Source organism: Sphingomonas sp. Leaf198, assembly GCF_001424005.1.
Lineage (GTDB): Bacteria > Pseudomonadota > Alphaproteobacteria > Sphingomonadales > Sphingomonadaceae > Sphingomonas.
On the sequence record NZ_LMPX01000005.1, the window covers coordinates 1 to 57,671 of the forward strand.

General features: G+C 64.4%; 47 protein-coding genes and 1 pseudogene (1 of these 48 running past the window's edge). 12 read left to right on the top strand and 36 right to left on the bottom strand.

Going from position 1 to position 57,671, the window contains the following annotated elements; all coding sequences use genetic code 11:
• From ASG20_RS17915 to ASG20_RS17955, 9 genes and pseudogenes are all read right to left on the bottom strand, one after another.
• Positions 1 to 407 (bottom strand): annotated as a pseudogene (locus tag ASG20_RS17915) (opacity protein); the annotation flags it as partial.
• A gap of 339 nt (positions 408 to 746) precedes the next feature.
• Entirely contained in the window at positions 747 to 1,013 is a 267-nt protein-coding gene (locus ASG20_RS17920) for a ribbon-helix-helix domain-containing protein (protein WP_056056096.1), read from the bottom strand.
• Complete coding sequence (parA, locus tag ASG20_RS17925) at positions 1,010 to 1,678, bottom strand: ParA family partition ATPase (protein ID WP_056056097.1); 669 nt, start codon at positions 1,676 to 1,678, stop codon at positions 1,010 to 1,012. Before parA ends, ASG20_RS17920 begins: the two co-directional genes overlap by 4 nt.
• A gap of 130 nt (positions 1,679 to 1,808) precedes the next feature.
• The gene (locus tag ASG20_RS17930) at positions 1,809 to 2,204 is read right to left on the bottom strand and encodes an alpha/beta hydrolase (RefSeq protein WP_056056099.1); all 396 of its coding nucleotides are present in this window, start codon (positions 2,202 to 2,204) and stop codon (positions 1,809 to 1,811) included.
• A 22-nt stretch (positions 2,205 to 2,226) separates the two neighbouring features.
• Positions 2,227 to 3,267 carry an alpha/beta hydrolase family protein gene (locus ASG20_RS17935; RefSeq protein ID WP_056056101.1) on the bottom strand — a complete coding sequence of 347 codons (1,041 nt, stop codon included), beginning with the start codon at positions 3,265 to 3,267 and terminating at the stop codon, positions 2,227 to 2,229.
• A gap of 276 nt (positions 3,268 to 3,543) precedes the next feature.
• Positions 3,544 to 4,359 carry a helix-turn-helix domain-containing protein gene (locus ASG20_RS17940; RefSeq protein WP_082471067.1) on the bottom strand — a complete coding sequence of 272 codons (816 nt, stop codon included), beginning with the start codon at positions 4,357 to 4,359 and terminating at the stop codon, positions 3,544 to 3,546.
• Between the two features lie 420 nt (positions 4,360 to 4,779).
• Positions 4,780 to 5,859, bottom strand: a complete 1,080-nt coding sequence (locus ASG20_RS17945; protein WP_082471068.1) for a replication initiator protein A — start codon at positions 5,857 to 5,859, stop codon at positions 4,780 to 4,782.
• A gap of 443 nt (positions 5,860 to 6,302) precedes the next feature.
• Positions 6,303 to 7,481, bottom strand: coding sequence for a mannose-1-phosphate guanylyltransferase (locus ASG20_RS17950; protein WP_082471069.1), 1,179 nt, complete (start codon positions 7,479 to 7,481; stop codon positions 6,303 to 6,305).
• A 162-nt stretch (positions 7,482 to 7,643) separates the two neighbouring features.
• The gene (locus ASG20_RS17955) at positions 7,644 to 8,990 is read right to left on the bottom strand and encodes a capsule biosynthesis protein (RefSeq protein ID WP_082471088.1); all 1,347 of its coding nucleotides are present in this window, start codon (positions 8,988 to 8,990) and stop codon (positions 7,644 to 7,646) included.
• A 244-nt stretch (positions 8,991 to 9,234) separates the two neighbouring features.
• Here ASG20_RS17955 and ASG20_RS17960 point away from each other — a divergent pair, with 244 nt between their 5' ends.
• Positions 9,235 to 10,752, top strand: a complete 1,518-nt coding sequence (locus ASG20_RS17960) for an LTA synthase family protein (protein WP_330218692.1) — start codon at positions 9,235 to 9,237, stop codon at positions 10,750 to 10,752.
• On the opposite strand, the gene ASG20_RS17965 is transcribed toward ASG20_RS17960, so the two are convergent.
• Positions 10,739 to 11,497, bottom strand: a complete 759-nt coding sequence (locus ASG20_RS17965; protein ID WP_082471070.1) for an SDR family NAD(P)-dependent oxidoreductase — start codon at positions 11,495 to 11,497, stop codon at positions 10,739 to 10,741. The genes ASG20_RS17960 and ASG20_RS17965 overlap by 14 nt on opposite strands.
• 175 nt (positions 11,498 to 11,672) lie before the next feature.
• Between ASG20_RS17965 and ASG20_RS17970 the strand changes: the two genes are divergently transcribed.
• Positions 11,673 to 12,347: a sterol desaturase family protein gene (locus ASG20_RS17970; protein ID WP_231420912.1), complete on the top strand. Its 675-nt coding sequence runs from the start codon at positions 11,673 to 11,675 to the stop codon at positions 12,345 to 12,347.
• Between the two features lie 90 nt (positions 12,348 to 12,437).
• Here the strand turns inward: ASG20_RS17970 and ASG20_RS17975 are convergent, their stop codons facing one another.
• The 5 genes from ASG20_RS17975 to ASG20_RS17995 all read right to left on the bottom strand — a co-directional run bounded on the left by ASG20_RS17975 (position 12,438) and on the right by ASG20_RS17995 (position 17,684).
• Positions 12,438 to 14,129 (bottom strand): capsular polysaccharide export protein, LipB/KpsS family, encoded by a 1,692-nt coding sequence (locus tag ASG20_RS17975; protein WP_056056111.1) that lies wholly within the window; start codon positions 14,127 to 14,129, stop codon positions 12,438 to 12,440.
• A complete protein-coding gene (locus ASG20_RS17980) occupies positions 14,126 to 15,169 on the bottom strand; it encodes a phytanoyl-CoA dioxygenase family protein (RefSeq protein ID WP_056056113.1) in 1,044 nt (347 codons plus the stop codon). Before ASG20_RS17980 ends, ASG20_RS17975 begins: the two co-directional genes overlap by 4 nt.
• A 69-nt stretch (positions 15,170 to 15,238) precedes the next feature.
• On the bottom strand, positions 15,239 to 15,865 hold the full coding sequence (locus tag ASG20_RS17985) for a histidine phosphatase family protein (RefSeq protein WP_056056115.1): 627 nt from the start codon (positions 15,863 to 15,865) through the stop codon (positions 15,239 to 15,241).
• The gene (locus ASG20_RS17990; protein ID WP_056056278.1) at positions 15,862 to 16,659 is read right to left on the bottom strand and encodes a 3-deoxy-manno-octulosonate cytidylyltransferase; all 798 of its coding nucleotides are present in this window, start codon (positions 16,657 to 16,659) and stop codon (positions 15,862 to 15,864) included. Before ASG20_RS17990 ends, ASG20_RS17985 begins: the two co-directional genes overlap by 4 nt.
• 38 nt (positions 16,660 to 16,697) lie before the next feature.
• Positions 16,698 to 17,684 carry a KpsF/GutQ family sugar-phosphate isomerase gene (locus tag ASG20_RS17995; protein WP_056056117.1) on the bottom strand — a complete coding sequence of 329 codons (987 nt, stop codon included), beginning with the start codon at positions 17,682 to 17,684 and terminating at the stop codon, positions 16,698 to 16,700.
• A 214-nt stretch (positions 17,685 to 17,898) separates the two neighbouring features.
• Here ASG20_RS17995 and kdsA point away from each other — a divergent pair, with 214 nt between their 5' ends.
• Complete coding sequence (gene kdsA / locus ASG20_RS18000; protein WP_056056119.1) at positions 17,899 to 18,738, top strand: 3-deoxy-8-phosphooctulonate synthase; 840 nt, start codon at positions 17,899 to 17,901, stop codon at positions 18,736 to 18,738.
• Between the two features lie 25 nt (positions 18,739 to 18,763).
• Here kdsA and ASG20_RS18005 read toward each other — a convergent pair whose 3' ends face one another.
• Complete coding sequence (locus ASG20_RS18005) at positions 18,764 to 19,972, bottom strand: glycosyltransferase family 4 protein (protein ID WP_231420914.1); 1,209 nt, start codon at positions 19,970 to 19,972, stop codon at positions 18,764 to 18,766.
• 212 nt (positions 19,973 to 20,184) lie between these two features.
• The gene (locus ASG20_RS18010) at positions 20,185 to 20,832 is read right to left on the bottom strand and encodes an outer membrane protein (RefSeq protein WP_056056120.1); all 648 of its coding nucleotides are present in this window, start codon (positions 20,830 to 20,832) and stop codon (positions 20,185 to 20,187) included.
• A 440-nt stretch (positions 20,833 to 21,272) separates the two neighbouring features.
• On the opposite strand from ASG20_RS18010, the gene ASG20_RS18015 reads away from it, so the two are divergent.
• The gene (locus tag ASG20_RS18015) at positions 21,273 to 23,270 is read left to right on the top strand and encodes a glycosyltransferase family 4 protein (RefSeq protein ID WP_168371642.1); all 1,998 of its coding nucleotides are present in this window, start codon (positions 21,273 to 21,275) and stop codon (positions 23,268 to 23,270) included.
• A gap of 83 nt (positions 23,271 to 23,353) precedes the next feature.
• Here ASG20_RS18015 and ASG20_RS18020 read toward each other — a convergent pair whose 3' ends face one another.
• The 8 genes from ASG20_RS18020 to ASG20_RS18055 all read right to left on the bottom strand — a co-directional run bounded on the left by ASG20_RS18020 (position 23,354) and on the right by ASG20_RS18055 (position 34,606).
• Positions 23,354 to 24,139 carry a sulfotransferase domain-containing protein gene (locus ASG20_RS18020; protein WP_082471072.1) on the bottom strand — a complete coding sequence of 262 codons (786 nt, stop codon included), beginning with the start codon at positions 24,137 to 24,139 and terminating at the stop codon, positions 23,354 to 23,356.
• 95 nt (positions 24,140 to 24,234) lie between these two features.
• Entirely contained in the window at positions 24,235 to 27,891 is a 3,657-nt protein-coding gene (locus tag ASG20_RS18025; protein ID WP_056056126.1) for a glycosyltransferase, read from the bottom strand.
• On the bottom strand, positions 27,888 to 28,484 hold the full coding sequence (locus ASG20_RS18030) for an NUDIX hydrolase (protein WP_056056127.1): 597 nt from the start codon (positions 28,482 to 28,484) through the stop codon (positions 27,888 to 27,890). The genes ASG20_RS18025 and ASG20_RS18030 overlap by 4 nt, the downstream gene beginning before the upstream one ends.
• Positions 28,466 to 29,632: a glycosyltransferase family 4 protein gene (locus tag ASG20_RS18035; protein ID WP_056056129.1), complete on the bottom strand. Its 1,167-nt coding sequence runs from the start codon at positions 29,630 to 29,632 to the stop codon at positions 28,466 to 28,468. Before ASG20_RS18035 ends, ASG20_RS18030 begins: the two co-directional genes overlap by 19 nt.
• Positions 29,629 to 31,410, bottom strand: coding sequence for a glycosyltransferase (locus ASG20_RS18040; RefSeq protein ID WP_168371643.1), 1,782 nt, complete (start codon positions 31,408 to 31,410; stop codon positions 29,629 to 29,631). The genes ASG20_RS18035 and ASG20_RS18040 overlap by 4 nt, the downstream gene beginning before the upstream one ends.
• Before the next feature lie 81 nt (positions 31,411 to 31,491).
• A complete protein-coding gene (locus ASG20_RS18045) occupies positions 31,492 to 32,418 on the bottom strand; it encodes a GDP-L-fucose synthase family protein (RefSeq protein WP_056056134.1) in 927 nt (308 codons plus the stop codon).
• A gap of 234 nt (positions 32,419 to 32,652) precedes the next feature.
• A complete protein-coding gene (locus ASG20_RS19815) occupies positions 32,653 to 33,453 on the bottom strand; it encodes a hypothetical protein (RefSeq protein ID WP_201780750.1) in 801 nt (266 codons plus the stop codon).
• Positions 33,454 to 33,694: 241 nt separating this feature from the next.
• Complete coding sequence (locus ASG20_RS18055) at positions 33,695 to 34,606, bottom strand: FkbM family methyltransferase (protein ID WP_082471073.1); 912 nt, start codon at positions 34,604 to 34,606, stop codon at positions 33,695 to 33,697.
• Between the two features lie 584 nt (positions 34,607 to 35,190).
• Between ASG20_RS18055 and ASG20_RS18060 the strand changes: the two genes are divergently transcribed.
• A complete protein-coding gene (locus ASG20_RS18060) occupies positions 35,191 to 36,009 on the top strand; it encodes an ABC transporter permease (protein WP_231420915.1) in 819 nt (272 codons plus the stop codon).
• A gap of 29 nt (positions 36,010 to 36,038) precedes the next feature.
• Entirely contained in the window at positions 36,039 to 37,163 is a 1,125-nt protein-coding gene (locus ASG20_RS18065) for a lipopolysaccharide biosynthesis protein (protein WP_056056138.1), read from the top strand.
• A gap of 456 nt (positions 37,164 to 37,619) precedes the next feature.
• On the opposite strand, the gene ASG20_RS18070 is transcribed toward ASG20_RS18065, so the two are convergent.
• The 4 genes from ASG20_RS18070 to ASG20_RS18085 form a co-directional block, all read right to left on the bottom strand.
• Positions 37,620 to 38,843 (bottom strand): polysaccharide biosynthesis/export family protein, encoded by a 1,224-nt coding sequence (locus ASG20_RS18070; protein ID WP_231420916.1) that lies wholly within the window; start codon positions 38,841 to 38,843, stop codon positions 37,620 to 37,622.
• A gap of 88 nt (positions 38,844 to 38,931) precedes the next feature.
• Entirely contained in the window at positions 38,932 to 40,242 is a 1,311-nt protein-coding gene (locus ASG20_RS18075) for a glycosyltransferase family 4 protein (protein WP_056056147.1), read from the bottom strand.
• Positions 40,239 to 41,330, bottom strand: coding sequence for a glycosyltransferase family 4 protein (locus tag ASG20_RS18080; protein ID WP_056056149.1), 1,092 nt, complete (start codon positions 41,328 to 41,330; stop codon positions 40,239 to 40,241). Before ASG20_RS18080 ends, ASG20_RS18075 begins: the two co-directional genes overlap by 4 nt.
• Before the next feature lie 74 nt (positions 41,331 to 41,404).
• Positions 41,405 to 43,570, bottom strand: a complete 2,166-nt coding sequence (locus ASG20_RS18085) for a glycosyltransferase family 4 protein (RefSeq protein WP_082471074.1) — start codon at positions 43,568 to 43,570, stop codon at positions 41,405 to 41,407.
• 348 nt (positions 43,571 to 43,918) lie between these two features.
• On the opposite strand from ASG20_RS18085, the gene ASG20_RS19155 reads away from it, so the two are divergent.
• Positions 43,919 to 44,884: a right-handed parallel beta-helix repeat-containing protein gene (locus tag ASG20_RS19155; RefSeq protein ID WP_168371644.1), complete on the top strand. Its 966-nt coding sequence runs from the start codon at positions 43,919 to 43,921 to the stop codon at positions 44,882 to 44,884.
• Between the two features lies 1 nt (position 44,885).
• On the opposite strand, the gene ASG20_RS18095 is transcribed toward ASG20_RS19155, so the two are convergent.
• The gene (locus ASG20_RS18095; RefSeq protein WP_133032090.1) at positions 44,886 to 45,809 is read right to left on the bottom strand and encodes a glycosyltransferase family 1 protein; all 924 of its coding nucleotides are present in this window, start codon (positions 45,807 to 45,809) and stop codon (positions 44,886 to 44,888) included.
• A 41-nt stretch (positions 45,810 to 45,850) separates the two neighbouring features.
• Positions 45,851 to 46,510: an ABC transporter ATP-binding protein gene (locus tag ASG20_RS18100; RefSeq protein WP_056056158.1), complete on the bottom strand. Its 660-nt coding sequence runs from the start codon at positions 46,508 to 46,510 to the stop codon at positions 45,851 to 45,853.
• 278 nt (positions 46,511 to 46,788) lie between these two features.
• Between ASG20_RS18100 and ASG20_RS18105 the strand changes: the two genes are divergently transcribed.
• A complete protein-coding gene (locus ASG20_RS18105; RefSeq protein ID WP_056056160.1) occupies positions 46,789 to 47,667 on the top strand; it encodes a hypothetical protein in 879 nt (292 codons plus the stop codon).
• A 72-nt stretch (positions 47,668 to 47,739) separates the two neighbouring features.
• On the opposite strand, the gene ASG20_RS18110 is transcribed toward ASG20_RS18105, so the two are convergent.
• The 3 genes from ASG20_RS18110 to ASG20_RS18120 form a co-directional block, all read right to left on the bottom strand.
• A complete protein-coding gene (locus tag ASG20_RS18110; RefSeq protein WP_056056162.1) occupies positions 47,740 to 48,591 on the bottom strand; it encodes a GDP-mannose 4,6-dehydratase in 852 nt (283 codons plus the stop codon).
• Positions 48,591 to 49,628, bottom strand: a complete 1,038-nt coding sequence (gene gmd, locus ASG20_RS18115) for a GDP-mannose 4,6-dehydratase (protein ID WP_056056164.1) — start codon at positions 49,626 to 49,628, stop codon at positions 48,591 to 48,593. The genes ASG20_RS18110 and gmd overlap by 1 nt, the downstream gene beginning before the upstream one ends.
• Before the next feature lie 238 nt (positions 49,629 to 49,866).
• Complete coding sequence (locus ASG20_RS18120; protein WP_133032091.1) at positions 49,867 to 51,342, bottom strand: glycosyltransferase family 39 protein; 1,476 nt, start codon at positions 51,340 to 51,342, stop codon at positions 49,867 to 49,869.
• Positions 51,343 to 51,846: 504 nt separating this feature from the next.
• Between ASG20_RS18120 and ASG20_RS19570 the strand changes: the two genes are divergently transcribed.
• From ASG20_RS19570 to ASG20_RS18135, 3 genes are all read left to right on the top strand, one after another.
• A complete protein-coding gene (locus tag ASG20_RS19570; protein WP_133032092.1) occupies positions 51,847 to 53,082 on the top strand; it encodes an alpha/beta hydrolase in 1,236 nt (411 codons plus the stop codon).
• A gap of 267 nt (positions 53,083 to 53,349) precedes the next feature.
• Positions 53,350 to 53,850: a hypothetical protein gene (locus ASG20_RS18130; RefSeq protein ID WP_236698798.1), complete on the top strand. Its 501-nt coding sequence runs from the start codon at positions 53,350 to 53,352 to the stop codon at positions 53,848 to 53,850.
• A 106-nt stretch (positions 53,851 to 53,956) separates the two neighbouring features.
• Positions 53,957 to 55,729 (top strand): ABC transporter ATP-binding protein, encoded by a 1,773-nt coding sequence (locus tag ASG20_RS18135; RefSeq protein ID WP_056056170.1) that lies wholly within the window; start codon positions 53,957 to 53,959, stop codon positions 55,727 to 55,729.
• Positions 55,730 to 55,756: 27 nt separating this feature from the next.
• Here the strand turns inward: ASG20_RS18135 and ASG20_RS18140 are convergent, their stop codons facing one another.
• Positions 55,757 to 56,224 carry a lasso peptide biosynthesis B2 protein gene (locus ASG20_RS18140; RefSeq protein WP_082471076.1) on the bottom strand — a complete coding sequence of 156 codons (468 nt, stop codon included), beginning with the start codon at positions 56,222 to 56,224 and terminating at the stop codon, positions 55,757 to 55,759.
• A complete protein-coding gene (locus ASG20_RS18145) occupies positions 56,221 to 56,856 on the bottom strand; it encodes an aspartyl/asparaginyl beta-hydroxylase domain-containing protein (RefSeq protein ID WP_201780751.1) in 636 nt (211 codons plus the stop codon). The genes ASG20_RS18140 and ASG20_RS18145 overlap by 4 nt, the downstream gene beginning before the upstream one ends.
• A 136-nt stretch (positions 56,857 to 56,992) precedes the next feature.
• Here ASG20_RS18145 and ASG20_RS18150 point away from each other — a divergent pair, with 136 nt between their 5' ends.
• Positions 56,993 to 57,671: the 5' portion of a sulfotransferase family protein gene (locus ASG20_RS18150; protein ID WP_056056175.1), read on the top strand. Its footprint extends 557 nt past the window's final position; only the first 679 of its 1,236 coding nucleotides appear in the window; its start codon is at positions 56,993 to 56,995; the stop codon falls past the right edge of the window.

A 57,671-nucleotide genomic window follows, 5' to 3' on the forward strand; every position in this document is an offset into this window, starting at 1 on the left:
CGGAAGCCGAAGCGGCCTGCTGCGCCGTATTCCCAATCGATGTTGCCATCGACGCCCTTGATGACGTTGCCTTCGACGCCGACGAAGACCGGGCCGAGCGGCACGTTGACGCCGACGACGCCCTGCACCAGCGCGCCGTCCGCGCGGTAGTTGTTACGGACCGAGCCGTCCGAGTTCAGCGCGCGCGGGATGCCGTGGTTGCCGACGTTGTCGAACTGCTCCCAACCGCCCATGATGCCGACATACGGCTCGATGCCGAACGCCTTGGAGCCGTCGGGAGCGGCTGCTTCGCCGGGAGCTGCGCTGTTGTCGGTCGGCGCAGGCGCGGGTGCTGCCATGTCCTGTGCGAAAGCAGGGGCTGCGAATGCGGTGGCCGCAAGGACGAGGGCCAGGGAAAGCGTACGCATGGAAATAGACCTTCTATCGTTGATTACGTGGCCCCCGACCGCACGGTGCGTCGGCTTGATCCAGGGCCTCGAAACAGGCGGCTAGCCGCTTTGTTGCAATAAAAATACAGTGGTCGAGGAACTTTCCTGCGGTGTTGCACTGCAGCAACGGTTCCTGACGGGACGATGAACGGTTTGCCTCGTCCGAACGCGCTGGTGATCGCCGCGGCCGGCAAAACGTCTTCGTCCGCAAGAGACCTTCGTCTTACGTCTGCGATGACTTTTCGGAACAGACGCGCGTACGATCGCCGATGCCTGTCGGGCGCGCCTCGATTGGATCGTCGTCTACCGGGGCGTAGTCTAGTCGCCGATCGGACTTTCGCCGTGCTTGCGCAGGACGTCGTTGAACGCCTCGGCCATCAGCGCCTGGAGACTCCTGCCCTGTCGACGCGCGAGCGTATGCATCGCGAACGACATTTCGGGCGAGAAGAACCCCGCGATCTGCTTGCGCCCCTGCCGGCTGGCGGGTCCGGTCGATGCCCCCTGCCCTGCCGCCAACGGTGCCGGCGCGACCGGTTCGGATGGCGTGCGATCGCGCAGATTGGCGAACGAGGGTTTGCGGCTCATGCTGCGGTCTTTCTCTTGCGGGCTGGTTTTGCAGACGATGTCGACACGCCTGTCTGTCGACATGTCCACTCGTAGATATGTCGAATGTCCTCGGCCGCCTTGCCGTTGGGCTCGAACTCCATGACGGTGCGGCCTTCGGCGCTCGCATGACGGAAGGCGGCGCGATCGGGGATCTGGATCGGGCAGGCCGGCGTCCCGAAGCTTTCGACAAGCTCACCGGCCTCCTGGTAAACCCGCGGTGCGTTCGGCGAGCCCGCGGTGAACACGACGAAGGCGGGTTTGCGGAGCAGCTGGACCAGCTTGGCGGTGGTCTGGATCGCCGACAGGTCGAACGCGCTGGGTCGGCACGGGATCAGCACCAGGTCCGCGATCTCGACCGCGGCCCGCGCGGCGCTGTCGGCATGCGGTGGCGTGTCGATGACGATGAACTCGGCCCCCTGCTCGGTCGCCTGCGCGACCTTGGCGGCGAGCCGCGGTGGTGGGCTGTCGATCACCTCGGGTGGCGCTTCGCTTCGCCAAGCCGCCCATTGGCTCGCAGTGGCCTGCGGATCGGTATCGATGACCAGCGCGATGCGGCCTGCATCATGCGCGGCCGCGGCGAGGTGGAGCGCCAGCGTCGTCTTGCCGGCGCCACCCTTCTGGCTGATGATCGCGATTGTCGTCATGTCAAAACCCCTACATGTCTACATGACGACAAATCATTTGTTTTGGCAAGTCCATAATCAGGTCGGCGGATGGAACTGAGACGCATATCGGCAGGCGCTGGCAGCGCTGGATGCCCCTGCGAGCGATGTGCTACCCCAGTTTCGGTCGACCTCGGGCGCGCTTCGTCTGGTCGACGATCCAGTCGCCCACCGTCTTAAGGGCGATAGGGGACACCGTCTCCTCGATCGCGGCATATTCGGAAACGTTTCCCGTCGGCGCGGTCTGCAGCAAATGGTTCAAGCCCGGTATCTCGATCGTCGTGACATCCGGATTATCGTGAAGCGCGGCCCTGATATCGGCGAGATTGCGCGACGCCGGCACCTGCACGTCCTTCGAACCGCCCAGTGCGAGAACGGGGCATAGGACCTTTTCGAGCGCTGGCCGCGGATCGTAGGAAAGGAACCAGCGCATCCACGGTTGTGCGATGGTACGGAGCCCGATCGGAACGGCAGCATCGTCGCGCTTTCCGCCGTGTTGGGCGATCATATGCCACGCCGCGGCGAGACGGCTATCCGCGCTGCTGATCGGGGGCGCCTTTTACCGCATCGTAAAGGCTCTGCATGGTCGTCGCGGACTGGTCGACGGTCGCCTTCGGCACACCGGCAGCCGTTTCCAGCCAACGCTTCTGGGAAAGAAGGACCTGTTCGAGCGGTTCGCCCGGGCTCGACAGCAACACGATGAATGCCAGGGCAGGGTCCCGGTCGGCGACGATCGGTGCGATGATCCCGCCTTCGCTATGGCCGATCAGACCGATGCGGCTCGCGTCGACATCCCGGCGCGAACGCAGAAAGGCAAGGCCGGCCTCGACGTCGCCGGCAAAGTCGGCTGTCGTGGCAGTCCGGACATCGCCGGTCGACCCACCGGTCTGACGATCGTCGACGCGGAGCACGGCAACCCCGCGACGGGTCAAGGCACCGGCCCAGACAAGGAACGGCTTGTGCCCGAACAGCGTCTCGTCGCGATCCTGAAGCCCGGACCCCGTGATCAGCAAAACCGCCGGGAAGGGGCCCTTGTTTGCAGGCAGGGTGAGTGTCCCGGCGAGGTGCGATCCGCCGATCGCGTTGTCATATGCGACCTCCTCGACGCGGTACGGGAACGGTGGCCGGGGCGTTCGGGGTCGCGTAGTGCCCAACGTTGCGGCACGAGCCGCCCGGGTCGTCGCACGGGTCATCGTGAGCGAAATCGAACCGCTACCCTGCGACCATGTCCCCTCCAGCGTTCTGCCGTCATCCGAAAGGATGGCCGTATAGCTGGCCGATGGGGTGGTCAGCATGAGGTGGAGCGTTCTGCCCTCCTGCTTGACCGATGCGACAGGCAGGCCGACCGCGCCTTGGGCAGGACTGTCGAGCGTTGCCGTCAAACTGCCGGGCGTGCCGCTGATATGCAGTATGAGGGGGATCGACCGGCCTGGCGCGGGTACGATAGCGCCCTGCCAGTCGCCGACGATCGCGTTCGATGCCGCTACAGTCGTTGTTTGGGGTGCGGATCGGGCCGGGATTTGTCCCGCCATACCCAGCGTGGATGTCGCAAACAGGATCGCCGTCATCATCGTCGCCGGACCTCACTATGGTCCGAGCTGAGTCTAGCTATCGGACCAGAACTGGGAACGTGATGCTGCCAAGCAGCCGGCAGCGGCGCAAGTGGAGATGATCATCGACCTGCGACATGTCGAATCGACAGCTGATCCTATCACCACCATGACTCTGAAAGACGGCGCTCACCGCTTGCTCCAGCTAGGGAGCATGTGACGGCAACGCCGGCACTCCTGGACTTAGTTTTTACCGCTTCCTGTGACCCGATCCGGCATCAATCCTCTTTCTATCAATTAACTTTGTAGGGGTTGAGACTCGATTTGAGACTCGCGTTCGATCCGGTCGACACCGGCTCCGAGCTTGGCCAGCATCTTGCCCAATTGCCCCCCGACCGTCACCGCCGCCAGATCACGGCACGACAATCCGGACAGCATGGCCGCGGTATCATCGATCCGATCCGCCTGCTGCTGGACGACATCATCTGGCGTTGGTGCCGGCTGCATCCAGCGCGGCAGATAGGCGAGGACGCGCTGGGGCAGGGTGGGACGGTACACGTTGGAGGTCTGCCGATAGCGCGGCCCGGGGCCCTCGGCCTCGACACGCTTGAACCGCCGCTGCCGAACGAGAAAGCCGATGTCCTCGAGGATATGCAGCGCGCGCGCGATCGTCGCACGCCCCAGGCTCGTCGCCTTGGACAGATGGTCGTAGCTCGGAAAGACGCGCCCCTTGTTGAGCCGCGCCAGGGTTAGGATCTCTTCGTAGACGCGGACCGCGGCCGCGGTGAGCAGGATGATCCGGCGCTCGGCCGCGCTCAGAATACGGTCGCCGGCGCGCGCCTCGCGGCGCAACTGACGCCCCGCATCGAGTGTTCGCCTGGCGATCCGCAACAATTTGTCGGTCTCGCCCTTGGCCGGAACGGTGAAGAACAGCGTCTCGAACGTCCCCGCCTCGATACTGTCGCGCAGCACCGGCGCACCGGTGCGATGTGGACCACCCGACCGCGCGCCCAAGCCTGGAGACAGGCCAGGTGACGGCCGGCGCGGCGACTGACGTCCTGCAACCGCACCCAGCGCCTGCGCGGTCGCTTGGCCCAAGGTAAAAACAGCCATCTTCCATCCCCTTAAGGGGCTGGGACCGAGACAAAGAGAGAGCGTGGCGCGAAACGCGCATCCTTGAACCGAAGTCCGTGTCAGGCTATGTGGAGAGGGTCGGTCAGTTTCGACCCCGGAATCGACGTTTGGCGACGTCGCTCCATCACTACCTTGGGATGCCCGGCCTTCGTGCCGGGCTTTCCTTTATGGGGTCACAGCCGCTCCAATTTGCGTTCCACCGACGTCATCGCCGACATGTCCCGATTTTTGCAGTTAATCTGTAATAACGAAAGCGTCCACGGTTCGTGCTTTCGAGTATCAATTACGAAAATCGATCGATTATCCCGTCGAAAGTTCGTGCTTTCGAGTATCAATTCGTCCGCGTATTCGTGCTTTCGAGTATCAATTCGCGGGAAAGTTCGTGCTTTCGAGTATCAATTAAAACAGGTCTTCCGACTCGGTGATGCCTGATTCGCGCGGTGATTCGCGGCTTGGTTCGCGGCCAGTTTCACGACTTGCTTCACGGGGCGCTTTCGACACCGGTTCCGCGGTCGACAGGAGCTGCCGCGACAGGCGAGGTTTGGGGTGTTCGTCGAGCGCAGTCAGCCGCCTGGTGATCACGACCCTGACGGGGTTGGTCTTGCGGCCCCGCTTGACGACCTCGGTGCCGTCGGGATCGCCGATCGTCTCGACCAGGTCGAGCCGGTAGTCGGGGATCGTGTCGGCGACGACGATCTGTCGCAACGCGGCGCGAAAGTTCGCCAGCGGGTTCTGGTAACCGATCTGCAACCGGAAGGTCGCAAGGTCGATCTCGAACCCGTCGCCATCGCCGGTCGATCGCGCGACTTCGTAGATCCGCCGCTCGATCGGACCGAGTTGAAAATACGCCGCCGCATAGTCGAGCACGTGCCGGTCGAGCAGGATCGCCCGGAACAGCCAGTCGCACAGCCGCACCTTGACTGCCTTCAGGCGGCGTTCGCCGGCGCGGGTCTTGTTATAATGAAGCTTGGCTTCGGATAGCCATGAGAAGAACCCTTCCTCGCCTTCGCCCCCCGCCTCGATATTGGTCTTGATCTGGGTGCCCTGCAGCCGCTCGAGCGCTTCGGACAGCCGTCCATAGGAGCGCGCGCTGTGGTTGCTGCCGGTGACGCTGAACAGATCGTGCGCGGTAAAGACGAAATCCTGTGCGACGTCCTCGCCGGCCTCGAGCTTGGCGGCCATCAGGCTGGCGATATAGAGCACGATCTCCTTGTCGTAGATCGTCGCGACGCCACTCGCACTGGGCCGGACTTCGATCGTGACGGTGTCGGTCTTGTAGCTGAGCGGCTTCATCCACGCATTCTTGCTAAGCGCGAAGAACGGGAACGCCATCAGCGATCGCTCGCCGCGGATCTCGCCGTATAACGGGCTGTCGAGCAGGAACAGATCGCCCTGCGGAATTTCCGTCTGGCCGGCGCTCGACTTGCGGGGTTTCGCGCGCGGGGCAGGGGGGCGCTTGGCAGGGCTGGGTCGGGTCATCGGCTATTTCTACTCGAAAGCACGAACTTATGGGAGCCTGCCAAGGGGGACGGAGAGGAAAATCGCGGTTTTCGGTGAAAAGCTCGTGCTTTCGAGTATGAATTCAACGGGTGGATGGCGCAGGCCTGCAACCGGTCGCACGGCTACGCCCCCACCAAACATCGTCGATCGATCGACATGTCTGCGTGTCGACAAACGGCGGATAACGATCCTCGCCGTCATGGCCCGCGGGACCTCGTCGCCGAGACGCGATCACGGCTGGCACGTAGGCAGCGATCCGGGAGGCAGGACGCGGTCGGTTGGCAGCGCCGATCTCCGACGGAGCCGGCGCGTCTTGGCGAAATTCCCATCATACATGTCGACACGTATATGCGTCGACGACGATGCGGGATCTTGGTGGGACGCAGGTGCGGGCCGTCTTCCGTGCCCGCACCCGCCTTCGGTTACGCCTTGGCCTTCATCGCTTCGATCAGTTTCTTGACCTCCTGGCTGCGGCCGCGCGGCATGATCAGCACGTCGTTGCCGCTAGCGACCACGATCAAATCCTCGACGCCGACCAGCGAGACACGGATGCCGTCGCTGCGGACGAAGCAGTTTTGCGTGTCGATCGCCAGTACATGCCCGTCCTTGTCGCTGCGATGCGCGTTGCCGCTGTCGTCGCGATCGCTGATCGCGTGCAGCGCGTCCCAGCTGCCGACGTCGTTCCAGCCCATCGCGACCGGCACCACCGCGACGCGGTCGGCCTTTTCCATGACCGCGTAATCGATCGAATCGTCGGGCGACGCGGCGAAGGCGGCCGCATCGGGATAGATCCGCGTGCCCTCGATCCGCGCCTTGTCCATCGCCTCGCGGGTCGCGACCAGGATGCCGGGATGGAACTGCGCGAGCGCCTCGAGATAGGCGTCGGCGAGAAACAGGAAGATCCCGCCGTTCCAGGCATGATCGCCGCTCGCCAGCATCGACTGCGCCTTGTCGAGCGGGGGCTTCTCGACGAACCGCGCGACGCGGTTGATGCCGGGCTGGAGCTCAAACAGGAAGACCCCGCCGTTCCAGGCATGATCGCCGCTCGCCAGCATCGACTGCGCCTTGTCGAGCGGGGGCTTCTCGACGAACCGCGCGACGCGGTTGATGCCGGGCTGGAGCTCGTCGCCGATCTGGATCCAGCCATAGCCGGTCTCGGGGGCATCGGGCGCGATCCCGAAGGTGACGAGCCAGCCTTGTGCCACGAGCGGCATCGCCGCCTCGATCGCGGCATGGAACGCGGCGACGTCGCCGATCACATGGTCGGACGGCATCACCAGCAGCGCGTCGCCACCACCGCCCGCCGAGGCGGCCTTCGCCGCCAGCGCGGCCAGCGCGATCGCAGGGGCTGTGTTGCGGCCGGCGGGTTCGAGGATCAGCGCCTGTGGTGCGGCGCCGGCCTCGGCGAGCTGCTGCTCGACCAGCTCGGCATGCCGCGCATTGGCGACCACGATCGGCGCGGCATAGCGCTCGCCCAGCGCCCGCCCGGCGGTCAGTTGCAGCATCGTCTCGTCCGCGGTCAGCGCCAGCATCTGCTTGGGCATTTCGGGGCGCGACATCGGCCAGAGGCGGGTCCCCGAGACGATCTTACGTACGGTCATGAATCCTCCAGATTGCGCCGAGCTATAACGGCGAGTCCGTGCCTGCCAATCGTATAATCGGTCAATTCGCTGCACGGTCTTCAGGGGTCTGGTATCTGGTCGCGTCACGCCGATCGGGTACCGGCCGCACTATCCGACATGTCGACATGTCGGATAGTCGGGTTACGAGATTGTGGTAGTCTGCCCCGTGGTCGACACCGCGGCCAAGCCCGTCATGTCCGCAATTCCGTGCCGCGGACTGGCCGCTTCCAGCCGGGCGATCACGCCTTCCGTTACGCGTGCGAGCGCTTCTTCTGAGAAGAAACCGCCGGGGATGAGGCACTGGTCGATGAGCACGCGGCGGAACGCGGCAAACGTCTCCGCGTCGGGCTTGCCGGGATCGCGCCAGAACTCGTCGAGCGATCCCTGGAAGGTGATCCCGTCCATGTCGTAGACCGCATGGCCGAGCGCGATCACCGGGACGCCCTGCATCAGCGCCAGCGTCCCGCTGGTGCTGTTGATCGTCACCATGCCTTTCGCCTTGCACGCGATCGGCACCATGTCGCCGCTTTCGAGATAGTCGACACGGTCGGTAATACCGTGGAGGGCCGCGAGCGACGCGGTTTCCTCACGCCAGTCGCGGACGCCGTTATCGAGCGGGTGCTCCTTGATGACCAGTCGCAGCGGGGCAGGGGCATTCTCGGCAAAGGAATGCATCACCATCCGCAATGCGTCGGCGATGCCGGCAAAGCTCGAATGCAGCCGGATCTGGGCATCGGAATCGAGCTGCAACGGAAACAGCACATAGGGATCGCCGCGGGTCTCGATTTCCGCGACCAGCGCGGCCGCCCGCACCGCAGCCTGCTTGCGGCCGCGCAACCGGCGTACCCAGCCCATCGCCTCGACCAGCGGATGCCACGGCCGGTGATTGGCCCAATGCGGGTAATACCAGCGGCTGAAAACGTCGGCGACGTTGTACGCGACCGCCTCGAGCGCGCGTCGCCGAAACGACGATGCGACCTGGCGATGCTCGGGGATCGGCGGAAGCGTTGCGGCCTGGGCGCGGTACCAGGCCGGATCGCGTGGCAAGCTCGAATGGCCGTTCACGCCGCCCAGTTCGAGCGTCACCCAGTCCGGCCGGATATAACCTTCCTCGAACACATGGACGGGGATGTGGAGGGTGCGGCACACCTGGGTCGCGCCGAGGTGCATCGCCCGGCAATCACCGAACAGCATGACATCGGTGATCTGGTGCTCCTCGATCAGCCGCGCCAGCGCGTCGGGCCAGTCGGCGAGCGAACCGCGATAGTCGATGCCGTTGGGCAGCCGCCAGAACAGCCGGTCGCCACCGTTGAAATTGACTTTATAGACCCCGTAGCCCTGCTGGCGCAGCGCCTTGCCGACCCGGCCGAAGAGCGGCCCCATCAGCCCTTGTAGAAGCAGGACGTTGCGTCGCGCCGGGGGTTGTATCGAACTCGGTGCCGCTATTTTGGGTGTAATGTCGGGCACATCGGCAAAGGAAGAAAGCATGCGGCAGCCTTTCATACATATCCGATGCAGGCGATAGACACATAATGCGGTGCATCATGGCGCGTGTCCGTCGGCATCCGGGCCGTTGACCCGGCAGCTAGATAGGTTGACGCACGGAGGCAAGATGACCGGCGGTGACAGCCTCACGGCCTCCCGCTATACGCCCGCCGCTACCAGTCCGTCGTCGCTTGCCTTCGCGCGTCGATATCATGACCCTCCTTCGAGTCCGACACCGCGGCAGACTGTGACGATCGGTTTTATATCCTTCCTGCTGATGCTGAGCGTCTCGCTGGCGCTCGATGCGGCGGTGCGACCGCGGCACCGCGATCGGGGCAGCACGCTGCGCAGTGCGCCGGGATTGATCCTGCACTGTCTGACGATGACCGCGCTGTTCGGCCTGATCCTGGCGCTTTCGGGAAGCGCGCCGGTTGCCGCCAGCCTGATCGTCGCGCTCATGGCGGTGTTCGTGACCGCATCGAACGCCAAGCACGCGATGCTGGGCGAGCCGTTGCTGTTCTCCGACCTGGCGCTGCTCTCCGCGCTGGTCCGACATCCCGGTTTCTATTTCACCGCGCTGTCGACGCCGCAGAAGTCGGGGCTGGCGATCGGTGCGCTCGGCCTGCTCCTCGCGCTGGTCTGGCTGTTCGTGCCGCATCTGACGCCGCATCTCGTGGGGTCGGGGGTGCTGCTGCTGGCGGGAGGGACCCTGGCGGCGCTGCTCCGCGGCAAGGCCTTTGCCGGCCTCGCGCGGATACCCGACATCGACGCCGATCTCGCACGCCACGGCCTGATCGCGACGCTGCTGCTGTATTGGCAGCGCTGGCGCGAAACCCCCGATCCCCCCTTATGCCCGACCGAATTTTCCGATGGATCGCTACCCGCAACCGATCCAGCAGCCGAATGTGCCCAGCCGGATCTCGTGATCGTCATCCAGTGCGAATCCTTTGCCGATCCGGTCGACCTGACGAACGATCCCCGACACGCTTTGCCCGGACTGGCGCGGGCGCGCGCGACGGCGTCGCAATGGGGCAACCTCGGCGTCAGCGGGTTCGGCGCCTATACGATGCGGACCGAATTCGGCGTGTTGTTCGGGCGTAGCGAGGCGGCGCTGGGCTTCCGTCGCTACGATCCCTTTCTGACCGCGCAGCGCGAAGGCTCCTACGCGCTGTCTGCCCGGCTTGGCGCATCTGGTTATGGCTGTCTGTTCGTGCACCCGCACGACCTGCGCTTCTACGGGCGCGACCAGATGATGCCGGCGATCGGTTTCGACCGCCTGATCGGGGAGGAGCATTTCCCGCCGGCAGAACCCGGCACCGGCCGCTACGTCGCCGACCGGACGCTCGGGGCGTCGCTCCGCAAACTGATCGACGACGCTGCGGAACCGACGTTCCTCTATGCGGTAACGATGGAAAATCACGGTCCGTGGATGAAGGACCGGGTGACCGGGTCGCCCGGCGGGCTCGACGCCTATCTTCACCATGTCCGCAACAGCGACACGATGCTGACCGAACTGATCGACGACCTCGCCGACACCAGCCGCTCCGCGCTGCTGGTCTTCTTCGGCGATCACCGCCCGAGCATTCCCGGCGTCGCCGAACCGGGGCCGGTCCGCCACACCCCCTATGTGATGCTGCGGTTCGTCGACGGAAAGCCGATTCCGGCACCAGTCACCGGCGCCGATGGCCGCATCGATCTCACCCCCGACCAGCTGCATCATGCCATCCTGCGCGCCGTCCGCGGCGCCTCCGTCACTTCGGCCTGAGGCTCCGCAACAACCGATCGCGCAGGCCCGCGGGCAGCAGGCGATCGATCAGCCGCAACGCGGCGAACGGCCAGGGCAGGACGAGATGCGCGTCGCCGCGTGCGCTCGCCGCCACGATCCGCGCGGCGACGTCGGCGGGTTGCATCAGGAGGCGCTGCGGTGCTGCGACCTGACGCCCTTCGGGCCGGTCGATCGGGCCGGGCGAGACGAGCATCACGTTGACGCCATGAGAGGCCGCGCCGATCCGCAGTGCCTGCGCGAAGCGGGCGAGGCCTGCCTTCGATCCGGCATAGGCCGCGGCGAACGGGAGCGCATGAAACGCCGCGGCCGATCCGATCAGGATGATATGGCCGTGGCCACGCGCTGCCATCCTGTCGGCCAGCGCCGCGGCCATCGCGCTCGGCGTGACGAAGTTGACCAGGCCCAGCCTGACCATCCGGGCCGGGTCTTCGCCCCGTTCGTGGCGACCCTGGATATCGCCGAGCCCGGCCGCGAGCACGGCTATGTCGATGCCCCCCGCAGACTCCTCCGCGTCGATCGCGGCGAGCGCCGCTGCGGGATCGACGAGATCGAGCAATCGGAGAGTTACCATCGCACCGGCGTCACGGCACTGATCCGCGACCTGCTCGAGCCGTTCGTGGTCGCGTCCCCACAACACGAGCAGGACATCCGGACCGGCATAATGTCGCGCGATCGCGGCGCCCAACCCGCGCGAGGCACCGGTGATGAGAATTCGCTGTCGCACGTCTATCCTGAATGGCGCTTATCTGAAGGAGCTGTCGGGTGTGTCGTCTACACCATAATTTGGCCCAAACCCGACGCGGTCTGTCGACAAATGCCGTTTCTCGGTAAGCTCAGGATAATCTATTGCTCCTAGTGTCACTTGACAGGGGTACCCCGCCTCTGTCCATAGCGGCGGTATGAGTATGCGTAGACAAGAGCCAAGGCCGAACCACGGCGGAGGCGCCGAGTATCCGCAACGCCTTCGGCTGTTTCGCAGCGATCTGCTCGAACGCCTGACCGTGATATCGCCCCGCGCGTTCGTCGCGACCTGGTCCATGATCCTCGTGCTGGTCACATGGGCGGGCTGGGGAACCGTGGCGCCGCTGACCTGGGTCGGACTGGTGATGACGGGTCTGCTGATCTGGTCGCTGTTCGAATATTGCATGCACCGCTTTCTGTTCCATCTGGAATTGCAGTCGGACCTGGGCCGCTGGCTCGGCTATGTGATACACGGCAATCATCATTCCGATCCGAACGATCCCTATCGCAGCCTGATGCCCCCGATCGTCAGCGTGACCTGGTCGGGTGCGATCTGGATCGGCCTGGCGTCGGCGTTCGGCCCTGCGGGCACGGTGATCTTCCTGGGGTTCGCGATCGGCTACGTCGCCTATGATAGCATCCATTACGCCTGCCATCAGCTACCGGCGCGCGGTCCGCTGATGCGCGCGTTGCGCCGCCATCACCTTCGCCATCATTTCGGTCGTCGCGACGGCAATTACGCGATCACGACGATCTTCTGGGATCGCCTGTTCGGCTCGCATATCTCCGCCAAGGCGGCAGCGACTGCGCCGGAGACCCCCGTACACTCCTGATCAAGGGTCCGATTGCGGGCCTGACCGAGACATGGTGCAGTGGCGATCGGTTCGACGCGCCCCCCGTCTCGGGCCCGCCTCAGTCCCGCTTCAGCGACGCCCCTTCATCAGGCGACCTTGGATCTGCCGCAGGCGCGTGACCCAGCCAAGCCGGTTGACGGCATCGCCCGCAACCATCCGCGCGAACAGCGTCTCGGGTTCGCAGGGCAGGCCGCTGACCGGATCCAGATACCGCGGATAGAGGATCAGCACGCCGGCGACGAGTTCGTCGAGCGTGAGCACGCGTCCCCTGCGATCGGAGATCGGCATCAGATCCCGCGTCAGTCCCCAGCCGGCATAGAACGGCATGCCGTGGCAGGTGACGTCGCACCCGCGCAACAGCGCCTCGAAACCGGTCAGCGAGGTCAGGACATGGACCGCATCGACGCGTTCCAGCAATGCGGCCATGCCGCCTCCGCGGACAATCCGGTCCGCAACGCCCAACGCGTCCGCATCGGGCACCGCGCCCTTGCGATGCCCGGCGTCGACATCGGGGTGCGGCCGGAACCAGAGTTCGGCCTCGGGCTCGAGCGCACGCGCACGGCGCAGCAGTTCGAGGTTGCTGGCGAGGCCTCCGCCACCCAGCTTGACCGACATATCGTCCTCGACCTGCCCGGGTACCAGCACGAGACGACGCCCGGGTTGGCGGGCCGGAAACACGTGCGGGGCGTTGCCGCCATATTTGCTGATCCCGCCCGCCAGGATGGCCGCGCGGAGATGCGCCGCGCGCGCCAGCAATGCCGGGGGGAAGTGCGTCTCCGCGAGCAACATCTCGAGATCGCTCGCGCGGCTCGGATCATAATGGATCCCGCGCCAGTCGACGGTGATCGAGGAGGGCGGCACCATGTCGCTGCCCAGCCCGACCGACCGGACGAAACCATCCTCGACCCGCACCAGCGGGACGCCCGCGGCCGCGGCATCGCGGACCATCGCCGGCGAGATCCGCGACGGCCACACCGCGACCGCACCACCGTGCCGCCTGGCATGCGCGATGGCGCGGCGTTCGGACGAAAAGAAGCGCAACCGGCGATCGGGCGACCAGAGGAAGCGCGCGATCTCGCGGCGCTTCCACCAGGCGATCCCGCAGGCCGCAACAATCCCGCGATTGCCGTCGCCTATCCGCCGCCAGAAGCCGAGATGCGCGATCGTCGCATCGATCCCGGTGTCCAGACCCGTCGCCGGATCGCGGTAGCGCGTGTCGAACAGCGCGGTGGCGATCCGCTGGCGGCGCGCCTCCAGGGCCGTATCCGGCGCCCCATAGGCCCCGTCGGACAGTATCCGCACGCGACATCCGGCGATGTCGGCCAACGCCACCCATTCGTCGTCGCCATGCGCGACCAGTTGCACGTCGTCGTCGAGCAGCGACCAGGGATCGACCTCCCCGAAGATCATCACCCCACGCGGATGCGGCGCGCGCAATGCCGGGTCGCGTGCGCGATCGGCCGGCAGCAGCCAGACGACCGCGTCCTGCTCGGCATCGGTCATGCCCGCACGAAGGTCTGCGACCTCGGACGCTGACCGTGCGCGGACGATCGTGCGGGCATCCGACGCAGCGGCGGGTCTCGCCCAGAAGGGGCCACCGACCCTGACCTCCCGGATAGCCGCGAAGATCCGCGCGATGTCGGCGTGCTCGACCGCCGGCGCGATCGCACCCGCGGTCGCAGGTATCGGGCCCGAATACGTCACGGCCGCGCCGGGAAAGGGCGGCGCGCGGAGCAGAGGGTCGGTCTTCGCGTCCCTCACGGCACCGTCCCGTCCGGATGCGCAGGCGCAGCCGCGGTCTTCAGCCCGGCGTCGCTCCAGGGCTGACCCAGCAGCCCGCGCAACCGGTCGCGGATCGACCAGGCCAGCGGCGCACGACGCTCGGCGATCCCGGGCAGGCTGAACGGATCGAGCCCGGTCCAGGGCAGGAAGGGATTGCGCCGGCCATAGGTCCAGATCTCGATCCGCACCGATGGTCGGACCGACGCGCCCCGCGCGTGAAACCCCGACGTATCTGCGACGACCAGGGTATTGGCGGGTACGGCGAATGCCTGCGGTTCGGGCAGATCGAGCGCCGGCAGTTCTTCCGGCGCGATCCGTAACGATCCGCGCGCCGACAACCGATCGAGACCCGACCGCGCGCGAACGCTGCGATCGCGTTCCCAGGCCAGTCGCTGCGGCGTCATCCGGTGCGACCCGGGAACATAGACCAACGGGCCTTCGTCCACGGCGACATCGGTCAGGAACAGCCACGCCTTGACCGTCGCGTGGAAGGTGTCGGCGTGTAGCGCGGTCTGCGGGTCGGGCGCGGCATCGCTCACATGGCTGAGGATGGTTTGGATATAGCCGACCGGTTCGCTGTCGAAGCTGCCGACATAGCGCATCAGCCCACGCCACCGGGCACTGCCGACCAACGCCGCGACTGCCGGCATCGCCGCCAGCGCGGCGGGATCGAGCGCGATCCGGCGGGTGATCGTATCGCCCTGCAGCATCTCGCGCGCCGGGGCGACATGCGCCAGCACCTGCCGCTTGAGGTCGGCGAACACATCGGCCGGCAGAAAGTCCCGCGTGAGAACGAAGCCGTCGCGGTCGAACGCGGCGCGATCCTCGGCCGAGACGAGATGTGCGAGCCGCTTGCGGCGGACCGCGGCCATCATCCCCGCCAGACGCACGCGCGCGACGTGCAGGCCCCAGCGGTTGAGCAGCGGAGACCCGATGATCGGATTGTCGCTGAAGGCCTTGGCGCCGGTCGGCAATTGCGCGATCCACCAGGGCAATAAGAGGTAACGGGCCGGTTTCATCGCCACCCTCTCTCCGAGGAGATCGACGGACGCAAGCATGCTGGTCGAGCAGGATCGATCATAGGCGGTTTACGGGCGCCGATCCCAGGCGACGCACTGCAAACCGGCATCGCTGCTCTGGATGATCCCGAACGCGCCGGTCCGCAATTTCAAGCTGGGGAGCGCACGTGCCTGCGTCATCAGTACAGCGTCGGCGAGCAACGCGAACCGCGCGGCGCCGTTGCTCGTGACGAGCAAGGTCGTGCTTCCCACCTGTTCCGCAAACGCCTGTTCCGCAAACAGGGCACGCCACCCCGCCAGCCGCGCTGCGGCATCGACGACCCACCCGGGGGGCGCGACGCCGTGCGTTTCCCATGCGGCCAGCGCGTCGCTGCCGATCCGCGCGATCACCTCGCTCTCGATCCGATCCTCGTCCGGCCCGTGATCGATCTCGGCGAGCAGCGGCGCGGGGATGACGGTCGGCGCATCGTCGAACGCGCCGCGGATCGCCTCCGCGGTCTCGCGCGTCCGCAGGAGCGGTGAACAGAGGATGGTGTCGAAGCGATACCCCTGTTCGGCGAAATAGCCTCCCAGCCGACGCGCCTGCTCGTGACCGCTGGCGACGAGCGGCAGGTCGGTTCTCGCGCCGATCCGGCGCGGGGCTTCGTGGTCGGCAAAGGTATTGCCGTGGCGGACGATGACGAACGTTCGGGTCACGACGCGTAAGGGTCGCCGAAGCGCCGGATCAGGTCCTCGGCAAGCGCGACGTCCTCGGGCGTGTCGATCCCCGACATGGCGTGCGTGGGCGGCGCGACCGCAAGCGTCTGGATATCGAGCCCCATCTCGAGGAAACGCAGCTGTTCGAGCCCTTCCAATCGCTCATAGCGGGTCGGGGGCATCGCCTCGAAACGCTCGAGCGCCTCGATTCGATAGGCATAGAGTCCGAGATGACGGAACACCGGCGACAGCGGGCTTTCCGCACGGAGACGGTCTTCGTCGCGAATCGCGGGGATGATCGTCTTCGAGAACCAGAACGCCTTGCCCTGGGCGTCGCGGGCGCAGGTCGTACCGCTGAACGGCGACCGCGCCTTGTGCGCGCGCATCGCGTCGAGCGCGGGCCAGTCGAGCTGGACCACCGGCGTGACGCAAGCGGCCGGGCTTTCCCGCGCGGCCGCGATCAGCGCGGCGACCATGTCGGCCGGAATGAACGGCGCATCGCCCTGGAGGTTGACGATGATATGCGGCCGCACGTCACGCCCCCCCGCCGCGGCGCAGGCACGCCCCGAACCCGACCGGATGTCGCGTGCGGTCATCACCGCATCGCAACCGAGCGATTGCGCATGTGCCGCGATGCGGTCGTCGTCGGTCGCCACGACCACGTCGCAACCGCCGGCGATCGTCGCGGCGGTGCGCGCGACCTGGACGACGCGCTCCAGCAGCGTTCGGCCCGCAATCCGGAGCAGCGGCTTGCCTGGCAACCGCGTCGAGCCGTATCGCGCCGGAACGACGATCAGGTCTTTAGGTGGCTGGACGCCAGGATGAACGGGAGTCAGACGACGCCAGCCCGCAACAGGTCGTGGACGTGCAGCACGCCGATCAGCCGGGTGCCGTCGCACACGAACAGGACCATGACGGCGTTGGCATTCATCGTCCGCAGCGCTTCGGTCGACAGCGTCGTTGGCGGCACGGCGAGCGGGGTCGGCGTCATATGCGCCTCGATCGGATCCTGCAGATGCTGGGTCGCGAAACTGCGCCGCAGATCGCCATCGGTAAACGCGCCGACCAGATTGCCATCGGCATCGACGACCGCAGTCGAGCCATAACGCTTGCGGCTCATCTCGAAGGTCGCATCCATCAGCGACGCACCGAGCCGGACCACGGGCACCTCTTCGCCACGGCCCATCAACTGCTCGACAGTGACGAGCTTGGCCCCCAACTGACCGCCCGGGTGCAGCGACAGGAAATCGGATTTCGAAAAGCCGCGCTGCTCAATCAGCGCGATCGCCAGCGCATCGCCCAAGACCGCCTGCAGCGTGGTCGACGAGGTCGGTGCGAGTTCGTTCGGGCACGCCTCGCGGACATGCGGCAGGACCAGACAGATATGCGCGGCCTTGCCCGCGGTGCTGTTCGCCTTGGCGGTCGCGACGATCAGCGTGATGTTGAACCGGTGGCAATAGGCGATGATGTCGCCGAGCTCGGCGGTCTCGCCCGACCAGGTGATCGCGAGCACGATATCGCTCGGGGTGATCATCCCCAGATCGCCGTGGCTGGCTTCGCCCGGATGGATGAACAGCGACGGCGTGCCCGTCGAGGTCATCGTCGCGGCGATCTTGCGGCCGATGATCCCGCTCTTGCCCATCCCGCTGACGATCAGCCGGCCGGAGGTCGCCGCGATCGCTGCGACCGACAGCTTGAACGCATCGCGGAGTGCTGAATTCTCCAGCGCGATCGCGAGAATGTTGAGCGCTTCCTGTTCGATCCGAACCGTCTTCAACGCCGATACCAGCGCGGCGTCGCCGACTTTACGCATTTCCATGGACTGCAACTCGTCACCTCGCCGGAGGGGCTCGTCATATCGCATATGGCGAATCCGTCCCTTAAAAGATACACGACGGCCGGGAGCCGTCGCGCGGCCCATACTGCAAGTGTGACGGGTGATCCAGTTTTTACAGTTCTCGCGGTCAGCCGTAACGATGTCGGTTTGATACCGATAATTGCGGCGGTCATCGAATGACGAAGGGTTAAGATAGATGCAATTATGCGGCAAGGCGGTGGGGTCGACGGAACCTTTGTTCCTGATCGCGGGTCCATGCGCGATCGAAAACGAAGCGCTTGCGCTGTCGACCGCCGAGACGCTGAAACGTATCGCGGACCGGCTGGGCATCCTGCTGATCTATAAGAGTTCGTTCGACAAGGCCAACCGCAGTTCCGGACTGTCGTTCCGCGGGCCCGGAATGGACGAAGGCCTGCGGATCCTCGCCAAGGTGCGCTCCGAAATCGGCGTACCGGTTCTCACCGACGTCCATACCGCCGAGCAGGTCGCGGCGGTCGCGGAGGTGGTGGACATGCTCCAGACGCCCGCGTTCCTCGCGCGCCAGACCGACTTCATCGCGGCGGTCGCGGCCTGCGGCAAGCCGGTCAACATCAAGAAGGCGCAGTTCATGGCGCCGGGCGACATGACGAACGTCATCGACAAGGCGCGACGTGCCGCGACCGAGGCGGGCTGCGATCCCGACAGCTTCACGGTGTGCGAACGCGGCGCGACGTTTGGCTACAACAATCTGGTATCGGACATGCGCAGCCTGGCGATCATGCGCGACACCGGATGCCCGGTGGTGTTCGACGCGACCCATTCGGTGCAGTTGCCGGGCGGGCAGGGCGATCGATCGGGCGGCCAGCGCGAGTTCGTGCCCGTCCTGGCGCGCGCCGCAGTCGGTGCCGGCGTCGCCGGCCTGTTCATCGAAACGCATCCCGATCCCGATCAGGCACTTTCGGATGGCCCGAATGCCTGGCCGCTGGATGACATGGAGCCGTTGCTGCGTCAGTTGATGGCGATCGACGCAGTGGTCAAGGCGACACCGATGCTCTGACCTTATCGGGGATCTTATCGGGATATTATTGGGCCGGGAGGGTTTCCAGCCAGCGTTCGACGATCGCGAAATGGCCCTCCCAGCTTGGTGCCCGGTATGCGCGCATCGCCGCGACCTGCCGCGCGCGCTCGGGGGAGGGACCACAGAAATCGAGGATCGTGCGCTCCCATTCTCCCGCGTCGTGGACCGGGATGAACGTCGGGATCGTGTCCGCGATCTCACGGAACACGGCCAAGTCGGATGCGATCACCGGCGCACCGAGCTGCAACGCCTCGATCACCGGCATGCCGAAGCCCTCGGCGAACGACGGCATCAACAGCGCGCGCGCGCTTTTCAGCAGCCCCGCCAGTTCGTGGTCGTCGCAACGACCGCGTTCGATCACCACGCCCTGCAGCGCGATGCTCCGGTCGAGCAAGGCAAACGCGCCCTCGGCCTCCCAACCGCGTTGCCCGACCAGCAGCAGGCGCGGGGCCGCGTCACCAAGCCGTTCGACCAGCCGCTTCCACACCTGCAGCAGCAGCAGGTGGTTCTTGCGCCCCTCGATCGTACCGACGACCACAAAATAGGGATGATCGGCGGGCGTCGGCGCGACCTCGGCCGGCAGCACGTCGCCGGCCAGCCACGCGGCGACCATAGGCGGGGAGGGGAGACCATACTGAGCGGCGAAGTCGCGCAGCGCGGTCAGCGTGGCCTCAGAATTGCCGATGATCCCGCTTGCGCTGCGCAAGGCGTTGGTCATGCGCTGGACGTGCCGACCGGCTTCGCCTGGCCGACAGAATTCGGGTGTCTCGATCGGAATAAGATCGTGGATCAGATGGACCGCACGCAGACCATGGTGGGCGATCCAGCTTACCAGGCTGTCGTCGTTCAGCCCGGTATGGCCGATATTGAGATAGAACTGGCCGCGTTGCGGCGCGCTGGCGAAGGCGGTCGGGATCGCCTTGCCCAGTACCGCGATCAGCTTCTGCCGGGACGGAAGCCCGGGGGCGACGAGCAGCGCCATCAGGCGTCGCGAATTGGCCGCGGTGAGCACGATACGGCGTCGCTTCCACTGGATGACCGCCTGCGCACGCGGACCGAAATGCTCGACATACGCCAGGCACACGCGATCGATGCCGGTCGGCAGCCGACCGGACCAGTAGCGCCAGATCGAGCGGCTGACGTCGATTAATATGGGGGTTGCCACGGCAATGTCGTCCGGAGCGGGGGCGGGCGGGCGGTCAACCATGGTCATGGTCGACGGTCGTCGATCTTGCGATCGACCCAGCAAAAGGCCCGGTAGGGAAATTGCACGTAACTGTCCTCGAAACCCGACGCAGGACCACGTCGGAATGTGGCTCACCGAGGAATGCCACGGCTGCCACTAGGGAGATCGTCCCTAGCGGCAGATTGCCTGTCGGCAAAGCGACGCCATCGGCGGTCGAGACCACCGATGGCGTCAACCGCTTACTTGAAGCGGATACCGATGCCGCCCATCACGCGCTGACGCGACGTGTGGTCGTCATACTGCGAGTAGACATACTGCGCGTTGACGTAGAGACCCGAGAGCGGGCCCTGGAAGCGGTTCGCCATCGAGGCTTCGACGCCACCGCCGACCTGATAGCCGTCGGTGTTGAAGTGGTTGTAGAAGCTCGTCTGGCCAGCCGGTGCGTCGAAGCGCTTGCGCTGCTCGTTGGTGACGTAACCGCCCTTGGCGAACACGAGGAGCTGCGGTGCGACCAGAACGCCTGCGCGAACGCCGACGCCATATTCCTCGAACGACTTGTGGCAGATCGACCCGCCCGAAACGCCGGCGGTGCAGTTTTCACCGAAACCGCTCGAACGCCAGTAGGTCGCTTCCGGCCCGATCACGATCCGCTCGCCGATCTGGCCGTCGAAGCCGATGCTCGCGCCGTAGCCGAACTTGTCGTCGTGGCGGCCCTGCGACTGGAAGCGATCGCCACCAGCGTTACCTTCGATGCGGAAACCGCGGAACGAGGTCGGGCCGGTATCGGTTGTGGTCTGGGTCGTGTCCGGCGTCGCATCCTGTGCGAGGGCCGGGGTAGCAACGGCCGCAAAGCCCGCGATCGCGCAGAGCGCAACGATTTTACGCATGTAAACATCCTTGATTGGTACGGTAGACGACGTTGAAACCGTGGCGCTGGCGGGACGTTCCCCGCCTAACATAGAATAATCGAAGCGTGGCTTTTGGGCCACAGGTTCGCCGCGCCACTCGGTTCCCGTTATTTTAGCTTCGTTAAATTTCGGTTATCCAATCGATGGTGGTGCGATCGCTCCAAGGTGCCGAACGTCGCGCCAAGCCTCTTCGCGCGCCTGTACCGTAAAACTTCTGTCCGCATCCCGGCCGGCGCGCTAGGGCCGGCGCCATGCGATCAATCAAACGGTGGTGGATCCGCGTATCCGCGCAGTTGCCGCTCAGTCCGCGGTCGGCCGGTGTCCGGGTACATCGAACGACAGCCCGTCATATTCGCGCTGGAAATGCCGCCCGCGAACATCAGGCGTGGCGGAACGCGGCGATGGCCTATCGTCAGGCCTTGGCGCGCGAACCCCATTTGCAGCATGTCTGGGTGCAGCTGGGCCATATGGAAAAAGAGGCCGGCGAGATCGACTTGGCCACGAGCGCCTATGAAGAAGCGGCGCGCCTCAGGCCGGACGACACGGAACCGCTCCTCCGGCTGGGCCATCTGGCGAAAGCATGGCGCCAACCGGCCGATGCCGCAGGCTATTTCATCGCGGCCCTGCAGCGCGACCGCAATACCTTGCAGGCCGTTTCCGAACTCGTGCGCCTTCTCCCTGATCGCGACGATATCGAGCCGGCCTTGTGGACGGCCGTGCTCGACGTTTTGGACATAGAACCGAACGACCGGATATCGAACGATACCGGCCACCTGCCCCCAGGAGCGGTGGTACTCGACGTCACCGATCTGCTCGCCTTTTTCGGCCAGCGGCGCCTGCCCACCGGTATCCAACGCGTCCAGATCGAGGTGTCGCTGGTGGGCCTCGAACAGATGTTCGATCCACAGCCGGTATTCTGCGTCTATTCGAGTGCGCGACGAGGTTGGATCAGATTGTCGCGCGAGCATTTCGATACGCTTTGCCGACTGGCCAAGCAAAGCGACGACGTCCAGGACCCGGCTTGGACCCGCCAGCTCGACCGGATGTATCGAGAAATCGCGGTAGCCCGTACGCTGCGATTTTCCCCGTCGACCGTGTTGGTGAACTTGGGGACGTCGTGGGCGGATCGGAATTATCTGCTCGACGTCCGTATGGTCCGCGCGCGCGATGGCGTGGTGTACGTCCCGTTGGTGTTCGACCTGATCCCGCTGATCGGACCGCAATGGTTCATGCAATCGCTGGTCCGCGACTATCGGGCGTGGTTCGGATCGCTGCTCCATTCCGCCGACGGGTTCCTGGCGATTTCCGAGGCCACACGCCAGGATCTGGTGCGTGTCTCCGCGGACTGGCGAGCACCTGTCCCCCCGGAATCGGTGCCGGTCGTCCGTCTCGACGGCGACTTCCGCCAGGCCTCGGCCGATGCCGCGTCGCTGCACGCTCATGGCCTCGAACCCGGCAGCTACGTACTGCTCGTCTCGACACTCGAGCCGCGCAAGAACCACCGGACCGCGTTCGAAGCATGGCTGGCGCTCGCCGATACGCTGGGCGAAGCGCACGTTCCCCGGCTCGTCTGCGTCGGTGGTCGCGGCTGGCTCAACGAAGACCTGCATCAGATGCTGCGCGACAGCCCAGCGCTGCGGCGCATGGTCCTCATCCTGCACGGGATACCCGACGACACCCTGGCCACCCTCTACGAGCATTGCCTGTTCGCGCTGTACCCCAGCTTCTACGAGGGGTGGGGACTGCCGGTGTCCGAAGCGCTCTCTTACGGCAAGGTTCCGGCGATCTCGCGCGTGTCGTCGCTACCCGAGGCCGGCGGACGCTTCGCGCAGTATTTCGATCCAAGCGATCCTGCCGATATCGCAACGACCGTGCGGGCGCTCCTGCACGCGCCGACGCGACACAGCGCCGAAGCGGCGATCCATCAGGATTATGTGCCGCGCACATGGCGCGGGATAGCGCAGGATGTCGTCACCAAGGCCGGGAGCGTCTCGTCGCGCGTGCAGGATACGCTGCCTTGTCTTGCCGGTGCAGGGCAATGGACCCTGGCGCTGCCGCACCAAGCGAACACGACGGATCGACCCGTCACGGACGCATGGCAAGGCGAAGCGCTCCGGCATGGCCGGGCGTGGCAATCACCTGGCCTGTCGGGATGCAGGATCGATGGAGACGATGCCGCGCTGTGGTTCCACTGGGCAGGCGCGCAAGGCGCCATGCTGCATATCCATTTCGTGGCCGGCCGAGCCGAGGCCACGGCCAAAGTCGGGATGGATGGTGTGGATCGGGCGTGTCGTGTTCAGCCCGGCATGCCCGAGATCGTCTCCTGCCCGCTGCCGAATACGGCCAAGACTCTTTGGATCACGATCGTACCGATCATCGGCGACGTGATCGTCGAAAAGATCGAGATCACGACATAGGACACACTGACAAGATCGGTAATTTGTTGCCGGTCAACTAAGCCAGACCGTGCGGATTCAGCCAATATACGACGTATACGCGCCTAAAGCTGATAACCGAAATCGCGCATCAATTCGCGAAACATTGCCGTCAGCTTTTCTATCGTGGCCGCCTGCAGCTTGTTTGCGTGGTCGCCAGGCGTTCCACGACGGATATGCCGTGTTGGATCTTCGAATACCGGGCGAATATCGTGGGCTACTGCAACGGCATCTATGATCTCTGTGTCTATCTCTATGCGGAGATGTGCCATCACAGCCCTAAGCAGCTGCCTCTTGTCGAAGAATATATCTTCGTAGCGAACCATGAGCAGGTTTTTGTCGAAGATACGCGCCCTGTAGCAGCATAGCTTGTCGTACAAGACCTCTGCATGATCGATCACATACTCGTCTATTTCCATATGCTTATCACGCATGTGGTAATCTACGACGGAGTCCGCATTCTTGTTGGGAAGCCTGTGAGAAAAATGCTTACCGCCAAATGAAAAATATTGTGATGTCAGTATGTCTCTAGGATCTCTTATCAGAAAGACCTTGGGAACGTCGCTAAGTCGCGCGTAGTTTTCTAGGATAGCGGGAAAATTCCGAAACCCGAAATACACGTAGCCCGGCGTGAACATCGGTCGAATATCATCGTCCGTCTGCCAATTATCATCGCCGATACCTTCCATAAACAAGATATCGGGTATCGATATCGCTGGAATTGCGCCTCTAGCGCAGGCATCCTCCAACATCCCAAAAAGCAGAGAGCTTCCTGCCTTGTGGACCGAAAACACAAATGACTCACTGCTGACACTGGCTGTCGGCATTTTTATAATGGAACTATAGTCCATACGAGTTTTTGCATGTTCTATACACGATCATAACTACACATACGCCCTTGAACTAATACAGTCCCGGCATCTCGCGTAGAGAAACGAACACAACCTTAAATCTCAAGCGAGAAACCAGAACGATCTGGGGCAGAATCTATCATGACTTCAAACAAAATGAAGCCAAGTTCCTGCCCGGGCGGACGCAACACGTCGCTGACTTCCAACGTTATATCGATATCCCCGACCGGCCAGTCCACCAGCCATGCGCGACGCTCGACGTGACCGATCGGGCCCGCCAACGGTGCACACCAGTCATAGGCCCGGCCTGCGATCACCGGGCGCACGCGTTGATCGCGGACGCCCGCGGCCAAGGCGAGACGCAGTGTCCGAGGTCCGCCAGTCGCGGTTCGCACGCGGATCTGGCATGTGTCGCCCAGGCTCCATCGGAAGGGGGCGTGTAGTCCTTCCTGCGGGACCGCCGGTTCTTCGGGCAGAAAGTTCGCCACGCGCTGCCAGTCGCCGTCGAACTCCAGCGTCGGCGTCGGCCAAGCTGCGGCGGGCACCAGCGCGAGCTTCGTTTCTTCCCAGCCAGGTGTCGTCGACACCGACTGACCGATCGCACTCAATCCGACCACATGGAGAAGCGGGCCGTCGACGTCACCATGCCGTTCGAACCTGACGCGGATCGGACCAGCATCGTATAGGCCGGCCACCGATACCGTATCGGCACCGTACTCGCCGAGGCAGAACGTCGCAGCGCTGTCGCCCGCATGGACGGTCCATGTGTCGCCGGGCGTTCCTCGAACGTGCACTCGCAGCCCCGATATGTCGGCATGATCGAGGCAGCCGACAATCTCCGCATCGCGTCCGCCGATCGACAGGCCCTTTTCCCCATCCGCAGCGATGAAGGGCAGTGCGTCGCCCAGCACCGCCATCGTCGCAGACCCGGCGATCGGATCGAACCAGCCGGGTTGCTCGGCGTCCCGGTAAGATCGCACCCGTACGGTTCCGCCGCGCAGATGCAGGGGCGACGATCCGCCGACACCCGAAAAATCGGAGCAGCGCTCGTCTATCGCGGTGGCAAGCGCCACCAGCGAACGCGTTGCCACGATCAGGTCGCGGAATCGGCACGCATCGTCCGCCGTGTCATGCTGCACGTGCGTCGCGATTCCCAAAGCGTCCAGTTCATCGTCGGGCCGCAGAACAGTACCGCTCTGGTCGAGGACCATGAGGCCGCACGCCCATGCTGCGCCGGCAAGCATCGTGCCGCCCGGTTCGGAGACGACCGCGGCGTCCGCTGCGCTGAGCAGATACGACAGCAGCAGCGGGTCGGCGATCGTGCCCAGCGCAAGCACCGCGCATCCGGGCGTCTCGGACGATGAACTATGGCCGAAGTTCAGGATCCGCGACGGGCCCTCCACCATCGCGGCGACCCGCGCGATCGCGGTCGCCGTTTGCTCTGCGGATGCCTCGGCGATGCAGACGATCCGCTCGTCCGCGGCAAAGCCCAGACGCTGGCGAGCCTCGCGCCGATGCCGCGGGAGAAGCAGATCGGTATCCACCGCCAGCGGCAGGTCGACCGCCTCGCCTGCATGCCGGACGAGACGTAGCGTTCCGCCATCGCTGGCGATCGTCAACGCTGCATCGGCGCGGTCGGCGAGACCTTGCGACGCGATGACCAAGGCACCGGGCGGCAGTGCCGGCACGGTACCGGCGCCGACGACGACGTGGCGCACGTCATATCCGAGCAGCGCCAGCCCCGCCGCAAGCAGCGCGGCCGGTGTCCGCCCGAGCAGCGGCCGATCGCCGTCGAGCACCCATATCACCGGTGGATCGAACACCGTGGTCGTCCGCGCGACCGCCTGGGCAAGCGCACAGCCGAGCCGGAGTACTACGGCGGTTTCAGCGGTGGCGCGGTACAAGACCGGTGCCGCGCCCTGGATGCTGGACAGGTGCAACGAGGCCCCCATCGAATCGCGCGCGTCGACGAACCCCGCCGCAGCGCCGGCGCCGGTCGCATCGAGCAGCGCGGATGCCGCGTCGATGCCGCGCGGAGTCATCACAGACCCGCGCCGCAGGATCAAAACCTCGTCATGGCCTGCGGCATGAAGCATCTGGCGCAACAGCTCGATGTCGATGTGCGGACCGGCGATATCGATGCAGCCGGCGATGTCAGCGTCCCGAGCACGAACGACCCGGTCCAGCACCGCGCTTTGTGGATCGCAGACGACGAAGATCGCCGTGCCGACCGGCGCAACCGCGGCGCAGCCGGTCAGGCTCAGGTCGAGCAGATCGGGCTCGTCGTCGTCGCACAGGACGGCGATCGCCAGCGCCGGACGATCGGACCGCATCGGCTGGGGAGGGGGAAGAACCGGTCGGCGCAGGAACGCTTCGTCGGTGCTGGTCGCTTCGCACCGGATCAGCAATACGGAGCGCGCATCGGGAGGCCCGTTGCAGTCGATGAACAGGCTGTTTTCACCGGGCTCGAGCCAGCGCACGGTTTCGATCACCTGATCGATGAGGGGTATGGGATTCTCAAGCGTAATCGGCTGCGGTTCGCGCACGCCGATGCCGAGACCGATGACGATATCCTTGCGGCTCGCGCGAAGCGTCAGGCGAAGCCGATAGCGACCGCTCGCCCGCACGCGTATCGCGATCTCGGCCCGGCAACCATCGATCCAGCGAATACCGCCCGGGAGCTGATATTGCGGATAGGGTCCTTCCGGTGCGGCGAACCCCGTCACCGGACGACAGACCGCACTGATCTCCGGGCGACCGTCGCGCAGGAGTGCGGGTGCCGTGAGCATTGCGGGGTCGTAGGCGGTCTCGATCCACCGTGCGCTCGCTTGGTCGAACGTGACGATCGTGCCGAGCACACTCAGTTCGGTGGTGTCCGGCAAGGCCGCAGCCGTGTCGATCTCGCGGCGATAGGCGTCCATGTCGCCCGACAACTGCCCGAGGCGACGACGGTGAAACCCCGTCAACGAGTCGACCGTACTGTGCCCGGCAACGCGCGCCATGCGGCGCCAGAGATCCCAGTCGCCGGCCAGACGAAACGCCGGATCGACGCCCCCTACCGCGTTCCAGACCCGCCCCGAAAAAAACGTCCCCTCCTGCATCAGGAAGGATAGCGTGCGGCCATCGTGAAGGCCGTCGGCCAACGCCTTGCGCGCGTAGGGAAGTGCCGGTGCCAGCACGATCACCGCGCCAGCCTCGTTGAGCAAGGCGGTCCGGCCGCTGAGGAATTCGCACCCCGGTATGTCTTCGAAAACGCCGCCCACGGTCACCAGCGCGCCTTGCGCCAAGCCGTCGTCGCTGTTGATCCAGGTCAGGATGTCAGTGTCTTGCGGTGCCAGTCGCGCAAACCCGCGCTGCAACGCATCGTACATCCCGCCATCTCGCTCGGACTCGAAGCTGAAGACGATATTGCCCGCATGGGGGATGTAGAGGCCCTCACGCAATCGTCGGTCCCACGCGTGCAGCTTGTCCACCGTACCGTCGGTCGAGCCCCCGTCCTGCACGTGATAATGAAGCGAATATCCGGGGACGCCCTGTCGCAGGACCGAAGCGACCGCCTCGTCGATGAACGCCTCGGCATTGAAGACGGGCGTGACGATCAGGAAGCGTCGCAGGCCTATCTCGGGCGCATGGGGTGCGTGCCCGTCGTCAGCGGTTTCGACCGGTTCGTCGAAATGCGATTGCGGCAAGGGGGCCTGCGCTTGCATCAGCAAACGCAAGCGGTGGGCAAGCGCCACATAGGCCTGCTTCAAGCGAACAGGTCCGGCCGACGAAGGCGTAGCGCCTGAACGAGGATCAGTGTCTTGGCGTCGAGCAGTCGCCCGTTATCGGCGTCTTGAGCCAGTCGCGCCAGCGGGAGTTCATGCACCATGATGTTCTCGTGCTCATCGTCGCACCCGCCACCTCGGCCGGTTCGGTCCGCCATAGTATAGGGGGCAAGGAATAGATCCAGCCGTTCGGTCGAGATCGACGGCATCGTCCATAGACAGACGACATGCTCCAGCGATTCGAGTTCGACGCCCGCCTCCTCCATCGCTTCCGCACGCACGCGCGTGGCGGGATCGGCCGCGTCGAGCCGACCTGCGATCGCCTCGAGTACGGGGGCGCCCCCGCTGAGCATCACGGCTGCGCGCGGCTGGGAGATGAGCAACGCGGTCCGGCGCTCACCATCATAGGGCAGTACCGCCACACCAGGCCCATGATCCTCGACGTGACGCTCGACCAAGGCGCCATCGGGCATTGCCATGCTCACCCGGCTGACGTTGATCCATCCCTGCAACACCATGTCGACCGCAGCGACGCGCGCACCCGCGTCTTCGGCCACGGTCACGCCGTCGGTGCCCATGTATTGACGTCGACCGCCGCCTGAAGCCGGCGCAGCGATTGCCATGTCTCGGCAAAAGCGAGGTAGTCGGCCTGTTGACCGAGCTTGGCTGTCTCGCGCGCCGCGTCCGCGATCGTCGAGACCAGAGCCGACCAGTCGAATAGCGCCGCCCGCTCCAGCCCGGCGCGGCGCAGATCGTTCCGCACCGACTGCGACATCAGTTTTCCGAGTGCGGCCGCCATCTCCGACCGCGAAGCGCCGTCGATGATCACGCAGGCATTCCCCGTCACCTCGGACAGCGATCCGCGCGCGGTCGTCACGACCGGGCATCCGCAGGCCATCGCCTCGAGAACAGGCAGGCCGAAGCCCTCGTACAGCGAAGGGTAGATCAAGCCTGCTGCACCCGACAGCGCAGCCGCCAGATCATCGTCGGACAATTGAATCCGCTCGGCCTTCACGGCTGGCGGCAATGCCGCCAGTTTTTCAGGAGCGATCGTCGGCTCGCCACCGATGCACAGGATGTCGAAGGCATCGATCCCGAAGGTGGCCATCGTATCGAACAGCAAAGCCCCGTTCTTGTAGTTGAGATGCTGCTCGCGCGAACCGACCGTAACCAGATAGGGGCGTTGGTCGAAACCGACCCGCTGCCGGAATGCCGCGACCCGCTCCTCGTCGACCGGGTGGAACACCGCGTGGTTGAAACCCGGATGCGCGACGTCGACCTGATCAAGCGTCGGATAGCAGGTCAGCAAATCCTCGCGCGTGCTCCGCGAAATTGCGATGTGCCGCCTGGCATAGGCGATCGCGACGGCCTTCTCCTGCCAATGACGGTGCTTCAGGTCGAACTCGAACAGTTCGGGGATCATGTCGTAGACGACGAGGACCATCGGCGTCGACAGCGGTGTCGTGTAATAGGTCGATGTGAAGACATCGATCGCGTAGAAATCGCAGATGCGTTGGATCAGTTCGCTGTCGTCCGCGGTGTAGAGATCCTTGTAGGTGGGAAACGGGATCCGCGTCACACCCTCGAGCGTGGGCATCCCGCCGCGGTCGAGCACCAGCACGTCGAGACCATCGATCGCGGCTAGCGCAGGCAGCACCGCTTGCCAGACGCGGGCGATGCCCGAACTCGCCAACTGGAAGAACACGCCGTCGACAAGAAGCTTCATGCCACCGCTCCTTCGCGCCGCGTGCCCAGCGCTAGCAGCGCGGACTGGACGATGTCGTACCGACGCCCTTTCCGCAGCGGCGCCGCGTCGATCTCATCGACTCTGGCGAGAAACTCGTCGTCGGAGATCACCAGCATGGGCGAGACGATCTTGCGATAGAGTTCGCGCGAAACCGCATAGGCTTCGATCGCACCGCGCGTGTCCGGGCGCGTGGACATGCCGTCGGGATTGACGAAATAGGCGGCATGGGCCTCGTTCACCTTGTAGAAGATCTTTCCGGCCACCAGACAGCGCAACCAGAACTCGAAGTCGGCCGCAGACTGCAGCGACTGGTTGAACAGGCCGACGTCGCGGTGCAGCGCAGCGCGCCACATCGGCGCGTTGTGGGGACTGTTGAACTCCATCAGATTGTACCGGCTGACGACCGGCAGGTCGCTGCAGAAGTCGCGTTTCGCAATCTCGTCGAACGGCATCCGAGGTTCGAAGGAATAGAGAACATCCTGGTAGGTGACGTCGACGAAATCGAGCGAATCGAGAACGGCGGCCTGTATTTCGAACGAGTCGGTGCGGCGGATATCGTCGACATTGGCATTGGTAAGGTACCGCCCCCGCGCCAGTCCGACGCCGATATTCCAGGCTTCGTAGATACTGACGCGCGCATCCATCCGTTTGTAGATGATGTTGGGGTAGTCCCGACAGAATTCCTCGATGATCGCCTGCTCGCCCTCGGGAGAATTGGCATCGATGATGATCAGTTCGCAATGCGTCCTGAAGATCGTCTGGGAGGTCATGTTTTCGAGGAAGGAACGGATGAACGCACCGCCGCGATAAAGGCTCGTGATGATGCTGACGACGCAGTCCTCGGTCGGGCGAAGGCGGATGGCGCTGTCGGCACCAAGGACGTCGTGGTTCTTCTTGATCCCCGGGAGCGCCTTGCTGGTCCGCCAGTCCGCGATGTTCACCGCCCCGCGCGACCCGAATACATAGGCGAGATGAGGATCGTTGGCGTGCTGCGGCGGTAGCAGGCGTTTGCGCGCTTCGTCGCCGAAGAGTTGCCAGACCAGCGGCGAGATATCCAATCCCTGCTTGTCGACCATGCCGCGGAAATGATCCACCTCGGCAGCCGCGGCACCACGCCCCAACACGATTTCGAACGCAAGCTGGACCTTTGTCCCCGGCACCACGTCGAGCGCGCCGCGGATCAGCTTGGCCTCGGCGCTCTCGCCGATGCCGAAAACCACGTTCGACAGACGCCCGCCGTTGCCGACCGCACCTCGCCAATTTTCCAGGTCCGCCGGGCCGGGCATACGCCCCAGCGCAAGCCGGTACATGATCTCGATCGTGCGATCGATCGAGGCCTCGTCCTCGACCGAGTCCTCAGCAGGTTGGAGAGGCTGCAAGGCGTCGCGAAGCACCACGGCGAGCGCGGTCCCGCGTTCGACATCGTCGACACGCAACTCCACCTCATAGGCCGAAGGGGCATCGTGTCTGGCCGCTTCGAGCGCATGCGCGACCACCTCGGCAACGTCGGTTCGACCGATCGCCAGCATTCCCTCTGGGAGGCTCGGCCGGGGCGGCTCGGCTGCCTGGGCCCGGACGGCCAGCGCCTCCGGGCTATAGACGATGCCCGATACGGCCGCCATCGCGCCATCGTTCCACAGATTGCCGCTATGCACCGCCACTTCGTCGTCGCTCGGTTCCCGAGCGAGAAACGCACGATATAATTGCCGTACCAGATCGGCCGCCTGGTCTGCAGGTACGGCATGCTCGATTATCATCAACATTCTCGTAATCGAAGGGCTCGTAATCGAAGGCGGCTCGTAATCGAAGGGACCGCTACACGACCGCGACGCCGTGGCTTACTCGGCCGGGGACGCCTCCAGGAACGCGGCAACGGTCGAGCGAATGCCGTCGACCAGCTCGATCCTGGGCGCCCAGCCGAGCGCGCGCAGGCGGCTCGAATCCATCACTTTCCGAGGGGTGCCGTCGGGCTTGCTCGTGTCGAACGCAAGCTCGCCCTCGTAGCCGACCACCGACGCGATCGTCTCCGCCAGCTCGCGGATCGTGACTTCCGACCCGCTGCCGCAATTGATGTGCTCATAGTCGGTATAGTTGTCGTGACAGAAGACTACGCCCGCGGCCAGATCGTCGACATGCAGAAACTCGCGCATCGGCTTGCCCGAACCCCAGACCTGAACGGTCGGGTTTCCCTGTCGCTTGGCATCGACGATCTTGCGGATCAGCGCGGGCATGACATGGCTGCTGCGGAGATCGAAATTGTCGCCCGGGCCGTACAGATTGCACGGCATCACCGAAATGTAGTTGCGGCCATATTGCCGCATATAGGCCTGGCACATCTTCAACCCGGCGATCTTGGCGATCGCGTACCATTCATTGGTCGGTTCCAGGCTGCCGGTCAGGAGACTATCCTCCTTGATCGGCTGTTCGGCGAATTTCGGATAGATGCACGACGATCCGAGGAAGACCAGATTGTTGACCGCCGCAAGATGCGCGGCGTTGATCGTGTTCACCTGGATGCACAGATTGTCGTACAAAAAGTCCGCAGGCAGCGTGTCGTTGGCCATGATCCCGCCGACCTTGGCCGCACAGAAGATGATCGAAGAAGGCTGGTTCTGCTGAACCCAGTCGCGCACGTCGCGCTGATTGGTAAGATCGAGATCGGCACGGTCGACAGTGAGCACACGCCGCCCCTGTGCTCTGAGCGCCCGCGTAACGGCACTGCCTACCATGCCGTTATGGCCAGCGACCCAGACAAGCTCGTGCATTCAATACTCCATCGGAAAGCGGCGGTGCTACCATAGCCGTTTGTGCCGTCCAAGCCGGACACCCCATAGGGGTCTACGTTTCTTGTTCAACCTGCAGCGGTACACTCTTCGATCGGCGACCGCGCCGGGATCGGTGCGGGATCATCGGCATATCCATCTCCGCGCGCCCGATCTGGAATGCCAAGCGTGGGATGCCAAGCCGGGGATCCCGAACCCCGGATCCCCGGTACCGCGTTATCCGGTCCGCCCGACAAGGATACCAGGCAGATCGTTGCCACTGCGATCGGCCAGATCGAAAATCATCCCGATCTCGGCGCCAGCCGGCCCGTATAGTCGCCCCTGAAAGGCCCCTGCATAGGCACCATCCGCCGTCACCGCAGTACCGGCGAGACGGCCGGTCTGCGGATCGACAGTCCCCTGGAACACGACGTTGATTGTCGAACTCCCCCCGGTCAGCGTGATGGCGACGGTACCGGTGATACGCCGGGTTGCCGCATCGACGACCAGCGCCTGCCCGGCAGCCGACGTGCCGATCTGCGCTACGGTCAATCGATACGTGCTCGTCCCGGTGGTGGGCAACTCGCTGATGGAGGTCGGTGCGCCGATCAGCGCGAAGTTGGCCAGGCCCAATGGCTTCACCTGCTCGTCGTCGCGCACATAGCCGACATACGTCGTATCCGCGGACCCGCGATACACGGTGAGTGTCGCGGGGGAAGTACCGACCAGATAGCTGTAGACCAGGCTGTCGGCCGTCTGCGCGAGCGTAGCCCCCGTCATGCCCGGTACGATGGTCGTGCCGAACGCCGTGATCGCACGCGTCGCGGCGGTGTACGCGATCGTCCCGGAATCGAAAATACCATAGGTGAGCCGCGCGGGAATGGTCTGCGTCGTGCTCGCCGTGACCAGTCCTGCAAAACTGCGATCACGCGTGAAGTCGAATACGGGCTGATATGTAGACGGCGTAGGAGTTGGGGCCGGAGTAGGGGTTGGGGCCGGAGTAGGCGTAGGCGTTGGGACCGGTGTCGGAGTTGGCAAAGGGGAGGGCGTTGCTGTCGAGGAATCGCCACCACACCCCGCCAAAAGCAGAAGACACGCCATCGGCAGCGGTAGATGCCGCTGGGTCGTCACGACCATTTTCATCCATCCGTTTCGCAAAGACATATCCCCAAGACCGACTTCGGCAGACCAGTCCTGCCCACTCGCCAATTCCATCCTTTCCACATCGCGTCGCCTGATGCCACGCCGTCTGGCGGTATTGGCATCATATCCGTTCGGTTCAGCGCACCAGCAGCAGCATGACGTCTTCGGTCGGGGGCGCCGCGAGGATCGCCGCGCGGGTGGTCGGCTGGATACCGGCCTCCAGCGTGATTTCCGCCAGCGTGAAACCGTCCGCGACGATCTGGTCGATGAATGCCCCTGGATCGTCGTACCGCATCCGCGCGAATTCGAGGACGATCGTCAGCGGCCGCGCCGCCTGCAGGATCCCCGCCATCCCGCGCCAGATCGCCAGTTCGGACGTATCGGCGTCGATCTTGATAAGATCGGCGTCGCGCAGCGCGGCAAAGCTGTCCAGCCGACAGGTCCGCATCAGGCGGGTCTCGGTCGCCTGATCGTCCGAGACCGGATGATCCGCGGGCAGCAGATGGCCGTTCTTGGGTTCGTCGGTCGGCACCACCAGCACGACGTCGGTTTCGTCATCGGCCAACGCCTGCTCGTACACCGTGGCGACATCGTGGAAGCCGTTGATGGCGATGCTCTGCGTCATCCGTCGCGCCAGATCGGTGTTCGGCTCGAACGCATGGACATGGCCGGTCGGCCCCACCAGATCTGCCATCAGCAAGGTGAAATAGCCGAGGTTGGCGCCGACATCGACGACCTTCATGCCCGGCTTGATCAGCGTCGCGAGCAGTTCGGTGAGCCACATCTCCCAATAGCCGTCGAGCAACAGATGGCTCGACAGGCCGACGTCGGTCGTGTCGACGATCATCTTGTACCGACCCAGCACCCGGCACAGCGAGCGGTTGTCGCCAAGATAGGCGTTGGCGCAGAGCTGACGGATCACCGCCTCGTTACGCTGCCGCGACTGGCTTTGCAGATGATCGAGATGGAACAGACGGATGCCCGCCTCGGCGGTCGATCGACGATGAAGGCGAGACACGATACTCGACAGAACGGAAGACTGATTCATGTGGGTCGCCATATGGCAGGTCGGACCATAAGGCGACCATTACCCGGTAAAATGGTACCGTCACGCGGCCCGATGCAGCAAAAATATCGGAGCGGTTTTCGAAATGGGAACGCCCGTTCCCGCATCTGGCGTGCAGTAGCTTGTGCCCCTCTCGCGTCCAAAAGGCCGAACGCCACCTGCTACAGGGCAGGACCTATTTCGATCGGCGTGGCATTCACGGTGAGGATAGGGCAACCACGTTGCGATCTTTCCGTATCTGCCACGCCCTGTCGCTGCCACACTCTGTCGCTGCGACGCCTGATCGCAAGGTGTCGAACGCCTGCGACCGAAGCGATAACGACGGAAGTGCCCTTTCCCTACCGCAATTTGCTGATATTGCGCGCCCATGGACAGTATCCCGAACGTGCAACTCTGTTGGGCAGGCTAGACTTGGCTGACACGCTTTCCGTCTGTGGTGCGTGGGCCGCGCGTGGTTTGCGGGGCGCATTGCATCGCTACCCCAAGACGCGTTGCGCGAGGGCGCGGTGCGTCTCGGCATCATATGCGCCGCGCACGTCGCCCTTCCCCCAGCTGGATATCCGGGCATGACGATGATTTCGGACACCTCTGGCTCGACCGGAGATCGCGGCTTCTGGCGCGGGTTGAAGGTTCAGGGGGATGTGATCGGCGCGCTGCTGATGCGCGAACTCCATACCCGCTACGGTCGCGAGAATATCGGGTATCTGTGGATTTTCCTCGAGCCGATGACGTTGGCGGGCGCGGTCGCCTTGCTGCATGTCGGTGGGGGATCGTCGCACGGGACAGGCATCAACCCGATCCCCTTTGCCATTCTCGGCTATACGCTTTTCATCATGTTTCGCGGCATGGTCACGCGCGCCGACGGTGCGCTGGAAGCGAACATGCCGCTGCTGTATCATCGTCGCGTCACGATCTTCGACATGATGTTCGCGCGCGCGTTGCTGGAAGGAGCGGGCACGATCGTCACGTACGTCGTATTGATCGGCTTCGTCATGATCATAAACCTTGCATCGCTGCCGGCACGCCCGCTGGAACTGCTGATCGGGATCATCCTGATATTCTGGTTCTCGTTTGCGGTCTCCTTGCTGATCTGCGCCTGGACGCACGACAATCGGCTGGTCGCACGATTCGTCCACCCCATTACATACATCCTGATGCCGCTATCCGGCGCCTTCTACCAATTGGCGTGGATCCCCGAGCCGTATCGGACGTGGCTGACATGGTTCCCGCTGACCACGGTCTTCGAGTTGCTTCGCTATGGCCAATTCAGTGCCGCGAAAGACACGTACGTCGATATTCCTTATATCGTCGGATTTTGCCTCGTGCTGACATATGCTGGATTGGTGTCGATCCGGGTGACGCGGCGTCGCATTCATCTTCACTAAGGTAACTAGACTTGGATAACGCCTCTTCAATGGACCAACCACGGCGCGGCGGTGCGCTGCTTGGCTGGTTGCGCGCACATCGCAACTGGTGCCTGATCGTTCTCGTTCCCACGTTGCTGATCGCCGCCTATTATTATCTGGTCGCTGCCGATCAGTACGTGTCCGAAGCGCATTTCGTCGTGCGTACATCTGATACCCAACCCGCCGCGCCCAGCGGGCTGGGCCAGGCATTGAGCCTGGTGGGAGGGGCTTCGTCCGAGCGGGATGCCTTGCTGGTTGCCGACTATCTGAAGTCGCACGATGCGGTCGATGCCTTGCAGTCGCGGATCGGTCTGACCGAACGTTTCCGTCGCCCCGAGGCCGATATCGTTTCGCGCCTGTGGTACGCGGATCCTACTCCCGAACAGCTCCAGAAATATTTCGAGGGCAAGGCCGAGGTCGAGGTTAGCACCGAGACGGGGATTACGACGCTGAAGGTGCGCAGCTTTCGACCCGAGGATTCCTACCGGATCGTCCGCGAACTGATCCAACTGGGCGAGAAGCGTGTAAACACGCTCAATCGCCGCAACTATGCCAATGCTGTCGCCATGTCGCAGCGCCAGGTGAGTGAAGCCGAGACCAACCTCGCCCAGGTCCAGGGTCAAATCACACGCTTTCGGCGTGACGAGCGCGATTTCAACCCGCAGGTGACGGGTGCCACGCGGACCAGCATGGTATCCGAGCTTCAAGGCCAGCTTGCGGTTGCCCGAGCCCAGGAATCGTCGATGGCCGCGGTTCTCTCCCCCAACAGCCCGCAATTGGTCGCTACCCGCCAGCGCGTTGCGGCGCTCTCCCGCCAGGTCGGCGCGGAGACCGCCAAATTGTCGCAAGGGCCAGGCAACGTCGCAGCCGGCATGGGTGCGTACGAAAATATAAAGATCCGTCAGGAACTGGCGGGCAAGCGGTTCGAGCTCGCATCCGCGGCGTTGCAGCGTGCGCAGGACGACGCCCGTCGGCAACAGCTGTATGTCGTGCCCGTGGTCGATGCCAATCTACCGGTCCGCGCGCTGTATCCGCAGCGTACCAAGATCGTCCTGACCGCGTTTCTCGCGCTCCTGCTGATCTACGGGATCGGCTGGTTGATCACCGCGGGTGTCCGCGAACACGCGGCGTAACCCGAATGGGTCCGGTCGGCGCGATGATTTGCGCCGACCGGATGATCATGTCGATCGGGCGGTAGAACCGTGACGGCCCCCTTGGTGTCGGAACTTGAAAAGCTTGACGCTAGGGCTGTCGGTGGCCGTCTCGCCGATGACCGATTGCAAGGCCCCCGCGTGGCAGGGCGACACCGTTCAAATTCGGCGCAATTCGGCACGCCCCATACGGAGCGGAAGGCCGCGCCGCGTGGCCAGCATACGCGGCGCGATCGTTTCGAGCGGCCAGATCTGATCCTGTGCACCACTATGAGCGCGTGTCGGGCTGCGCGCGCGATCACTCGCCCGTCTGCGGTTTCTCGCGCCAGAACGCCTTGTACGCAATGTCAGATTGCGACGGGTCCGCGGGCCTGCGCCTGTCCTGTAGAGCCATGATCGGTGCGCCGCAGCGCACCGATCATGGTATCAACCATGGTATCAACGCGTCGCGTTCTGGACGGCGATGACCGGCGAGAAGAGCTGGCCCAGTGCCTGGACCAGCTTCAGCGGCTGGTTGGCGGAAGCGTTGGCGATATACACCACGTCCTTGTCGCGCATCGCAAATTGCTGCGCCAGGAAGTAGTTCTGGGCGCGCAGCATATCGATCCGGTAGATGATCGGCCTGACCGTCGCGGGTGCTGCGCCCGGCTGCTTCGCCTCAAGCGCTGCCGCCCCGGCCGGGAGGCGGAAGACGAACACCGAGCGGGGATCGGCGCGACCGTCGTTCGGTCCGCCGGCACGCGCCAACGCCTCTGCCAGCGTCAGCGTCCGGCTTTCGAAGGGAACCTGCGATATCCGGTCGATTGCCCCGAAGACGGTGAAGGTACGCGGCTGCCGGATCAGCTCGATCCGGTCCCCGCCGAGCAGCACAAGATCGTCCGGCGACCCCGACACGATGGAATCAAGCGGTTGTTCCACGGTGCGACCGTTGCGCGTAAAACGTACGATCGAATCCTGCGTGCCGGTACCGGTCGCGGTCGACGAACCGGATTGCGCCGCACGCGAAATGCCCCCCGTATCCGCGATCACATCCAGCAACCGCTCGCGCGCCAGCGTCAACGGTACCCGACGCGGGGTGGTGACAGCGCCCATCACGACCACGGTGTTCGCGACGTTGCTGCGCAGCGAGACAATCACCTGCGGGCTTTGCGACTTGCCGCGCAGGCCGGCGAGGATCCGTTGCTGGACCTGCGCGAGCGTCAGCCCGGTGACCTGGATCGTCCCGACATAGGGTATCGTGATATTGCCGTTGCGATCGACGGTGAGGCCGCCTTGACCGAGCGCCTGCCCACTCGCCGACGGCGCATCGCCGCCTGCCATGCCACCGCCCCCGGCGATGCTCGCCCGGCCACCGAACAGCGAAACACCGACCTCGTAGATTTCGACCGACAAGACGTCGCCCGGCCCCAACGTGTCGACGAAGCCATCGGCCGCCAGCGTGGCCAGCGCACCGCTCGGCACGTCCACCGTCGACAACGCCGCGATATTGCCGGGCGCGATGTCGACGAGTTGATAGCCGATATCGTTCGCCTTGGTCGCGTCATGCGTGATCTGGCTGCCGGTCGGCCCGTTGCGTGGCAGCGTCGCACAGGCACTCATGGCCGTCATCACCAGCAAGGCAAGGCCGGGTCGAACGACCCGCGCCGAGTGCATAACACGCATTATCTTCACTCCAGTGTCACCAATCGCAGCTGCGGGATATAGTCGAATGGGTCACGTTCGATCCGGGAGCCTGCGCCTTGCCACGCGCCTAGCGTGTCGCGACCACTTGGTAAAGTTGGCGAATGCGTTCGGCAAAGACGCGCCCCGAGAAGGTCGCCGCCTGGATGGGCCCGTCTTGCGAAAGCCGGTCCCGCAATGCGCCATCGGTATCGAGCCGACGTATCGCATCGACCATCCCGTCGACGTCGTACGGATCCACCGCGAGCGCCGCATTTCCGGTCACTTCGGGCAACGCGCCGGTGGTGCTCGACAACAGCGGAACGCCCGCCGCCAGCGTCTCCAGCGCCGGCAGCCCGAAGCCTTCGTACAGCGCGGGGAACAGGCTTGCCTTGGCACCGTGCAGCAGATCGGTCAGCAACGCGCGCGGGACGTAATCGATACGGCGGATCCGCTCGACCCCGGGCAATTGGCGACCGTGCGCGCTACCCAGCAGCTTCAGCTCGCGCTCGGCGTGCCAGGCTTCGGCCCCGACGATGACCAGCGGGGTTTCCAGATCGGCCTCGAGATACGCCTGGATCACGCGCCCGAGGTTCTTCTTGGGCTCGATCGCGCCGAAGAACAGGAAATAGCCCTTCATCTCCAGGTCGAACAGCCGACGCAACCGCCCGGCCAACCCGGCCGGATCGCGCAGCGGCGGGATGTCGCTCGACTGATAGCAGTTGGTGACCCGGTCGGGATCGGCGCCGAGTAGCTCGATGATATCGTCACGCGACTTCTCCGACACCGTGACGATGTGATCGCCGCGGGCGACGCAGGCGCGCGCGAGGCGGTCGTAATAGCGCTTGTCCTCGAGACTGGCGCGCGGCAGCCGCAGTGGCACGAGGTCGTGCAGCGTGTAGATGTTGCGCGCGCCGGCGATGCGCAGCGGCAGCGGATAGGTCCAGTGCATGATCGTCGGCGGATTGGGCATCCGCAACGTCATGAAGGTACCGTAGCGGCGGAAATGTCGCGCGCAGACGTCGTAGATTTCGCTCAGGTTGAACAGCCGGTCGAACCGCGGCAACCGGTCTCCCGCATCCGCCATGATCGCGCGGCCGGTCACCGGGATCTCGATCAGGTCGTGCGCCAGCGGATGGACGCGCCAGCGCCGCACGCGTTTGCGCCAGGTCAGGCGGTTGGGGACATCGGCGCCCAACTGCCCGAAGAACAACGATTCCCGGAGATCGATATCGGCCTTGCGCGGGATGTTGACGCCGAACACGAGATCGACCGGATAGCCGAGCTGGTCGATCGCCGCGGCCAAGTTGCGGCCATAGGTGGCAACACCGGTGCCCTGCGGCAAAGCGAGATTATAGCCATCCAGTCCGATCCGGATGGGCGATGAAGCATGGTCGGTCATGCCATCCCGTACAGGGATAGCAGGCGCCGTGCATAGGGGCCGAACGCAAAGTGTTGCGCGCGCTGCCGGCCAAGCCGCGCCAGACGGTCGCGCAACGCGGCATCGCCGTCGATCGCGATCAGCCCGGTACGCAGCGCGGCCAGGTCGAGCGGATCGACCAGCAACGCGGCGCCGTCCGCGACTTCGGCCAGCGCCGCGACGTCGCCCGCCAGCACCGGCGTTCCCAACGCCATCGCCTCCGCCACCGGCAGCCCGAAGCCTTCGGCGAGCGACACGAAGACCAGCGCGCGTGCGCCCGCGATCAGCTGCAGCACGCGGCCGCGCGGCTGGAGCCCGAGCCGGACCGCGCCGGGGGTCGCCGCGATATGCGCGTCGATCCCCGCCGCATCGAGACCATCGGGTCCCGAGATCACCAACGGCGTCGTGATCCCGCTGGCGCGGTAGGCGTCGAGCAACCGGTGCAGATTCTTGCGCGCTTCGACCGCGCCGACATAGAGCAGATACTCGCCCTGGCGGAGGTCGCCGGGCAGCGGCCCCGTATCGGCGCCGGCGACATCGATCGCCTGGTGACAGCCCGTCACGGTCTCCGCGGGCCAGCCCATCCGGGCGACGATCTGGACGCGCGCCGCCTCCGAAACGGTCGCGAACTCGGCCCCAGAAGCCCGAAGCGCATCGAGCAGGCGACGCAGGCGCGGGCCGTTGACGGGACTGGGGATCGTCGGATCGAGCGGCAGCACGTCATGGACGGTGTAGAGGTTGCGCCAGCCCGTGACCCGCAAGGGCAGGGGATAGGTCCAGTGCATGATCCCGGGGGGGCCCGGCAGAGCGATCGGCATCGGCCGCTTGTGGATGTCGAAGAATACCTGCGCCTCGCGAAAGACGTCGCGGACCAGAAACCCTCCCGCAGTCACGGTCGCATGGCGGCGCCACGGACGCGCGGCTGCCAGCAGCTTGCCGATCCGCGAGCGGCGCAGGACTGGGCCGCCATCCTCGAGAATAGCGGGGTGGATTTCCACGTCCTGCAGGGCCGCGATGAGAGTCCGCGCGAATTGCCCGACGCCGGTACCGGCACCGCCATCGGACACCATTCGCCCATCGATGCAGAGCGACACTCCAGACGGAGGCGTCGCCGATGCTTCTTTCAAACGTGTACCGGCAGATATCAGGCTGACAAATCCTGAAGCGTCATGGTCTCGATCAGTTCTTGGCGTGCAAGCGTATTTTCAGCGCGCGCATACCCGATGGACCGCAGCCCGATCGCGTAATCGCGCTTTTCGCCCGGCAGCTGGGTATAGATACCGACGACGTTGAAACGCAGATGAAGGCTGCCATCTTCGCCGACCACCGCCGGCATACGGATTGTTCCTCCCGCGAGCCTGAGGTCCTGCAATCCAATCGACGCCGTTTCCGCATCCGACACCACGTCGGATATCTTCAAACGACACTCAAACGCGCCAGGCGCGATGGAAACCTTCACATACGCCAGTATCGCCGTACCGGCCGCCATATCGGTCGCTATCGTCATCTCCGGACTGGCGCCTCGGAACCAGATTCCATGGTCTTCGGCAGCATAGAAAAATGCCGATTCCACCAAAAGACGATTCAGGCGTCGAAAATAGCGATGCGCATCGACCCGGTCACCTGGATAGACCTGGAACGAGAAGCTCTCGCCTTCCTTCAGCGTTGCCGTAAACGGCGTGATCGGCGCATCCTGATAGAGCTTTATCTTTTCGAGGAAATCGGCGCCGACATCGTTCCACGTCCGGGCAACGAAACGATCACGGATCGCCTCGACCCGACCGCGGAGATAGGCCCGATCGGTGATCATCCGCCGAAAGACCTCGACCCCCTGGGTCAGGTTGAAAGGATCGACATAGTCGACCAGGTCGCCACCAACCTCGGGAATGGACGACGTATCGGAGGCGATGCACGGGCGTCCGTGGAACAGGCTTTCACCGACCGGCAAGCCCCAGCCTTCGACGAAGCTCGTGAACACCGAGAATTCACATCCGGCATACACCGCGTTCAGCTCGCCATCGGACAGGTTGTGCGCGATGTGCAGTCGTCCGCCGAGATTTTCGGTCGCGATCAAGACATCGGTAAGGGCGCCGATCTTCCAGCCATGCCGACCGACGAAAACGAGATCGGGCACATCGACGCCTTCGGCGATCAGACGTCGCCAGGCGTTGATGACATACAAGTGGTTTTTGCGGCCCTCGATCGTCGAGACATAGGCGACGTAGCGCTTCCCCTTCACACGCCGAAGCTGCTCGGGCCATGCGACGGAATGACCGGCTTCGCGCGTCAGGTGATGCGCCAGCGGAACGGTCGTCATCGGGATCGGCCGCCCCCCGTTTTCCGCAATGAAGTCGGTCAGCGCGATGCGCGTCGCGTCGGAGATCGTCAAAACGAAATCGGCGGTGCCGCAGAGCTCGCAGATCGCCATCGTAAAGTCGGTTACCAGGGCATCGTCGCAGAATTCCGGATGCGTCACCGGGATGATGTCATAGACATAGGCACCGATCCGCACGCCATCGCGCTTCGAGCGCACAAAATGCTGAATGCTGTTCCCCAGACCCCAGAAAGCACCCAGCAGGATAATCGTACTCCCCTGGAGCGGCCGTACGCGTTCGGATGCGTCTTCGCACGCCATCAGCATCGCCCGCAGCGTTTCGTGGTCGACCTGCTTGCCCGAAGCATAGTCGATGACGCGCATCATCTTAGCGTTGTCGACCATCCAAAACTCGCCAGCGGGAAGTGCCGGCGTGTCAGGCCCCACATTGCTCAGGATGAACCGAACATCGATGGCGGCATCCCGGATCGCGTGCATGGCGATCCCCGCCTGCACACGCTGGATACCGGACATCGTCACATGGGCCTTGAGGTACCCAAAGAGATCCTGGATCGCGAAGAAGGTCGTGCCCTCCCCCAAACCCAAGGCTTCAGTTGCTCTGGTATCGCGGCGTAGCATGCGGATCTGCTGCATGCTTTCGGTGTTGGGTGCGATGTCGTTTACCCTCTCATATGCTGCAAGCGCGTCTTCGCCGCGACCAAGCCGGCGCAGGACATCGGCAAGGTGTATGTTGGCATCAGCGTCCCGGCTGTCGAGATCGACGGCGGTCTGATAGGCGTCGGCTGCCTCCGCGAGCAGCCCCTGCTCCTTGCGTGCATGCCCCAACTGAACCCAGATCGGCTGATCGGTGCGGTGGACCGCGAGGTGTCGCACATAGGCGCTGGATGCGCCCGCCCAATCGCCTGCGTTACGGCATTGATTACCCTTGCGGCGATCGCTAGCCCGGCTTCTTTTTCCAAGTATTTTCGAAAGCATGTTTTGCTCCTACAGCTCCCGAGCCGTCGAATTCCCGTGTATCGGCGCTCCCTGCACCAGCCCGGATCGGCCCGCAAGCAAATGACCTCATATACTTACCGATCTGTCGGCGCGATTATCCTGCTACTGGCAGCAGCGCTGGCGGCGCTATCCGGGTTCGGCGGGGCGGATCGGACAGTCGCGCGCGCCGCACCTGCGCCCTGTGCCGCGGTAGCGCGCTTGACTGGTAGCGGACGAGATGCGGGCCCTGCCCTTCAGGACTGCCTGGACGCGACACCGGCGAACGGGACGATCGCGCTTCCATCCGGTCGGTACGAGATCGCGACGCCTGTTCGCCTGCGGCATCCAGTGACACTGACGACCCGCGGCGTTTCACCGATGGCGCCCCCATGCTCTGCCGACGAGCGGCGCTGCGCCGTGCTGCATCTCGCGATCAAGACGTCCGCAATCACCGGCGCGATCATGCCCATCGAGATAGCCAGCAACGCAGTCCGGCTCGATCATCTGGTATTCCAGGGAACACGGCTGAGCGATCCTGCCCTGTCGGCAAAACGTTGCGCATCGGACAAGGAACGGGCGATGGCGGGCGGACTGCTCGTCAACGGCAATACGGTGACGATCACCCGCTCGGTCTTTCGCGATATGGCCTGCTATACCGCGCTCGAATACGGCACCGGTGTCGAGGGGGTCATCAAGGACAACGCGTTCACCGGAAACGGTACGCATGACGCCCTGCTGCGCTGGGCGGACGGACTGACGATCCATACCGCGCAACGCTTCCAGGTGTCGGGCAACCGATTTCGCGACAATACCGACGTCCAACTGATCTTCGGCAGTTGCGTCGGCTGCACGATAACGGGCAACCACTTCGATCATAGTGGCAGCGCAGAGGGCGGCGCGTTTGCCGAGATCATGCTGCAGGCTTGGCCGAAAGCCACCAGCGGCGATTTCACCGGTACGCAGGTCACCCGGAACACGATCAATTGCGGTGCGCAGCGGCGTTGCGGCTTCGGCATCATGATCGGGTCCGCGCCTTGGTACGAGGCGTCGACCTTCGGGGGTGAGGTCACCGACAACCGGGTTCGCGGGGCAATGCTTGCGCTCAACGTCGACTATCTGACGGGGCCGATGGTGATCGCGCGCAACGATCTCGAGACGGTGTCCGGCACCTATCCGAGCATGTGCGGCCCGCAACGGATTTCCGGCGCCTCGGCGAATTTTTCACCGCGCTCCCGGACGGTGTTGCCCCCGATCGCTACGGATACGACCACCACCGCCAAGCACTATTGCATTCTGAATTACGCCATCCGCTAGTCTAGAGGGATCGCATCTCGGCCTCCACGGCACGATTCAGAAGATCGACCGTCTTTTCATTGGACGTAAGGTCGCGAACAGTCGTCCGGGCATTGTCGCTAAGCTGTCTGTATTCGTCCAGCGTGAGCGCCTCCAGCGCGGCTATGGCCTGCTCGATGGTATCCGTGACGATGGAATTTTCGGGACGCAGGAAATATTCGCCGAGCGTTTTGTCGCGCATGAACTCATGCGTGCTCACAACCGGAGTTCCGAGCATCATCGACTCAAGGCAGGACAGACCATAGGCCTCTTCGTCCTTGAAATGTGCCGTGAAGAACGATGTCGCCATCCGCGCATTGCATTGCTCGTGCGTAAGCAGGCCATCGGTCGCCTGATGGCCGAACATATAGCAGTTCCCCTGCCACTGCGCGCGAAACGCTTCGAAGGCAGGCAGTCCGCGCTTCCAGAACGTCGGCATGCTGATGAACGACGCGATCGTCCGGTCTTCGAACGACCGAACGATATCCTTGGCGGGAACGTCGGCAATCACGGGTCGCGGAAAATACAACAGCCTGTGCTGTATCGGATCCGGATAACTGCGCCAAAGCCCGACATCCGGGCATATCAGGATATTCGAGATATTGGGCTCGTACACATGGTTTTGCTGAGCGATATTCAGAATCATCGTGTCGCCATGCTGACGCGCAATAGCCTTTAGATCGTCCTCCTGTGCCTTGCACCCGATCAGCACGAAGCCCGGCTCCGTCTTCATGTAATCCTCGAAGGATATGATCTCTCCGCCAAGACCGGTACTTTCAGCAAAATACTTAATCCGCCCCCAATCGCTATCGGGGCTGAAGACCTTGAAACCAATAGCCTTGAAATCACGAATTAATGCTTCGGTGCCCTGGGGGTGATAATTCTGGATAAGGATAGACTTATTCATGCAGATATTTCCCAGCCCGTATACCGATTGAATATGTATTTTTACTGTATGGACTGATTGTGCATGTGGATATCGATCGCTTCGTCTATCGTGTCGTAGAAACTGAGCCGGCCATCCTGCAAGACCGCACCGCGTTCGCAATACGCGCGCAACGTATTGGGGTCGTGGCTGATCATCAACAAAGTGCCAGCAGAGCGCCGATGATGGAGCGCCTCTTCGCAACGCTGTCGAAAGCGGTCGTCGCCCGCGGCAGTAACTTCGTCCACCAGATAACAATCGAAATCGATCGCCAACGAAATACCGAATGCGAGACGCGCCATCATACCGGCCGAATAGCTATAGATCGGCTGATAGAAATAGGCACCCAGCTGCGCAAAATCCTCGACGTAATCGAGCAGATGCTGGATGTCCCTGCTATAGATCCGCGCGATGAAACGCGCATTGTCGGCGCCGGTAAGGCTGGACTGGAAGCAGCTCGAATAGCCGATCGGCCAGGAGCATGATACCGAGCGTGTGATGCGGCCGGCGCTCGGTGCCTCGACGCCCGAAATGAGACGCATCAAGGTCGATTTACCGGCGCCATTGGCACCGCATATGCCGAGACTGCATCCGGTAGGAATATCGAAGCTCAAATCGCTCAGCACATCCTTGCGAAACTTCCGAATGTGATAGCTTTTGGATACGTTTTCAAACGAGATCATCAATTAAACCACAATATATCAATGTCATCGCCCTGTGCGATCACGCTCGGATCTACCGAGCAAATCAATGCTCCGTGTCACCGCGGTCGGCACCCAGTGTAAGGCTCCGAGACGCAATTCTCAAGCAGCGGCATTAATATCGCTTGCTGGACCAGACAGACGACCATACCGTTACCGAAGGTTAACTGCACGCTGATCACGCAGTATTATGATCGCGTTTTGCGATATATATCAAGTGTTTAGCCAATCAATATTTGGTTTAGCAATCAGGAGTTACAATGGTCGACAGCCCATTTTGGCATTATCAAGCCCGGTTTGACGTTCCAGGAACTATCCGACGCTATGCAGCTGGCCCGCAGGTCGCACGCGCCGACTACGTGCTCAATTATTTTGGCGTGGCGATCGATCCTAAGTTCTTTCCCGAGCATCTCGAGCCGATGAAGGGGACCATCGAAGTCGATGTTATTCCGGCCAATTGGCATGCCGATATGGCGGAGTTCGGCGCGGCATTGCGCGCCATCGATCTGGCTGGCGATGTGTTCACCGTCATCGAGCTTGGCTGCCACTGGGGCTGCTGGATCAACATAACGGGCGTGGCAGCACGTCGAGCGGGTAAGAAAGTCCGCGCGATCGGCATCGAGGGCGAGCCAAATCATGCGGCGTTCGCCCGGGAGTCAACCTTGGCAAACGGGTTTTCCCCCGAAGACGTGACGATCCATCACGGGGTCGCGGCGCCCCGTTCGGGAACTGCATTTTTCCCACCTGAGGGAAGCGGGCTCGATCCGATCATCAATGGAACGCCGGACCAGGAAACGGAGGCGGAGAATACCGGGCTCTATCACAAGCTGCCCGCGGTCGGTTTCGCCGATCTTGCGGCCGGCGTGGAGCGCGTGGATTTGTTGCATATCGACATCCAGGGCGGCGAGGCCGATTTGGTCGCCAGTTCGCTGGACTTCCTGAACGGGCATGTCGCCTACATGATGATCGGGACACATTCGCGCGAGATCGAAGGACGCCTTTGCCATGACTTGCTGTCAGCGGGATGGCAACTCGAAGTCGAGCGTCCCGCCATCATGGACCTTGCCGGCAAGCCGATGCCGCGGGTCGATGGCGTCCAGGGCTGGCGCAATCCCCGCGTCACAGGTCACGCCGGATGACGTACGCGCAGCCGATCATGGTGACACGCCGTCGGCTGCCATAGCGTTTTAACTGGGTCTACTTATTGGGATCTACGTCGCGCTCGCGGCGTACATCCACTGTAGCGTATCGGCGAGGCTGCGCGGCGCCCAATCCGGCAGCGTCTCGCGGAGCAGCGTCGCGTCACCGCCCAGCACCTCGACGTCGCCCTTGCGGACGAACGCCTGGTTGACCTCCACCGCGATCTGATGGCCACTGATCGCGGTCAGTTTCTCCAGGATGTCGCCGATCGAGGAGACCGCCCCGGTCGCGACGTTGACCACCGGCGGGACGTCGGTCGCGAGTGCCAGACCCGCATAGGCGTCGGCGACCGACCGCACGTCGCCGAAATCGCGCTCCACCCAGGTATTGCCGAGTTCGATCACGTCGGCACGCCGGCGGAAATGATCGACGATCTTAGGGATCAGATACTGCGTGTCCTGACCGACGCCGGTATAGTTGAATGGCCGCGTCACGACGATCTCCAGCCGGTCGCGCCACAGATCCGCGCCGTCCTCCATCGTCCGCTTGCTGATCGCATAATGGTTGACCGGGTTGGTCGCCGCGTCCTCGGTGATCAGTCCCTCGGCATTGGGGCCGTATACCTGCGCGCTGGACGCCAGGATGCAGCGTGCGCCCGGCTTCCTGCGGCTGACCGCGTCGAGCAGGTTGAGCGTGCCGAGCTGGTTGACCGTATAGAAGGACAACCAGTCGCTCGCATCGACGAACGCATGACCGGCCAGATGGATGACCCGGTCGAAATCCAGGCCGTCGACCGCCTGGTCGACGGCCGCCTGGTCGCGCAGGTCGCACTGCAGCACGACCGGCGTCGCGCCGGCCCGCTCCAGCGCGGCGGACACGAAGCGACCGGTAAAGCCGGTCGCTCCGGTCAGCGCGACCCGCATCAGAACGACCAGCCCGCAGTATTGCGACGCAGGTCGGCTTCCATCATCAATCGTGCGAGTTCTTCAAGCTGAACCTCGGGCTTCCACCCCAGTTCGCGCTCGGCCTTGCCCGGGTCGCCGATCAGCAGATCGACTTCGGACGGACGGTAGAATGCCGGATTGACGCGCACGAGCATCTTGCCCGTCTTGCGGTCGATCCCGGTCTCGTTCTCGTCCTTGCCCGACCAGTCGAGCGTGATCCCGACATGGCCGAACGCCAGCTCGACGAACGTGCGGACCGGCTCGGTGCGGTTGGTCGCTAGGACATAGGTGTCGGCGACGTCGTGCTGGAGCATCAGCCGCATGCCTTCGACATAATCCTTGGCATAGCCCCAGTCGCGCTTGGCATCGAGATTGCCGAGCTCGAGGATCTCTGCCTTGCCCTGCGCGATCTTGGCGACCGTGTCGGTGATCTTGCGGGTCACGAACTCACGCCCTCGCAACGGCGATTCATGATTGAACAGAATCCCGCTGGTGCCGAAGATGCCGAAGCTTTCGCGGTAGTTCACGGTCAGCCAATGCGCGTAGAGCTTGGCGACGCCGTACGGGCTGCGCGGGTAGAACGGCGTATCCTCCTTCTGCGGGATCGCCTGGACCTTGCCGAACATCTCGGAGGTCGACGCCTGGTAGAAGCGGATGTCGCGATTGACGGTGCGGATCGCCTCGAGAAGATAGGCCGCGCCGAGACCGGTGATCTGCCCGGTCGCGATTGGCTGGTCGAACGACACGCCGACGAAGCTCTGCGCGGCGAGGTTGTAGATCTCGGTAGCTTCCGAGGTCTCGATCAGCCGGATCGCCGAGCCCATGTCGGTGAGATCATATTCGACCAGCTTGAGCCCAGGGTGGTTGGTGATGCCGAGCTCGTCGATCCGCCAGAAATTGACCGAACTCGTCCGCCGGTACGTCCCGTAAACCGTATAGCCACGGTTCAGCAGGTTCTCCGCCAGATATGCGCCATCTTGGCCGCTGATCCCAGTAACGATAGCGGTCTTCGACATAGTTTCTTCCCTCGATAACATGGCAGGGGCGATAGTAGCGTCATGCGCCGATAACCAGAGAGTCTTCCGCCCTTTTTGCGTTTTGATGGGGCATTCCCGTGCTGGATGGTCCCCTTACGGACCATTCTCGACGATCTGTAGCAAGGCCCAGTCGGCAAGCCCTGCCGCCAAAGCCCTGTCGATAAAGCGAGGTCGGCGGATGGATGCGGCAACGCAGCGCATCGACAGTCTCCGGCGGTCAGTGCGTGGCTTGCCCACGCGTTTGCCCAAGCGCGGCGAAATCCGCCCTTTCGTACAGCGCCCAGGCGGCCCCCGACAGGCGAGCGCTACGACGGACGACGAGCCGGCGATAGCGCTGTCCGCAGCGAACGATCGTCGGCGACGCCCTATCGTGCACGCTCGGATCGATCTGCAGAAAGCGCCGCGCGGGACAGTCGCCGGTGATCGCGAGCGGATAGTGCGCCTCGGCCGCAGCCACGCGCAACACGGCGACGGGACGCAGGTGATCGACCATCACAGCGGCTCCGCGCGGCGCACGTGCCGCCATCGTCGCGATCGCTGCTCCGGGATCGCCGCGACGAAGCGCCGCTTGGGCGAGATTCTCGCAAAGGCTGGCGACGACGATCGCCCCGAGACCTAGCATCGCCAATACTCCGCCCCATCGACGCCTCCCCCCTCGACTGGCGCCCCGTGGCTGGACAAGCGCGTGCGCGATATCGTCAGCGACGAGCAACAGGATCGCGACCACGGTCAGCAGGAAATAGCGCGGAAAACTGCTGTTGCCGATCTGCAGAAGCGGGAAGAGCAGCGGAAAGACAGCGATCGCGACGATCGCGAACGGTCCGATAGCCGATCGCCGACTACGCACGCGGAGACCAAGCCACGCGACCGCGACGACCGGCACAACGACGATCCCTCGTCCCACCCATTGCCCCGCATCGGGCAGTCCGAGCGTAGAGCTCACCATCCTTGTCATTGCAGTGGCCCACCCGGCTAGCGAAAACCCGCTGTAATCGCCAACCTGCATACCGGTCGTGCTCAAGGCCGCAGCACCGAACGTCGTCCCGATCGCGAGGATACAGGCGCCGATGCTGGGCAGCAGCAGGCGAATGGCCGAGCCGAGCGCCGCCTCGATCGGCATCCGTCGCGCCATTACCCACACCGCCCAGACGGCGATGGCCAAGACGAAGAACAGCATCGTCAGTTGCGAGAACAGCCCCAGCAGCGCCAACCCGCCGAGGCCCAAGGCCGTCCGCGGCGATCTGCACTGCGGGTCGTCGAGCACCCGGGCGACGCGCCAGATCATGGTCATCGCGGCGAGCAGCATCGGTGCGTAGCCGCGCGCCTCGGACCCGTAGTTGACGAGAATCGGCGAGACCGCGAACAGCAGCGCGGCGACCAGCGCATGGACGACGCCCTGCCGCGCACCGATCGCGCCGGCGACGAGGATGGTGAGCGTACCGGTCGCGATCGACAGGCTGCGCAGCGCGAGCGGCGCGGCGCCTAGACCCCACATCTGCATCCACAACGTGTTGAGGTGGTGGTTATTGTCGTGGTTGATGTCGAGGAACACGCCGAGCGGCGTTCGAGCCCGTGCTGCAAAGATCGCCGACCACGCCTCGTCGACCCACAGCCCGCCGCGTGCCGACCAGATCCGCAAGGCAAGACCCAGCAGAGCGATCGCAAACAGGGCAGGGCGGTAGCGACGGCGCACGTCTCACCCGTAGGACATGCGCGTTAAGACCAGATTAGCTATGGCCACCGGTCGGCCCATCACTCACCCTTCTGGTTTGTTGCCAGGATGATTGCCGTGATGGAATGATCGCCTCTGGTCCACGTGACCTGAGCACAGGAAGGCGGTTTTCGTTGATTGGCAATCCAACGGCCGGAAACCGCGTGTCTCCAGATGCATTAAATCGTCTATCTGTGACGGTCGCAGCGACACCTCGGGCGCTGTCAGCCCAGCGGCGGATGGGAAAAAAATGCGCGCGCTATATGGCCCTATAGGATCGTGATACCGATAAGCCGGATCAAGCGCATCGATGCCGAATAGCCAATCCGCCGTATTACAGGCGGACCCTTTTGACACACCTGTCATGGCGACAACGATCAGGCGATTCACCTAATCTTGCGCAGACGCGCATAAGTTGCAATCCGGAAGCAATGATGCCTTCCTTCGTTACTTTCTCTTCAACTGCGCCGGTCGGCAAGTTCGGTCATGACCGATAAAACGCGGGCAGAGCGGCCGCCAACTGCCGAGTTATACCGTAGCGATACGATAATGGTCAGGCAGGTCGTTACCGGTTCATCGCAACGTTGGGTCATCACCTTTGATCATCACAGCATTGGTGATGGCTTCGACCGCTCTGGGTTTGGTGAAGAATTCCTGCTCGCCAATGGTATTTCCGCGATCCACGTTCTGGGACGCGGAAACGACTGGTATCAATACGAAGATATATTCGACGCATTGGCAACGGTTCGTGCAGCGACAGCCGGCGCCGCGCGAAGGATAACGTATGGATCCAGTATGGGCGGCTATGCAGCGGTACGTTTCGCCGATGCGGTAGCGGCGGATGGTGTCCTAGCGCTATCCCCGCAATGGTCGATAAACCCTTCGCGCGCAGGTTGGGAACATCGGTGGCCGCAAGATTCTCACAGGATTCACTGGCTCGATTCAATTGATGGACCTGTCAGCTGTCGAGCCCAACCGGTGCTGATCTACGATCCGCACATGCCACTGGACCGCCGGCACGTCCGACACATCGCGGCGGAAACGCCGTCGCTGCTGATTGCGGTTCCATACAGCGGGCATCCGGCGAGCACCTTTCTCGGCGAAATCAGTTTGCTGAAGCCGATGCTTGAGGATCTGCTGCATGATCGTTTCGACGCCAAGGCCGTGGCTGAGACGATCAGGGAGCGCCGGTCGACGAGTTCGGTCTATCTTGGCTCGCTTGCCGAGCGACAGCCCGATGTCCGTCCGCGTACGGCGCTGGCGCTGGCGCGCGCGGGGCACGCCGCACGGCCTGGCAGTATGCTCGGAATGCTCAGTCTAGCGCGTACCCTGACACGTACCGGCAACCACCTCGAAGCGGTGACGCTCCACCGCGAGCTCGCCATGCACACAGAGCGTATGCCGCTGTATCTGGTCCCCTTTGCGGATGCTCTTTGGCTGGCCGGTGCAAGGGGCGAAGCGCTTGCGATCGCACGAGAGGTGGTGGATGCGTTGCCAGCGCAGGCCCATCTCAGAAACTGGCGGGCCACAATGTTGTGGAAGAATGGCGAGCGGTCCGCGGCGATCGGCCAACAGAAGCAGGCCGTTGCGCTTAATCCGAAGAATAGCCGATATCGGCGCAAATTCTATCTGTACCGGATCGCACGATGCGGGTGGTGGTTACCCGACTTGCTCCGGCGGACGAGCTTAAAATGGGAAGCGTCACGCCAAGTTCAGTTATAGGTGACAGGAACCAGCGCTTGAGCAGCACCGCAGGCTTCATGCGTACCAACCACTGTTTCCACCTTGCCACGAGAAAATACTTGGGAGCCGGGACTGTATTGTCGCTAAATTGGCTGGTCAGACGAGCGACCAAACACCCGGGACAGCCCGAGGCAGCCTTGTATCGCCATCAGCATGCATACCTCTGACCTTCCCTCCGAAGATTCGAACACGCCCGGTACAAGAGGAAAACGAAAGGTGAAGATTTCGCTTTCCTTCGACTCGGCGGTGACTCATAGAATCACGATGCCGATCCGCCCCGAAAACCGCTGGCTCTATCCGATCGACTGGCCGCAACTGTCGCAGGCGATCCGGTTCGACCGCGCCGGCGCGCGGTGCGAGCGGTGCGCGCGGCCGCACCGGCGGTTCGTCGCGCATCTCGGCGACGGACGCTGGTGGGACGGCGATGCGGCATGCTGGCGGTCGGCGCGCGGACGGCGGGTCGCGGTGCGCGATCGCTTCGAGCTGGGCAGCGTCCGGACGACCTATGTGGTGCTCGCCTGCGCGCATCTCGACCATGATCCGGGCCACAACATGCCCGCCAACCTCGCCGCGCTTTGCCAGCGCTGCCACATGCTCCACGACGCGGCCGAACATCGCTGGCAACGCTGGTGGAACGTCTTCCGCCTGTGCGCGCTGCGCGACCTCTACGAGGATCCCCGCCTGACGCACGCACGGAGCGCCCGACGTCCCGTGTCGGCGCGAGGTGAGGGTGCGGCGCTGGCGTAGACCGCAGGACGGCGCGCACTTGCTCGCGGCGCGGCGGACCCGCATGCTGCACCATGCGCTTTTTCCGCCATCAGGTCGCACGCCAGAGTCTCATCGGGTGACCCCGTTGGGCACGGCAGCCGGTGACGCCGCAGTCCCCGAGCCCAGGACGTCGCTGATCGCCGACGTCCGCGCATTGGTCGGCGATTTCGTCCGCCATGGCGGGCGTCGGCTGGCCGTAGCGGTCGCATTGATGCTCGCGGGCGGCGTGCTCGAAGGCGTCGGGCTCGCGTTGCTCGTGCCGATCTTCTCGCTGCTGGCACCACAGACGGGCGGGCGCTGGCGGGCGATGATGGTCGAGGCGCTGGCGTCGGTCGGGCTCGTCTCGCAGCTGACACAGCTGGCGGCGGTGCTGCTGGCCTTCTGCCTGCTGGTCGGTCTCCGCGCGGTGGTGCTGGCAACGCGCGACCGGCTGGTCTCCGACCTGACGCTGGGGTTCGTCGATCATCGCCGGCTGATGCTGGTCACCGATCTGGCGCGGGCGCGCTGGTCGGCGCTGGCGCGGCTGCGGCACGCGCGGATCGGCCATATCCTGTCGAGCGAGATCGCCCGGCTTGCGCTCGCCTGCTCGATGCTGCTGACGATCATGATGGCGGCGATTATGCTCGTGACGCAGGCGATCCTGATGCTGCTGCTGTCGCCGGTCATCGCGCTGCTGACGATCGGCCTCGCGCTGCTCGGTCTGGCGCTGCTGGTGCCGCTGTCGCGTCGTGCGGCGACCGTCGGCACGTCGAGCGCGCGGTTCGCGTTCCGGATCGCCGGCGAGGCTGCGCAGTTCCTCGGCGGGCTCAAGATCGCGATCGCGCACGACATGGCCGACGCGTTCGTCGCGCAGATCGCGCAGGAGAGCGGCCACCTCCGCGCCCAGCTCGATGCGCAGCGCCGCTTCCAGTCGCGCGTGTCGATCGCGTCGGCGAGCGTAGCCTCGCTGGTCGGTGCGGCCCTGATCTTCGGCGCGGTGCTGATGGGCGTACCGACGGTGACTCTGTTCGCCGCGCTGGTCGTGCTGGTGCGGATGAGCGGCCCGGTCCGGTCGCTGCAGCAGAGCACGCAGCAATTGTTCGGCGTCCTGCCCGCCTTCACCGCGTTGCGCGCGCTGAAGGTCGATCTCGGCGATCCCGTGACGGCCTTGCCCGATGCCACAATGGGGTCGGTGCGACACGGGCCGCTGCGCTTCGAGCAGGTGGCGTTCCGCTATCCGGATGCGCTAGCGCCGGTCTTCACCGGGCTCGATTTCACGATCGGCGTCGGCGAGATGGTCGGGCTGTCCGGCCCGTCGGGCACCGGCAAGACCAGCCTCGTCGATCTGCTGACCGGGCTGCTCGAACCGACCGCGGGACGGATCATGATCGGCGACGGGGTGCTCGGCTCTGCCACGCTGGCCGGCTGGCGGCGTCGGCTCGCCTATGTGCCGCAGGACTCCTACCTGATCAACGACAGCCTGCGACGCAACCTGACCTGGGGCAGCGCCGTGCGCGCCGACGCCGATCTCTGGCAGGCGCTGGCGCTGGCGGGCGCGGCCGACATGGTCGCGGCGATGCCCGGCGGGCTCGAGACCCGGGTCGACGAACGCGGCACGCGGCTGTCGGGCGGCGAACGCCAGCGGATCGCGCTCGCGCGCGCGATCCTGCGCGATCCCGACCTGCTGATCCTCGACGAGGCGACCAACGCGATCGACGTCGCGACCGAACAGGCGGTGATCGCCAACCTCCGGCGCGCGCTGCCGCGCACGACGATCCTGATCGTCGCGCACCGCGAGGAGACGCTGCGCGCCTGCGACCGCGTGATCGCGCTGGAGGCCTTCAGGCCCGCGGAGATCCACTCCGCCGCACCGCGCTGAACCCCGCGTCCCGGCCCGCGCGGCCCGTCACGTAAAGCGACCGACCTCGGCCAGCCCCGGATCGACCGGATAGCCGGTGACCTGCAACCGGCCCGCGTCGAGCCAGGCATGCGCCACCAGCTTGGTCCCCGTCGGGTCGCCGACGCCGAGATGCAGGACGCTACTGATCCCGCGGCGCGCCAGCATCGCGCGCGCGGCGATCGCCTGCTGCAGGCACTGCGTACGGAAGGGCAGCCACGGCGCCACCGCAGCAATCGCCCAGCGGACCGCGAACACGCTGGTCTCCTTGTCGGGAGACAGCGGGGCAGGGGGGGCGGGGGATCGTGACGGGACCATGCCGCCCAGATGCCGGGCGAGAACCCGGAACGGCAACAGGCTGCGCAGACGCGCCGTCAGCAGCGCCGCCATCGCCTCGACCACCAGGCGTCGGTCGGCACGACGCATCCGCGCTGCAGTCCCGAGCTTGCGTAGCGCCCTGCCACTCCCGAGTGTCATCGCGATAGCGGCCCCCCGGTCTTGGCCCGATCCAGCAGGTCTTCGAGCCAGCGATCGACGATCGCATCGATCACCAGATGAACGCGCGCGGTCGTGCCCGCATTGGTCACCGAATGCGGATCGGCCAGCCGCAGATACCAGACGCTGCCGGGCGCCATCGACACGCGCGTGCCGTTCAGCCGGAAATCCACATCGGGGTTAGTCGCGACCGGGATGTGCAGCCGCGCGCGCGCCTGTTCGGCCGCGAGGTCGTAATCGCGGTGCGTCTTGATCGCCGATCCGGGCGCCAGCCGCATCAGCCGCACCGCCTCGATCGGACAGGCAAACGCCGCGAGGACCTGTGTGAAATACGGGCACAGCACGAGCAGCGCGGTATCCTCCCAGTCGCGACAGCCGGGATCCGGCGCGATCCGCAGGATCGGATGCGTGACGCCAACCGGCGCGCGCAACGGCAGCACGCTCCAGTCGCCGGTGTAATGCTGCGGCACGAAATGCGCGGTCCAGGTGTCGGCATCGAGCAGCGCCAGATCGTCCGCGAGACGAACCGGATCGAACGCCAGCGGCAGGCACAGCCGATCCGGCCACCCAGCGTCGGCGCCGTGTCCGTGCAGTTGTCCGCCAAGCCCCGCCACGATACCCCGTCTCCGATCGCCGCAGCGTAAGAGGCGGCGACGCCGATGCCAAGCAGGCGCCGGTCAAGCACCGATGCCACACGGATACCGGGGGGCCGCACCCCGAAACGCTGCGGTATCATGCGAAGGAGAGCCCGTGGCCACGATGTCCAACCGCGATGCCATGGCGGCCGACACGGCCATCGGCGCCTCGCCGCTCGCCGCGTTCCGCACTCTGGTGCTGGCCGACGATACGTTGCAGGCCCGGCTCGGCGCGATCGAACGCCCCGATCGCTATATCACCGACGCAATCGCGCTCGCGGCCGCGCATGGCATCCCGCTCGAGGCGGACGCGATCCGCGACGCGATCCTGCCGATGGGGCGTCCGAAGCCCCCTCCGATCACGCTCGATCGCTGGCCCCCGCGCGGCTGGCTGCCGATCCACGCGGTGGAGACCGGCGCCGCCCCCGCGTTCGACTGGGCCTGGTTCGGTGCCCAGGCGCTCGACGCGCCCTTCTACGGGGATATGATCCGCCGGTTCACAGCGCGCTCGTTCAACCGGATGTTTCGCGTACGGACCGATCTGGCTACGCTCGTCGACGGCAGAGATGCCGTAATCGGACCGGTGCCCGCCGGCTTCATCCACCATATGTCGCGATGCGGCTCGACGCTGGTCGCACAGATGCTGGGTGCCGATCCGCATCACGTCGTGCTTTCCGAACCCGCACCGCTCGATGCGGTCGTGCGCTGGGCGCTGCAATCGGAGACGCCGCGAGACGATCAGGTCACGGCGCTGCGGGCGGTCGTCGCCGCGCTCGGTCGCGACCGGTCGGGCC

Coding starts and splice junctions, on each gene's coding strand:
- ASG20_RS17920 (WP_056056096.1), bottom strand. CDS start 1,013: ATGAGCCGCAAACCCTCGTTCGCCAATCTGCGCGATCGCACGCCATCC.
- parA (WP_056056097.1), bottom strand. CDS start 1,678: ATGACGACAATCGCGATCATCAGCCAGAAGGGTGGCGCCGGCAAGACG.
- ASG20_RS17930 (WP_056056099.1), bottom strand. CDS start 2,204: ATGATCGCCCAACACGGCGGAAAGCGCGACGATGCTGCCGTTCCGATC.
- ASG20_RS17935 (WP_056056101.1), bottom strand. CDS start 3,267: ATGATGACGGCGATCCTGTTTGCGACATCCACGCTGGGTATGGCGGGA.
- ASG20_RS17940 (WP_082471067.1), bottom strand. CDS start 4,359: ATGGCTGTTTTTACCTTGGGCCAAGCGACCGCGCAGGCGCTGGGTGCG.
- ASG20_RS17945 (WP_082471068.1), bottom strand. CDS start 5,859: ATGACCCGACCCAGCCCTGCCAAGCGCCCCCCTGCCCCGCGCGCGAAA.
- ASG20_RS17950 (WP_082471069.1), bottom strand. CDS start 7,481: ATGACCGTACGTAAGATCGTCTCGGGGACCCGCCTCTGGCCGATGTCG.
- ASG20_RS17955 (WP_082471088.1), bottom strand. CDS start 8,990: ATGCTTTCTTCCTTTGCCGATGTGCCCGACATTACACCCAAAATAGCG.
- ASG20_RS17970 (WP_231420912.1), top strand. CDS start 11,673: ATGAGTATGCGTAGACAAGAGCCAAGGCCGAACCACGGCGGAGGCGCC.
- ASG20_RS17980 (WP_056056113.1), bottom strand. CDS start 15,169: ATGAAACCGGCCCGTTACCTCTTATTGCCCTGGTGGATCGCGCAATTG.
- ASG20_RS17995 (WP_056056117.1), bottom strand. CDS start 17,684: ATGGAAATGCGTAAAGTCGGCGACGCCGCGCTGGTATCGGCGTTGAAG.
- kdsA (WP_056056119.1), top strand. CDS start 17,899: ATGCAATTATGCGGCAAGGCGGTGGGGTCGACGGAACCTTTGTTCCTG.
- ASG20_RS18005 (WP_231420914.1), bottom strand. CDS start 19,972: ATGACCATGGTTGACCGCCCGCCCGCCCCCGCTCCGGACGACATTGCC.
- ASG20_RS18010 (WP_056056120.1), bottom strand. CDS start 20,832: ATGCGTAAAATCGTTGCGCTCTGCGCGATCGCGGGCTTTGCGGCCGTT.
- ASG20_RS18020 (WP_082471072.1), bottom strand. CDS start 24,139: ATGGACTATAGTTCCATTATAAAAATGCCGACAGCCAGTGTCAGCAGT.
- ASG20_RS18030 (WP_056056127.1), bottom strand. CDS start 28,484: ATGGGCACCGACGGCGTGACCGTGGCCGAAGACGCGGGTGCGCGCGTC.
- ASG20_RS18035 (WP_056056129.1), bottom strand. CDS start 29,632: ATGAAGCTTCTTGTCGACGGCGTGTTCTTCCAGTTGGCGAGTTCGGGC.
- ASG20_RS18040 (WP_168371643.1), bottom strand. CDS start 31,410: ATGATAATCGAGCATGCCGTACCTGCAGACCAGGCGGCCGATCTGGTA.
- ASG20_RS18045 (WP_056056134.1), bottom strand. CDS start 32,418: ATGCACGAGCTTGTCTGGGTCGCTGGCCATAACGGCATGGTAGGCAGT.
- ASG20_RS18055 (WP_082471073.1), bottom strand. CDS start 34,606: ATGAATCAGTCTTCCGTTCTGTCGAGTATCGTGTCTCGCCTTCATCGT.
- ASG20_RS18060 (WP_231420915.1), top strand. CDS start 35,191: ATGACGATGATTTCGGACACCTCTGGCTCGACCGGAGATCGCGGCTTC.
- ASG20_RS18065 (WP_056056138.1), top strand. CDS start 36,039: ATGGACCAACCACGGCGCGGCGGTGCGCTGCTTGGCTGGTTGCGCGCA.
- ASG20_RS18070 (WP_231420916.1), bottom strand. CDS start 38,843: ATGCGTGTTATGCACTCGGCGCGGGTCGTTCGACCCGGCCTTGCCTTG.
- ASG20_RS18075 (WP_056056147.1), bottom strand. CDS start 40,242: ATGACCGACCATGCTTCATCGCCCATCCGGATCGGACTGGATGGCTAT.
- ASG20_RS18080 (WP_056056149.1), bottom strand. CDS start 41,330: ATGGTGTCCGATGGCGGTGCCGGTACCGGCGTCGGGCAATTCGCGCGG.
- ASG20_RS18085 (WP_082471074.1), bottom strand. CDS start 43,570: ATGCTTTCGAAAATACTTGGAAAAAGAAGCCGGGCTAGCGATCGCCGC.
- ASG20_RS18095 (WP_133032090.1), bottom strand. CDS start 45,809: ATGAATAAGTCTATCCTTATCCAGAATTATCACCCCCAGGGCACCGAA.
- ASG20_RS18100 (WP_056056158.1), bottom strand. CDS start 46,510: ATGATCTCGTTTGAAAACGTATCCAAAAGCTATCACATTCGGAAGTTT.
- ASG20_RS18105 (WP_056056160.1), top strand. CDS start 46,789: ATGGTCGACAGCCCATTTTGGCATTATCAAGCCCGGTTTGACGTTCCA.
- ASG20_RS18110 (WP_056056162.1), bottom strand. CDS start 48,591: ATGCGGGTCGCGCTGACCGGAGCGACCGGCTTTACCGGTCGCTTCGTG.
- gmd (WP_056056164.1), bottom strand. CDS start 49,628: ATGTCGAAGACCGCTATCGTTACTGGGATCAGCGGCCAAGATGGCGCA.
- ASG20_RS19570 (WP_133032092.1), top strand. CDS start 51,847: ATGACCGATAAAACGCGGGCAGAGCGGCCGCCAACTGCCGAGTTATAC.
- ASG20_RS18140 (WP_082471076.1), bottom strand. CDS start 56,224: ATGACACTCGGGAGTGGCAGGGCGCTACGCAAGCTCGGGACTGCAGCG.